48 protein-coding genes (1 of these 48 cut by a window edge) are annotated in these 57135 nt (G+C 71.3%); 27 read left to right on the top strand and 21 right to left on the bottom strand.

Annotated elements, in window-relative coordinates; translation table 11 throughout:
* Positions 1-100, top strand: partial view of a sulfite reductase subunit alpha gene (locus HNR01_RS20710; RefSeq protein WP_017483639.1) — the 3' end only. Its footprint begins 1502 nt before the window's first position; the window shows 100 of its 1602 coding nt (coding positions 1503-1602); the start codon falls outside the window, past its left edge; the stop codon is at positions 98-100.
* Positions 101-121: 21 nt separating this feature from the next.
* Here HNR01_RS20710 and HNR01_RS20705 read toward each other — a convergent pair whose 3' ends face one another.
* Positions 122-1030 carry a LysR substrate-binding domain-containing protein gene (locus HNR01_RS20705; protein WP_183669488.1) on the bottom strand — a complete coding sequence of 303 codons (909 nt, stop codon included), beginning with the start codon at positions 1028-1030 and terminating at the stop codon, positions 122-124.
* A 153-nt stretch (positions 1031-1183) separates the two neighbouring features.
* Between HNR01_RS20705 and HNR01_RS20700 the strand changes: the two genes are divergently transcribed.
* Positions 1184-1810, top strand: a complete 627-nt coding sequence (locus tag HNR01_RS20700) for a glutathione S-transferase family protein (protein WP_017483641.1) — start codon at positions 1184-1186, stop codon at positions 1808-1810.
* Positions 1807-2730, top strand: coding sequence for a pyridoxamine 5'-phosphate oxidase family protein (locus HNR01_RS20695; protein ID WP_183669486.1), 924 nt, complete (start codon positions 1807-1809; stop codon positions 2728-2730). The genes HNR01_RS20700 and HNR01_RS20695 overlap by 4 nt, the downstream gene beginning before the upstream one ends.
* A gap of 66 nt (positions 2731-2796) precedes the next feature.
* On the opposite strand, the gene HNR01_RS20690 is transcribed toward HNR01_RS20695, so the two are convergent.
* Positions 2797-3498 (bottom strand): hypothetical protein, encoded by a 702-nt coding sequence (locus HNR01_RS20690; RefSeq protein WP_183669484.1) that lies wholly within the window; start codon positions 3496-3498, stop codon positions 2797-2799.
* A gap of 310 nt (positions 3499-3808) precedes the next feature.
* On the opposite strand from HNR01_RS20690, the gene HNR01_RS20685 reads away from it, so the two are divergent.
* From HNR01_RS20685 to HNR01_RS20675, 3 genes are all read left to right on the top strand, one after another.
* Entirely contained in the window at positions 3809-4138 is a 330-nt protein-coding gene (locus tag HNR01_RS20685; protein ID WP_017483644.1) for a hypothetical protein, read from the top strand.
* 246 nt (positions 4139-4384) lie between these two features.
* On the top strand, positions 4385-6511 hold the full coding sequence (locus HNR01_RS20680; protein WP_183669482.1) for an ABC transporter ATP-binding protein/permease: 2127 nt from the start codon (positions 4385-4387) through the stop codon (positions 6509-6511).
* A 221-nt stretch (positions 6512-6732) separates the two neighbouring features.
* Positions 6733-7116 (top strand): nuclear transport factor 2 family protein, encoded by a 384-nt coding sequence (locus tag HNR01_RS20675; RefSeq protein WP_183669480.1) that lies wholly within the window; start codon positions 6733-6735, stop codon positions 7114-7116.
* A gap of 66 nt (positions 7117-7182) precedes the next feature.
* Here the strand turns inward: HNR01_RS20675 and HNR01_RS20670 are convergent, their stop codons facing one another.
* Genes HNR01_RS20670 through HNR01_RS20655 form a run of 4 tightly spaced genes read right to left on the bottom strand, consistent with a single transcriptional unit; the run spans position 7183 to position 11273 of the window.
* Positions 7183-7989 (bottom strand): fructosamine kinase family protein, encoded by an 807-nt coding sequence (locus HNR01_RS20670; RefSeq protein ID WP_183669478.1) that lies wholly within the window; start codon positions 7987-7989, stop codon positions 7183-7185.
* Positions 7986-8465: a low molecular weight protein-tyrosine-phosphatase gene (locus HNR01_RS20665; RefSeq protein ID WP_183669476.1), complete on the bottom strand. Its 480-nt coding sequence runs from the start codon at positions 8463-8465 to the stop codon at positions 7986-7988. The genes HNR01_RS20670 and HNR01_RS20665 overlap by 4 nt, the downstream gene beginning before the upstream one ends.
* Positions 8462-10300, bottom strand: coding sequence for an aminopeptidase P family protein (locus tag HNR01_RS20660; RefSeq protein ID WP_183669474.1), 1839 nt, complete (start codon positions 10298-10300; stop codon positions 8462-8464). The genes HNR01_RS20665 and HNR01_RS20660 overlap by 4 nt, the downstream gene beginning before the upstream one ends.
* A 55-nt stretch (positions 10301-10355) precedes the next feature.
* On the bottom strand, positions 10356-11273 hold the full coding sequence (locus HNR01_RS20655) for a 50S ribosomal protein L11 methyltransferase (RefSeq protein ID WP_183669472.1): 918 nt from the start codon (positions 11271-11273) through the stop codon (positions 10356-10358).
* A gap of 313 nt (positions 11274-11586) precedes the next feature.
* Here HNR01_RS20655 and HNR01_RS20650 point away from each other — a divergent pair, with 313 nt between their 5' ends.
* Entirely contained in the window at positions 11587-11787 is a 201-nt protein-coding gene (locus tag HNR01_RS20650; RefSeq protein WP_153874767.1) for a hypothetical protein, read from the top strand.
* Between the two features lie 228 nt (positions 11788-12015).
* Positions 12016-12186 (top strand): hypothetical protein, encoded by a 171-nt coding sequence (locus HNR01_RS20645; RefSeq protein ID WP_183669470.1) that lies wholly within the window; start codon positions 12016-12018, stop codon positions 12184-12186.
* Positions 12187-12467: 281 nt separating this feature from the next.
* Here the strand turns inward: HNR01_RS20645 and HNR01_RS20640 are convergent, their stop codons facing one another.
* Positions 12468-13016, bottom strand: a complete 549-nt coding sequence (locus HNR01_RS20640) for a DUF5872 domain-containing protein (RefSeq protein WP_183669468.1) — start codon at positions 13014-13016, stop codon at positions 12468-12470.
* A gap of 253 nt (positions 13017-13269) precedes the next feature.
* On the opposite strand from HNR01_RS20640, the gene argC reads away from it, so the two are divergent.
* Positions 13270-14214 carry an N-acetyl-gamma-glutamyl-phosphate reductase gene (gene argC, locus HNR01_RS20635; protein WP_183669467.1) on the top strand — a complete coding sequence of 315 codons (945 nt, stop codon included), beginning with the start codon at positions 13270-13272 and terminating at the stop codon, positions 14212-14214.
* A gap of 530 nt (positions 14215-14744) precedes the next feature.
* Here argC and HNR01_RS20630 read toward each other — a convergent pair.
* On the bottom strand, positions 14745-14936 hold the full coding sequence (locus tag HNR01_RS20630) for a hypothetical protein (RefSeq protein ID WP_183669465.1): 192 nt from the start codon (positions 14934-14936) through the stop codon (positions 14745-14747).
* Between the two features lie 13 nt (positions 14937-14949).
* On the opposite strand from HNR01_RS20630, the gene HNR01_RS20625 reads away from it, so the two are divergent.
* The gene (locus tag HNR01_RS20625) at positions 14950-15474 is read left to right on the top strand and encodes a Ros/MucR family transcriptional regulator (protein WP_026105396.1); all 525 of its coding nucleotides are present in this window, start codon (positions 14950-14952) and stop codon (positions 15472-15474) included.
* Between the two features lie 252 nt (positions 15475-15726).
* Complete coding sequence (locus HNR01_RS20620) at positions 15727-16002, top strand: hypothetical protein (RefSeq protein ID WP_017483659.1); 276 nt, start codon at positions 15727-15729, stop codon at positions 16000-16002.
* Between the two features lie 60 nt (positions 16003-16062).
* Here the strand turns inward: HNR01_RS20620 and HNR01_RS20615 are convergent, their stop codons facing one another.
* A complete protein-coding gene (locus HNR01_RS20615) occupies positions 16063-17169 on the bottom strand; it encodes an NUDIX hydrolase (RefSeq protein WP_183669540.1) in 1107 nt (368 codons plus the stop codon).
* 142 nt (positions 17170-17311) lie between these two features.
* Here HNR01_RS20615 and thiE point away from each other — a divergent pair, with 142 nt between their 5' ends.
* From thiE to HNR01_RS20600, 3 genes are all read left to right on the top strand, one after another.
* Positions 17312-18061: a thiamine phosphate synthase gene (thiE, locus tag HNR01_RS20610; protein ID WP_153874769.1), complete on the top strand. Its 750-nt coding sequence runs from the start codon at positions 17312-17314 to the stop codon at positions 18059-18061.
* A gap of 37 nt (positions 18062-18098) precedes the next feature.
* A complete protein-coding gene (thiD, locus tag HNR01_RS20605; RefSeq protein ID WP_153874770.1) occupies positions 18099-18905 on the top strand; it encodes a bifunctional hydroxymethylpyrimidine kinase/phosphomethylpyrimidine kinase in 807 nt (268 codons plus the stop codon).
* 174 nt (positions 18906-19079) lie between these two features.
* The gene (locus HNR01_RS20600; protein ID WP_153874771.1) at positions 19080-19709 is read left to right on the top strand and encodes a helix-turn-helix domain-containing protein; all 630 of its coding nucleotides are present in this window, start codon (positions 19080-19082) and stop codon (positions 19707-19709) included.
* A 152-nt stretch (positions 19710-19861) separates the two neighbouring features.
* On the opposite strand, the gene HNR01_RS20595 is transcribed toward HNR01_RS20600, so the two are convergent.
* Complete coding sequence (locus tag HNR01_RS20595) at positions 19862-27667, bottom strand: apolipoprotein A-IV repeat region-like domain-containing protein (protein ID WP_183669463.1); 7806 nt, start codon at positions 27665-27667, stop codon at positions 19862-19864.
* Positions 27668-28028: 361 nt separating this feature from the next.
* Between HNR01_RS20595 and HNR01_RS20590 the strand changes: the two genes are divergently transcribed.
* Positions 28029-28373, top strand: coding sequence for an Hpt domain-containing protein (locus HNR01_RS20590; protein ID WP_017483665.1), 345 nt, complete (start codon positions 28029-28031; stop codon positions 28371-28373).
* A gap of 210 nt (positions 28374-28583) precedes the next feature.
* Positions 28584-28904 carry a 2Fe-2S iron-sulfur cluster-binding protein gene (locus HNR01_RS20585; protein ID WP_017483666.1) on the top strand — a complete coding sequence of 107 codons (321 nt, stop codon included), beginning with the start codon at positions 28584-28586 and terminating at the stop codon, positions 28902-28904.
* A gap of 11 nt (positions 28905-28915) precedes the next feature.
* Here the strand turns inward: HNR01_RS20585 and HNR01_RS20580 are convergent, their stop codons facing one another.
* Positions 28916-30091 (bottom strand): vWA domain-containing protein, encoded by a 1176-nt coding sequence (locus tag HNR01_RS20580; protein WP_183669461.1) that lies wholly within the window; start codon positions 30089-30091, stop codon positions 28916-28918.
* A 233-nt stretch (positions 30092-30324) separates the two neighbouring features.
* On the opposite strand from HNR01_RS20580, the gene HNR01_RS20575 reads away from it, so the two are divergent.
* Both HNR01_RS20575 and HNR01_RS20570 read left to right on the top strand, forming a co-directional pair.
* Positions 30325-30732: a hypothetical protein gene (locus HNR01_RS20575; protein WP_183669459.1), complete on the top strand. Its 408-nt coding sequence runs from the start codon at positions 30325-30327 to the stop codon at positions 30730-30732.
* 372 nt (positions 30733-31104) lie between these two features.
* Positions 31105-31641 carry a Ros/MucR family transcriptional regulator gene (locus HNR01_RS20570; RefSeq protein ID WP_017483669.1) on the top strand — a complete coding sequence of 179 codons (537 nt, stop codon included), beginning with the start codon at positions 31105-31107 and terminating at the stop codon, positions 31639-31641.
* Positions 31642-31895: 254 nt separating this feature from the next.
* On the opposite strand, the gene HNR01_RS20565 is transcribed toward HNR01_RS20570, so the two are convergent.
* The 4 genes from HNR01_RS20565 to HNR01_RS20550 all read right to left on the bottom strand — a co-directional run bounded on the left by HNR01_RS20565 (position 31896) and on the right by HNR01_RS20550 (position 36982).
* A complete protein-coding gene (locus tag HNR01_RS20565) occupies positions 31896-32630 on the bottom strand; it encodes a sigma-70 family RNA polymerase sigma factor (RefSeq protein WP_026105399.1) in 735 nt (244 codons plus the stop codon).
* A 353-nt stretch (positions 32631-32983) separates the two neighbouring features.
* Positions 32984-33805 carry a class II glutamine amidotransferase gene (locus HNR01_RS20560; RefSeq protein ID WP_017483671.1) on the bottom strand — a complete coding sequence of 274 codons (822 nt, stop codon included), beginning with the start codon at positions 33803-33805 and terminating at the stop codon, positions 32984-32986.
* 52 nt (positions 33806-33857) lie between these two features.
* Positions 33858-35081: a hypothetical protein gene (locus tag HNR01_RS20555; protein ID WP_183669457.1), complete on the bottom strand. Its 1224-nt coding sequence runs from the start codon at positions 35079-35081 to the stop codon at positions 33858-33860.
* Complete coding sequence (locus HNR01_RS20550; protein ID WP_183669455.1) at positions 35078-36982, bottom strand: quinol:electron acceptor oxidoreductase subunit ActD; 1905 nt, start codon at positions 36980-36982, stop codon at positions 35078-35080. The genes HNR01_RS20555 and HNR01_RS20550 overlap by 4 nt, the downstream gene beginning before the upstream one ends.
* A 421-nt stretch (positions 36983-37403) precedes the next feature.
* On the opposite strand from HNR01_RS20550, the gene HNR01_RS20545 reads away from it, so the two are divergent.
* The 3 genes from HNR01_RS20545 to HNR01_RS20535 all read left to right on the top strand — a co-directional run bounded on the left by HNR01_RS20545 (position 37404) and on the right by HNR01_RS20535 (position 42441).
* Entirely contained in the window at positions 37404-40007 is a 2604-nt protein-coding gene (locus HNR01_RS20545; protein WP_183669453.1) for an ATP-binding cassette domain-containing protein, read from the top strand.
* A gap of 102 nt (positions 40008-40109) precedes the next feature.
* Complete coding sequence (locus HNR01_RS20540; protein ID WP_183669451.1) at positions 40110-41345, top strand: L,D-transpeptidase family protein; 1236 nt, start codon at positions 40110-40112, stop codon at positions 41343-41345.
* A 190-nt stretch (positions 41346-41535) separates the two neighbouring features.
* Entirely contained in the window at positions 41536-42441 is a 906-nt protein-coding gene (locus HNR01_RS20535) for an MBL fold metallo-hydrolase (RefSeq protein WP_017483676.1), read from the top strand.
* A gap of 125 nt (positions 42442-42566) precedes the next feature.
* Here HNR01_RS20535 and HNR01_RS20530 read toward each other — a convergent pair whose 3' ends face one another.
* The 4 genes from HNR01_RS20530 to HNR01_RS20515 form a co-directional block, all read right to left on the bottom strand.
* Complete coding sequence (locus tag HNR01_RS20530) at positions 42567-44057, bottom strand: amino acid permease (RefSeq protein ID WP_026105402.1); 1491 nt, start codon at positions 44055-44057, stop codon at positions 42567-42569.
* Positions 44058-44216: 159 nt separating this feature from the next.
* Positions 44217-44900 (bottom strand): TenA family protein, encoded by a 684-nt coding sequence (locus tag HNR01_RS20525; RefSeq protein ID WP_183669449.1) that lies wholly within the window; start codon positions 44898-44900, stop codon positions 44217-44219.
* Between the two features lie 49 nt (positions 44901-44949).
* Positions 44950-45639 carry a response regulator transcription factor gene (locus tag HNR01_RS20520; RefSeq protein WP_017483679.1) on the bottom strand — a complete coding sequence of 230 codons (690 nt, stop codon included), beginning with the start codon at positions 45637-45639 and terminating at the stop codon, positions 44950-44952.
* Positions 45640-45649: 10 nt separating this feature from the next.
* Entirely contained in the window at positions 45650-47137 is a 1488-nt protein-coding gene (locus HNR01_RS20515) for an ATP-binding protein (RefSeq protein WP_210313477.1), read from the bottom strand.
* 519 nt (positions 47138-47656) lie between these two features.
* On the opposite strand from HNR01_RS20515, the gene HNR01_RS20510 reads away from it, so the two are divergent.
* Positions 47657-48553 (top strand): hypothetical protein, encoded by an 897-nt coding sequence (locus HNR01_RS20510; protein ID WP_183669446.1) that lies wholly within the window; start codon positions 47657-47659, stop codon positions 48551-48553.
* 199 nt (positions 48554-48752) lie between these two features.
* Here the strand turns inward: HNR01_RS20510 and HNR01_RS20505 are convergent, their stop codons facing one another.
* Both HNR01_RS20505 and HNR01_RS20500 read right to left on the bottom strand, forming a co-directional pair.
* Positions 48753-50456 (bottom strand): DEAD/DEAH box helicase, encoded by a 1704-nt coding sequence (locus HNR01_RS20505; RefSeq protein WP_183669443.1) that lies wholly within the window; start codon positions 50454-50456, stop codon positions 48753-48755.
* Between the two features lie 138 nt (positions 50457-50594).
* Positions 50595-51647 carry an HD-GYP domain-containing protein gene (locus tag HNR01_RS20500; protein ID WP_153874784.1) on the bottom strand — a complete coding sequence of 351 codons (1053 nt, stop codon included), beginning with the start codon at positions 51645-51647 and terminating at the stop codon, positions 50595-50597.
* A gap of 255 nt (positions 51648-51902) precedes the next feature.
* Here HNR01_RS20500 and HNR01_RS20495 point away from each other — a divergent pair, with 255 nt between their 5' ends.
* The 5 genes from HNR01_RS20495 to HNR01_RS20475 all read left to right on the top strand — a co-directional run bounded on the left by HNR01_RS20495 (position 51903) and on the right by HNR01_RS20475 (position 56707).
* A complete protein-coding gene (locus HNR01_RS20495; RefSeq protein WP_017483684.1) occupies positions 51903-52319 on the top strand; it encodes an HIT domain-containing protein in 417 nt (138 codons plus the stop codon).
* Positions 52320-52329: 10 nt separating this feature from the next.
* Positions 52330-53289 (top strand): NAD(+) diphosphatase, encoded by a 960-nt coding sequence (gene nudC / locus HNR01_RS20490; RefSeq protein WP_183669441.1) that lies wholly within the window; start codon positions 52330-52332, stop codon positions 53287-53289.
* Between the two features lie 157 nt (positions 53290-53446).
* A complete protein-coding gene (trpA, locus tag HNR01_RS20485; protein WP_153874786.1) occupies positions 53447-54289 on the top strand; it encodes a tryptophan synthase subunit alpha in 843 nt (280 codons plus the stop codon).
* 136 nt (positions 54290-54425) lie between these two features.
* Positions 54426-55349, top strand: coding sequence for an acetyl-CoA carboxylase, carboxyltransferase subunit beta (gene accD / locus HNR01_RS20480; protein WP_183669440.1), 924 nt, complete (start codon positions 54426-54428; stop codon positions 55347-55349).
* Positions 55350-55381: 32 nt separating this feature from the next.
* Positions 55382-56707 carry a bifunctional folylpolyglutamate synthase/dihydrofolate synthase gene (locus tag HNR01_RS20475; RefSeq protein ID WP_017483688.1) on the top strand — a complete coding sequence of 442 codons (1326 nt, stop codon included), beginning with the start codon at positions 55382-55384 and terminating at the stop codon, positions 56705-56707.
* Positions 56708-57135 lie beyond the last annotated feature (428 nt).

Below are 57135 nucleotides of genomic sequence, written 5' to 3'. Positions count from 1 at the left end.
CGACGTCGCCGCGCAGTTCGGGGGGAAGAACCCCGACGAGGCGGTGGCCTATCTCGCGGCCCTGAAGAAGGCCGGGCGCTACCAGGCCGATGTGTACTAACTAGGGCGAGGGCCGGCCGCCTCAGGGGGCGGCCGGGTTCACCCGCGGATCGGCACGCAGCCGCGCCGCGGCGAGATCGACGAAGGCCCGGACCTTGGCCGGGGCCCGCCGCCCTTCCGGGCTGACCACGTGGATCGGGACGGGCGCCGCCTCGTGCGCTTCGAGCAGCAGGCGCAGGCGTCCCTCGGCCAGCGCCGGCGCGACCTGATAGGACAGCAGCCGCGCGATTCCCCACCCGTCGACGGCGGCGGCGAGCGCCGCATCCACCGTGTTGCAGGTGAGCCGGGGCTGGACGGTGACGGCCATGCGCTGCTCGGGCCCGAACCGCCATTCCGGCAGGGCGCCGGGGTTCGATGAGCCGATCACCGCGTGCGCGCGCAGGTCCCGGGGAGTTTCGGGCACGCCGTGCCGCTCGAGATAGTCCGGCGCGGCGCACACGACCCGGCGCACGCTGCCGACCCGAATGGCGGTGAGCCCGGAATCGGCCAAGTGCCCGATCCGCACGCCGACATCGATGCCCTCCTCGACCATGTTGACGATCCGATCGAGAAACAGCGCGCGGACGGCGACGGTGGCGTGGCGCGCGAGGTAGTCGGTCACGACCGGCAGCACGTAGAGACGGCCGAACTGCACCGGCGCCGTCAGCGTCAGGACACCGGTCGGCGTCGCGGTCGAACCGGCGGCGACGGCCTCGGCCTCGGTGATCTCGGACAGGATCCGGCGACAATCCTCAAGATAGCGTCCACCCGCATCGGTGAGCTTGACCGAACGCGTGGTGCGGATGAACAGCCGCGCGCCGATGGCGGCTTCGAGCGCCGCGACGGCGCGGGTGACGGAGGCCGGGCTCATGCCGAGCGCGCGCGCCGCTCCGGCGAAGCCGCCGCCCTCGGCGACCCGCACGAAGACACGCATTCCCTGCAGACGGTCCATGGAGGTTCCTACCGCCCGCTCTTTCGTGGCGGGCCAGAATGACGATTATTCCACACGCCGCAACAGTCGCTTGCCGACAACACGGGTTCACCGCGCCGTCGAGAGGGAGTGTGATCGCGCCATGGCCGGCCCCCGGCCGGAGGAGACGAGATCATGAAGCTCTACAGCCTGACGCTCTCGGGCCATGCCCACCGGGCGCGCCTGTTCCTGTCGCTGGTCGGCCAGCCCTACGAGGCCGTCGAGGTCGATTTCGCCGGCGGACAGAACCGCTCGCCGGACTTCCTGGCGATCAATCCGTTCGGGCAGGTTCCCGTCCTCGACGATGATGGCGTGATCGTACCGGATTCGAACGCCATTCTCGTCTACCTCGCCAAGAAGCTCGGGCGCGGCGATTGGCTGCCCGAGGACGCGGAAGGGGCGGCACGTGTCCAGCGCTGGCTCTCCGTCGCGGCCGGACCCATCGCCTTCGGTCCCTGCGCCGCCCGGCTCGTCACGCTGTTCGGGGCCGCCTTCGATGCGGAGGAGGTGATCGCCCGCGCCCATCGGATCCTGGCGCTGATCGATGCGGAACTGTCGTCCCGCGACTGGCTCGCCGCCGAGCGCCCGACCATCGCCGACGTGGCGCTCTACAGCTATATCGCCGCAGCCCCTGAGGGGAATGTCGATCTCGCGGCCTACGGGCATGTCCGCGCGTGGCTCGCCCGCATCGAGGCGCTGCCCGGCTTCGTGGCGCTGCCGGCCTCGCCGGTCGGCCTGAACGCGGCGGGAGGCCCGGCATGAGCGCGCAGCACGCGGCGGCCTCGCCCTGGCACCGGGGCGAGGTGGCGATCCAAGAGAGCGTCGGCCTCGCCGGACGACTGGCGGAACTCGGCCCGCGGGTGATCCGCGATCACTTGAACGCGCAGCATCGGGCGTTCTTCCCGCTCCTGCCCTTCGCGGTGATCGGAAGCGTGGATGGGGAGGGCCGCCCCTGGGCGACGCTGCGGGAGGGTGCGCCGGGTTTCCTCCACGCGCCGGATCCGTTCCATCTCCGTGTCGAGGCGCCGCGCGATGCCGACGACCCGGCCGAGGCCGGCTTGCTGGACGGGGACGGCGTGGCCCTGCTCGGGATCGAACTGGCCACGCGCCGCCGCAACCGCCTGAACGGGCGGATCGAGCGGAGCGGTCCGGAGGGTTTCACGGTCCGCGTCGAACAGAGTTTCGGGAACTGCCCGCAATACATCCGCAGCCGGCACGAAGTGGGGCCGGACCTGCCGCGGGCGGCCCGCCCCCGGCCCCTCGTGTCGGAGCGGCTCGACGCGGCGGCGCGGGCGGTCGTCGCGGCCGCGGAAACCTTTTTCGTCGCGAGCGCCGTCGAGGAAGCGGGCGGGCGGCGGCAGGTCGATGTCTCGCACCGCGGCGGGCCGGCCGGGTTCGTGCGGGTCGGAGCGGACGGCCGCCTCACGATCCCCGACTATTCCGGCAACCGCTTCTTCAACACGCTGGGCAACATGCTGGAGAACCCGCGGGCGGGGCTCGTCTTTCCGGATTTCGCGACCGGCGATCTGCTGCAGATGAGCGGGCGCACCGAGGTCGTGCTCGATCCGGAGCCGGATGAACGGATCGCGGGTGCCGAGCGCCTGTGGCGGTTCGTGCCGGAGCGGGTCGTGTTCCGGGCCGGCGCGCTGCGGCTGCGGTTTGCCGTGGCCGATGCCGCCTGACGCTTCGTCCCGGGTCGTGGCCGCCGCTTCCCGGCAACAGGCGATGCGGGAACGGAGGCGGAAGCCTCAATCGGACCGGCGTCCGCAGCGGATGTAGTTCGCCTGTCCCTTGCCGCTGGTCCAGGTGAGCCGGTCATGCTCGACGAGAAGACGGACCTGGGAGGTCCAGCGCCGGCCGCGCTCGCTGCAATCGGCGGCCATGGTCCAGGCACTGCCCTCGCGGCGGTTGTTGCGGAAGCGGCAGACGGTGCGCCCGGCCTTGGCACCATCCTCGGTGATGGTGGCGGGCAGGAAGCCGCGGCGGCGCTGGCGCTGGCCGCAGGCGACCGGGGTCGGCCCCCAGACGCCGACGAAGGCCGCCCGCTCCACCAGCGGCGCGGCGGGCCGTGGCTCTACCGGGGCCACGACGGTGTCCAGCGGCAGGGCGGGCGCGGCGACCGTGAGCACCCGCGGCTGAGAATGGGCGGCAGGCGCGGCCGGCCGCTCCGGTTCGGGCAGGCGCACCTCCGGCAGGTCGATCCCGTCCGCCGCCGCGAGCCGCGTGTGCCCGGCCTGCGCCGCCACCGGCCCGTCATCGGTGAGCACGATCAGCGTGTAAGCGAACAGGGCACCCCAGCCCGCGGCGAGGATGACGGGGATCATCAAGCGTCGCGACAGGGCGGGGGAGGGAGCCTCCCGCGTCGCGTCTTTCCCGTCCACGATCTGCGCGCCTTCCGCCATCGTTGCCCCGAACGCCGTCTCGTGCGCCTCTGCTCCCGACATCGTCATCCTAGCGTCCGAACTTAGCTTTCAGCAATCGAGCAGCGCGGGCACGTCTCAGCCGATGCTCCGACATCTTCGGCGGCACCGCCTCAAGGTCGAGGATCCCCAGGCCCGCATGGCTCGGCTCCGCTCCGATCCGCCGGATGATTCGGCCCCGGTCGCAGGGCGGCGTGGACCGGAAGGGCCCCTCACGACCCCCGGAGCCAGGATAGACTCTTCGAATGCGGCAGAGGCACGGCAACCCCTTCCCGGCGCAGGCGGAACCTGCCATGGTCAAGCTTGGCGGCCGCGACCGGCCGTCGGCCGTACCCGCGTGATGAAACCTGTCACCCTCGCCGTTCTCGGCTCGGCACTGGCGCCCCTTCTGACGTCGCCCTTCGCCCTCTCTCCCGCCTTCGCCCAGCCGCGCACGCAGGCGGCCCGGCCGACCTGTGCGGAGGCGATGGCCATGGTGAAGGCGGAAGGCGCGGTGACGCTCGGTTTCGGCGGGCGCCCGCCCGAACGCTTCGTGCGCGACCGCAGCTTCTGCGAGCTCACCGAGATCGCCGAACTGCGCTTCGTCCCCACCCGCGACAACCCGCAATGCCCGATCGGCTACCGCTGCCGCGAGCCGGATTACGGCGACTGGAACTGGGACGCGAACTGACCACGGCTGAGCCGGGGCAGGCTCGGCACCTGTTCACGGTGTCGCACCCGGCGGTCCGCAACGCTGATGAGCGACCGCTCCAGGCCACGACATGACCGAAATTTCACGTGACAGGTGCCGTCCCGCGCCACGTTCTCGCCACGACGGATAGCCAGGGGCGCCGCATTCGGCGATTGAACCCGGCGGCCGGCGTCTCATCCGACACGAGGATGGGCGGAGCCGGTGCAGCGAGAAGGAGTGATCCGCGTGGCCGCATTCAAGAGCAGGCTCGGCATCCAGGCCGTGCTCACGGCGCTCTTCGCGCTCCTGCTGCTGGCCATCCCCGTGATCTTGCCGGGAATTCCGAGCCCGCCGCTCTACGTCTCGCTCGCGGGCTTCGCGATGGCGGGCATCCTCGTCGCCTCGCACAACCTCTCGGCCTATCTCAAGATCTTCGTCTCGGTGTACGGGATCGGCTACCTCGTGCTGGCCGGCGCCAAGATGCTCGCCGCCATGGGCGCGCTGCCCGCGACCGTCGCGGCGCTGCTGCCGCCGGATTTCGCGGCGACCGGATCGGTGGTGTTCGGCGGCATCGTGCTGGCCATCTCCCACTGGAAGCCGATCCGGGACATCACCCTGATCGCCGACCCCTACTTCGCCAGCCACGACGCCCCGAGCCGGGAGATCGGGATGTTCCGCCGCTTCGGGCGTACGGAAGGGCAGATCGGCCGCAATCTCGTGGCGCTGTCGATCTTCGTGAACTTCGCCGACGTGGCGCTGACCCTGCGGTTCAACTTCTTCTACCGCGACATGTACAACGCGCTGCAGGAGTTCGACGCGGCGGCCTTCTGGTACCAGCTCGGCTACATCTTCGTACCGCTGGCGATCCTCAACGTCGTGATCGGCATGTTCGACATCTACGTCGATTCGGGGCTGCAGCTGCGCTGGCGCACCTGGCTCACCCACAACCTGTACGAGCGCTGGCTGGGGCAGGGCACGCATTACCGCATCCCCTTCGTCGACGAGCACGCCGACAACCCGGATCAGCGCATCCAGTCGGACGTCAACAACTTCATCGCCCAGACCACGACGCTCTCGACCCGGCTCCTGTCGCAGGCCGCGCAGCTCGTCTCCTTCATCGTCATTCTATGGACGCTCTCGCGCGACTTCGTGCTGCCCTTCACCGACACGGTGATCCCCGGCTTCCTGGTCTGGCTGGTGATCGCCTACGCGGTGGTCGGCACCTGGCTGACCCACCTGATCGGCAAGCCGCTGATCGGCCTCGACTACCGGCAGGAGCAGGTCGAGGCGGACTTCCGATTCGCGCTGGCGCGCAACCGCATCTACTCGGAGCAGATCGCGCTGCTGCGGGGCGAGCGGGCCGAATCCTCGCGCCTCGCCACCCTGTTCCACGCCATCGTCGACAACTACGTCGGCATCATCTTCCGGCGCATCAAGCTGATCGCCTTCACCTTCAGCTACCGGCAGGCGAGCACGATCTTCCCGCTCGTCATCGCCGCCCCGTCGTTCTTCGCCAAGAAGATCACCCTGGGCGCCCTGCAGCAGACGTCGAACGCGTTCAGCAACGTCCAGAACTCGCTGAACTTCTTCATCAACTCCTACACCATCCTCGCCGCCTACAAGGCGAACACCATCCGTCTCGGCTCGTTCAAGCGGGCGATGACCAAGGCGGAGGCGCTGGCGGGCGCCGGCTACGGCCTTGCCAACGGCAACGACACCGCCGGTGCCGTGACCGCCCGCGACCTGACTTTGGCCCTCCCCGACGGCCGCGAGATCGTGCAGGCGGGCGCGTTCGAACTTCCGAAGAGCGGCGCGACCCTGGTCACCGGCCCCTCGGGCTCGGGCAAGTCGACCCTGTTCCGGGCGATCGCCGGGATCTGGCCGTTCGGCAAGGGCCGGGTCGACGTGCCGGCCGGACAATCGGCGCTGGTCCTGCCGCAGCGGCCCTATCTCCCGCTCGGCACCCTGCGCGGCGCGGTGGCCTATCCGCACACCGTCGATCATTTCTCCGACGAGGCGATCCGCGAGGCGTTGCGCGCCGCGCGGCTGCCGCAGCTCGCCGATCAGCTCGACATGGTCGATACCTGGGACCGCCGCCTGTCGGGCGGCGAGCAGCAGCGCCTCGCCATCGCCCGGGCGATCCTGGCTAAGCCCGACTGGCTGTTTCTCGACGAATCGACCGCCGCCCTCGACGAGGAGACCGAGGCCGAGATCTACCGGATGCTGCGCGAGACCCTGCCCGGCACCACCATCGTCTCGATCGGCCACCGCTCGACCCTGAACAAGCACCACGACCGGCGCGTGGAGATGAAGCCGACGGGCGAGGGCCGGTTCGAGCCGCGGATGTCGGCGATGCCGGCGCCGGCGGAGTAGGGGCCGTTCCGCCTCCGGCGTCGCTCCGACCCGTTGGGATCGAGCCCGCGGCCGAGCAGGTCGACCCAGTCGCCCTGGCGTTCGACGTGGCGACGGATTTCGCGCCGCTCCGGCTTCAGGGCTGACGACGAACCTTCGCCGTTCGGGCATGATGGGCGGCGTGCGGCCACGTGCATCCGCTCATGGTCGCACGATCGGGTCCGTCCACGCCCGGAGACCGCATGACCGATCTCGCGACGAACAAGGCGAATGCCATCGCCTTCTACGACCTGATGTTCAACGAGTGCCGGCCGCGCGAGGCGATCGAGCGCTATGCCGGCGAGGAGTACATTCAGCACAACCCGCACGTCGCCAGCGGCAAGGACGGCTTCATCGCCTATTTCGAGCGCATGGCCCGCGAATGGCCGGGCAAGCGGGTCGAGGTGAAGCGGGCGATCGCCGAGGGCGATCTCGTCGTGCTGCACTGTCTCCAGCACTGGCCGGGCAACCACGACTACGCGGCCATCGACATCTTCCGGCTCGATGCCGCCGGCCGGATCGTCGAGCACTGGGACGTGCTGCAGATCCTGCCCGAGACCTCCGCCCATCCGAACGGAATGTTCTGAGCGGATTTTTTCGCACGAGGCGTCGCCGCCGGACGCCGGCAGCCTCCTTTCCGGAGGGGCGCGGGGTCAGACGCCGGCCGCCTCCAGACACCCTTCGACCATGCCGTCGTAGCCGGCGCCGAACAGGCGCCGATGCACCAGCGCCGGCCAGAGCTTGTAGATCGGCGCACGCTCCGACGCGCCGGGTTCCGACGGCCCATAGGCGATGCGGAACGCGGGACCGGGACGGCCGAACAGGCTCAGCATCGCCAGATCGACTTCGGCATGACCGTAATAGCAGGCCGGATCGATCAGTCCCGAGACCCGGTCGCCGGCGGTGAGGACGTTGCCGCTCCACAGGTCACCGTGGAGCAGGGCGGCGCGGGGCCGTTCCGGCAGGCGGCTCCTCAGGTCTCCCGCCAGCCGCTCGACCCGCCGGAACAGCGGGGCGGGGAGGTGGCCGGCATGACAGAGCAGGCGGCGCTCGCCCCAGAAGGCGGGCCAGTCGTCCGCCCACGCATTCGCGATGGCCACGGGACCGAAGGCGTAGTCGGCGTGCCAGCCGTAGCCCTCGCCCGTGGCGGCGTGCAAGCGGGCAACGACCCGACCGAGATCGGCCTCGGCGCCCGGCCCGGCACCGGTATCGGGCAGGGCTTCGAGGACGAGCAGCGTCGCGTCCACGGCCAGCACGGCGGGGGCGGGCGCGCCGGTCGCGGCGATGGCCGCGAGCATCCGGGCCTCCTCCGGCGGCGCCGGTCCGGTCTTGGCCACCGCCACGCGTCCGTCCTCCAGCCGCAGGCGCATGCATTGGGACAGATCGCCGCCCGCCATCGGCCGAGCCTCGGCGACGGAGACGCCGAGCAGGTCCGCCGCCCGGCGGGCGAGGACGTTCATTCCGGCCCCGCCAAGCGGCGGGCGAGGGCGCGGGCGCCCGCCGTCACGTCGTCCCAGGTGGTGTCGAAGCCGTCGTCCGCTCCGTAATACGGGTCGGCCACCGGCTCGCCCTCCCGGCCCGGCACATGGTCGAGGAGCAGGCTCAACGCGGCCCGTGAACCGGCCGGCCGCAGGGCGCGCAACTTGGCGAGGTTGGCGAGATCCAGGGCGACGACGTGGTCGAACCGCTCAAAATCGTCCGGCGTCACCTGACGCCCGCGATAGCCGGCGATCTCGACGCCGTGCGTCCGCGCCACGGCGATCGCGCGGGCGTCGGGCGGCTCGCCCACATGCCAGTCGCTGGTGCCGGCGGAATCGACCGTCACGTCGAGCCCGATCCGCGCCGCCTCGCTCCTGAAGGCGGCTTCGGCGAGCGGCGAACGGCAGATGTTGCCGAGACAGACGAACAGGATCGCGGGGCGGGTGGGCGCGTTCACGCGGCGGCCTCGGCGAGTGGCCGCGTCGCCGCCTCCAGCCAAGTCCGCACCGGCCCGTCGAGGTCGGGAGCGAGCGCCTCGCGCACCCGGGCATGGTAGGCGTCGAGCCATTCCGCCTCCGCCGGTGCGAGCAGGGCCGGATCGATCAGGCGCCGGTCGATCGGAGCGAGCGTCAGGGTCTCGAAGCCGAGCATCGGCCGGTCGCCGCCGGGAATGGTCCGCTCCTCGACGAGGATCAGGTTCTCGATGCGGATGCCGTAGGCGCGGCTGCGATAATAGCCCGGCTCGTTCGAGAGGATCATGCCGGGCTTGAGCGCCACCGTGCCGGTCTTGGCGATGCGCTGCGGCCCCTCATGGACCGAGAGGAAGGCGCCGACGCCGTGGCCGGTGCCGTGATCGTAATCGAGGCCGGCCTCCCACAGGCCGATGCGGGCGAGGGCGTCGATCTGCGCCCCCGTCGTCCCCTCGGGGAAGACGGCGCGGGCAATGGCGATGTGGCCCTTGAGCACGCGGGTGAAGCGGTCGCGCATCTCGTCGGTCGGCGTGCCGATCGCGACGGTTCGGGTGATGTCGGTGGTGCCGTCGGCGTATTGCGCACCGGAATCGATCAGGAAGAGTTCGCCGGGCCGGGCCTTGCGGTCGGTGGCGCGGGTGACGCGGTAGTGCACGATGGCGCCGTTCGGGCCCGAGCCGGAGATGGTCGGGAAGGACACGTCCCGCAGCAGGCCGCTCTCCCGGCGGAAATCCTCCAGCGCCTCGACGGCGGCGATCTCGCTCACGCCCTCGGCGGCGGCGCGATCGAGCCAGGCGAGGAAGCGCGTCACGGCGAGCCCGTCGCGGTGATGGGCGGCGCGGGCGCCGGCGATCTCGGCCGCGTTCTTGACCGCCTTCATCGCGGTGACCGGATCGGCACCGACATCGGCGACGCCCCCGGCGGCCTCGACGCCATCCTTGAGTGCCGCCGCGCCGGTCGCCGCATCGAGCCGCACCCGCGCGGCATTCCGGCAGAGGCCGTCCAGATCCTCGGTGAAGGCGCTCCGCGGCCGGAGATCCGCCAGCGGCTCGAGCCTCGTGCGCAGGGCCGCCTCGATCGCCCCCGAGGTGAGGTAGAGCGCGGCGCGTCCCTCGCGGGGAACGAGGGCGTATCCGAGCGCCAGGGGCGTGTGCGGGATGTCGGCCCCGCGCAGATTGAAGGCCCAGGCGAGATTGTGGGGATCGGAGATGACGAGCACGTCGATCGCACCCTGGACGAGGGCGGCGCGGATGCGGTCGAGCTTCTCGGGAACCGTTTCGCCCGCCAGATCGTCGGGATGGACTGTGACCCGACCCGCCGGTGGCCGGGGCCGCCCGGCCCAGACCGCATCCACGAGATTGTCCGGCACGGCGCGAAGCGACGCGCCCGCCTTCGTGGCGGCGCGCTCGAGGCGGGCCACGCCGTCGGGCGTGTGGAGCCAGGGATCGTAGGCAAGGACCTGGCCCGGTTTCAGATGCGTCCCGAGCCACGCCTCCGGCGTCGTCTCGGCGAGCGGCACCACCGTGACCGTCGCGGTATCGACCTGTTCCGGCGCCTGCAGCGTGTAGCGGCCATCGACGAACAGGGCGGCCTCGTCGGCGAGCACCGCCGCGAGGCCGGCCGAGCCGGTGAAGCCGGTGAGCCAGGCGAGACGCTCCGCGTCGGCGGGAACGTATTCCGATTGATGCTCGTCGGCCCGCGGCACTACGAAGCCGTCGGCGCCGACCTCCCGCAGGGCGGCGCGCAGGGCCTCGATCCGTTCGGGCCCCTTGGCGTGGCTCGGATCGTCGAAGGTCTGGAAGCGGGGGGGAGGCGTCGTCATGGCGGAAATCTACCGCGTCGGACGACCCCGCGACACCCTCCTCGGCGCGGGCTTCTCAGCGCGGGCGGGGGGCCGCCCCGCCCCGGCGCAGCACCAGAGTCGCCCAGCCCTCGATCACGCCGGAGCGGGCGAGATGGAAGCCGCGGTGGCGGTAGGTCGAGAGCACGCCCGGCACGTCGCGCTCGATCAGGCCGGAGAGGATCAGCACGCCGTCATCGGCTACCACGGCGGTGAGCGAGGGCGCGAGCCGCTTGAGCGGGCGGGCCAGGATGTTGGCGAAGACCACGTCGAAGCCGCGGGGCCGGTCGGCGAGCGCGTGGCGGACACCCGGCGCGTGGTAGAACCGCATATAGGGACCGAGCCCGTTGAGACGGGCATTGCCGCGGGCGGTGGTCACGGCCTCGGGGTCGAGATCGCCGGCGATCACGGGCGTGCGAAGCGCCTTGGCGGCGGCAAAGCCGAGGATGCCGGTCCCGGTGCCGACATCGAGAACGTGGGTCGGACGGCGGCGCTTCAACTCGTCCACCAGCGCCCGCAGGCAGCCGAGGGTGGTGCCGTGATGGCCGGTGCCGAAGGCGAGCGCCGCCTCGATCTCGATGGCGAGGTCGTTCCCCCGCACCTGGTGCCGGTCGTGGCCGCCATGGACGAGGAAGCGGCCGGCACGCACCGGCTTCAACCCCTCCAGCGAGGCGCGCACCCAATCCTGCTGGTCGATGGTCTCGAAGACCGCCTCATCCGCCTGCGCGCCGAGCACCGGGCGGATCAGTTCGCGGATCATCTCCGCGTCGGGCTCCTCCGAGAAATAGGCCTCCAGCCGCCACGCCCCGGTCTCCTCCACCTCGAAGGCGGCCACCGCCGTCTCCATGGGATCGAACATCTCGCCCAGGAGTTCGGTCATGGCGCGAGCGGAGGGCTCGTCCGTGATCAGGCGCAGGACGTGCGTGGGTCGGTGCGGCGGCAGACCTTCGAGCATGGAGCGCCCTCTACCACCGGCACGCCCGGAGGGCCACGGCCTTCACGCACGCCCGGCCTCGATCGAGGCGGGGCGCGAGCCGTGTTCGAAATAGCACAGACAAGACAAATAATGCCTAATCCACAAGCATGATGTCTAATTTCTAGTCTAAATGTGCGGAACCGGAGCCGAAAGGCGGCGTTCACATCGTCCAAAGCGACTCGTACCTGCACCCCGCCGACCCTCCATCGACGGGTCCGCCCTCTTTGGGCGGGGTCTGCAAGAGGGGCTTTGCAGTACCGTTCATCATGCGCCTTTGAGTTCTCACCGCGTCATGACACCCAGATCCGCCCGCCTCCGTTCCCCCGTCATCGTGAAGCGCGAGCCGCGGCCCGACCGCCGGCGGGCCGCGAGCTCGGACATCCTCGCCCCGGACAGCTTGGAAGCTCCGCTGCCCGGCTCGCTGCTCGTGCTGCTGAGCCGCCTGCACCGCGCCGAGGCCAAGCCCGCGCCGGAACCCGATTCCGTCTCCTGACAGGCTCCGCGCTCGATCGAAGCGGGGAGCGCACCGACGAGCCCGCGCGGCGCGGGAGATTCACTGCGCCAAGCGACGATTCGCCAACGAGACACTCGCGCGAAAAGCCATCGCAGTTTGTAAGAACGGCGGCGGCTCCCGCGGGAACCGCCGCGGCGCCGGATCGCTTCTGTTCCCGCCCCCTCCGGCCCGGCGATGGCCGAGCCCGCATCGCGAAAGGATCGGTCGATGGCCGTGGTATCGAGCAAGATCTTCGAAGAGGGCAAAGCCGCCAAGGCGATGGGCCAGCCCGACTCCGCGAACCCCTACGAGGCGGGTTCGCAAGAGAGCCTCGACTGGCTTGAGGGCTACACAGACGGCGAGCCCGAGCCTTCCGCGGCCGGCCCTGACGAGAACTGAGTCCCCCACGGAGCTTTCGAAAGCATCCTCCGAACGCCGGGGCCATGCATCGACGCCCGCTCGTGCGGCGGCGGCGTGACGGTCCGACACAGCGCCCGACGAACCGGCGGCCCTCGCTGCGGCGACCTTAAGACGCGACGGCGGTTGCGACTTGCACCGACCCGGCCGATTTCCCTCGATGGCCCCGGATGTCTTCGACCATCGGGCGCCGGCACGTCGTTGCGGCCGACGCCTTCGAGCGCGGCGGGGCGGAAGCCGCCCTCGCCGCTCTCCCGCGCGGATCAGGCCAGGGCGCGCTCCAGCTCGCCCTTGGTCATCTTCGAGCGCCCGGGAATGTCCTGCTTGCGCGCGCGCTGCATCAGCTCCGCCTTGGTCGCGCCGCTGCCGCTTTTGGCCGACACCTTCCTGTCCGTCGTCCTGCCGGCCTTGCCGCCGGTCTTGCGGGCGGAAGCCGCCTTCTTGGCCACGTCGGCGGGCTGCTTCGAGTGCTGCTTGCCTTGCGCGGAATCGGCCCGCTTCTTTGCGGTCGAGCGCTTGTACTCCGAATCGGACAGTTTCTCGCGCGCCTTCTTGGGCAGGTAGCGCTCGCCGGTCTTGCCGCTCGCCTTGCCCGACTTGGTGTCCCACTCCTCATCGGTCCACTGCTTGAGATCGTTGTCGTCGGACTTCTTGCCGGCGTAGCCGCCGCCTTCCTTCTTGTATTCGCTGGTGGCCATCTGGGCCTTGCGGGCCGACCATTGTCCGGGCTTGCCGCCCTTGGACGATTGCGTCACCTCTTTCTTGACCTTGTCCCAGAGCTTCGGATCAGTCTTCTTCGCTGTGCCTGACATCGGGTTCGCCTCCTGAGCGACATTCGGCTGTCAACAGAAGGCGTCATCTTGAGTTCCGGCGGCGCTCGGCCTGTCCACGGACAACGCGGCTCGGCCACGACCGGCCGGGGTCGCACGGAAGAGCCCGTGCGGGCACCGAAGACGTTGACAGGGGAGGGCGGAACTTCCACCTCCGCGCCACCGAGGCAACGGGTTGCTCCACCCGCCACGTATACAGAGCGGCCCGGACCAGGGTCGAGCGAGGATTGTTGCGATGTCCGACGGCGTCAGCGCTCCGAAGGTGTTCATCGACGGCGAGGCCGGCACCACCGGCCTCGGCATCCGCGAGCGTCTGGAGCGCGAGGGCAGGGTGCGCCTCGTCAGCATCCCCCACGAGAGCCGGAAGGATGCGGGCGCGAAGCGGACGATCCTCGAGGAGGTCGATCTCGTCGTGCTCTGCCTGCCCGACGACGCCTCCCGCGAGACGGCGGCCCTGGCCGACAGCCTGCCCGAGGGCGGCCCGAAGCTCCTCGACGCCAGCACGGCCCACCGCATCGCGCCGGGCTGGGCCTACGGCTTCGCCGAGATGGCGCCGGATCAGGCCGAGGCCATCCGCAACGCGCGCCGGGTCGCCAATCCCGGCTGCTATCCGACCGGAGCGATCGCGCTGCTGCGCCCGCTGGTCGAGCGCGGCCTGCTTCCGGCGGATCATCCCATCAGCATCAACGCGGTCAGCGGCTATAGCGGCGGCGGCCGCAGCATGATCGAGAGCTACGAGCGCAGGGAGGGGGCACCGTTCCAGCTCTACGGGCTCGGCTTCGGCCACAAGCACCTGCCGGAGATCGAAGCCTATAGCCGCCTCACCCGCCGACCGATCTTCATCCCCTCCGTCGGCAACTTCCGGCAGGGCATGCTGGTCAGCATTCCGCTGCATCTCGGCACGGTGCCCGGCCGCCCGACGCCGGGCGACCTCGAGGCGGCGCTCGCCGATTGGTATGCCGGCGCGCCGCTGGTGAAGGTCGTGCGCGGCGCGGAGGAAGGCGCCCACCGCGAGCGCCTCGAGCCGGAAGCCCTTAACGATACCGACCGGCTCGAATTGCGGGTTTTCGGCTCCGACAGCCACGGCCAAGCCGTGCTGGTTGCCCGCCTCGACAATCTCGGTAAGGGCGCTTCGGGAGCCGCAGTCCAGAATCTCGGCCTGATGCTCGGTCTCGACTGACCCCCGGACCATTCCGGGCGATCTTCGCCCGGCGAAGCGGGAACCGGCTTATCGGCCCGACGCCGGAGGCTCGGTGCCGGCCGGCTGCCAAACGGCCGGCCCCGTACCCCTGTGATCGAGCCCGATAAGATTCCGCTCATACGAGCCGGGACGAAGGCCGCATCTCGACAGCGCAACAGCGGCTCGTGCTCCGCCCCACCTCGATCGAGTTGGCGCAACCTTGTATTGCGGACATAGACTTGAGGCTGAACCGGGACGACGGTGAGACCGGACGCCCTTGTCTCTTCGATGCGCTCAATTCGCTTGAGGCGGCCAAGGAAATCCACAGAAAATACTGAGACATGCGGCGGGGTGTCGCAACCCAAAGGTGTTTTGCCGGACCTGGACCGTCATCGCGAGCGCAAGGCTGCCCGACCCGCACCCGCAGCACCGGAACCGCCTCCGCCACCGAAATCTCAACCCGTTGAAACAGCATCGTTTTCTAAAAGACGTCGATACCGTTCCTAACATATGAAATATTCCAGCTAGCTCTAAAGGCTGAGCCGCAAGTCGCACGCAATCGTTTTTTTCAGCAGCTTCGCAACGGCTATTTTTCCATTCGGGAAGCATAGAAACAGGCGCGGCGCTCCATTCTCTTCGACCTGATTGAGCGCGATTTCAAAGATGATGTCTTGCTCGTCAGCGGCTCTGAGCTTACCGTCTTGCTGGTAATCCTCCCTCATAGAAGATCGCGCCATGGAAACCAGTGAACAGGATGCGGAAACAGCCCGCCTCGTTACCCTTACGGCGGATGTCGTTTCTGCTTATGTCAGCAACAATCATGTCCAGAGCGCCGAGCTTCCGAAACTGCTCGGAGAAGTGCATGAGGCGATCCGCTCGGTCAGCTTGAGCGGACGTCCGTCCCTCGAGACCGGCCCGCCGAAGGCGACGCCGCAGGAGATCCGCAAGTCGATCAGCCACGATTTCCTGGTCAGCTTCGAGGACGGCAAGCCCTACAAGACGCTGCGCCGCCATCTCACCCTGCGCGGTCTCTCGCCGGAACAGTATCGGGCGAAGTGGGGCCTGCCCAACGACTACCCGATGACGTCGGCGAGCTATTCGGAGCAGCGCTCAGAACTGGCACGCGCCCTCGGTCTGGGGCAGCAGCGGCGCCGGGTCGCCGAGCCGGAGGCGGCGCCCGAGCCCGTGGCCGCCGAGCCGGAGCCCGCTCCGGAGAAGAAGCGTCGCGCCCCGCGCCGCAAGAAGGAAGCGCAAGCCTGAGGCCGCATCGGCTCGGATGACGCAGGCTCGGCAAGGCTCGGCCCGTTGGCCAGGCTATTTGCCGGGCCTCCTGCCCGAGCCTCTGGCCGAGCCCCTTGGCCTACCGTTGGCCGCACGGCGCGGCGCCTCCGGACCGCTCTACGGTTTCGGTCGACGCTTCATCCGCGGTCCGCCGTGGCACCTGCCCTGCGCCAGGACCGATTGAGAGACCGCCATCCGGTCGGCAAACCCGCCGTCGGAGGGCGCTTGCCGATGATCTGGGCACAAAGGCGAATCGCGACCGAGAAGATCCGGTCGGTCGAGATCCTGTTTCGCGAGCAGGCGGCCGCGCTCGATCCGTCCCGCCAGATGCTCCTCGTCAGCGTGGATGAGGATTGGCCGATGGTCCGTCTCTGGGTCGGCGTTCCCGAACCGGATCTGCTGACGCCCTATTACGGCTTCAGTCTCTGCACCCGCGCCGACCTGCCGCTGGCGCCTACCCTCGTCGCAGGCTGCCCGGAGCAGTTCGGACGCGTCCTTCAGGGCTGAGCACGGTGCCGCAGGACGGCCGGCCCTGCCCAGGACCGACGATCACCCGCGCCGGTCCCCTCACACCGTCCGTCGCGACGGGGTCAGCCGCACGCCGGGCGCCGGGCGCTCCAGGAGAACCTCGCGGCGGAACCGCACCAGCCGGGCCGGACGCCCAGCATTGCCGCTGGTGAGCGCCTCCGTCTCCTCGACGAGTCCCTGCTGCGCCACGAGGCGGCGGAAGTTCTGCTTGTGCAGCCGCGTGCCCGACAACGCCTCCACCGTGCGCTGAAGCTGCAGCAGGGTGAAGGCGGGCGGCATCAGCTCGAACACCACCGGGCGATACTTGATCTTGCCGCGCAGGCGACCGATCGCGGTGGCGAGCACCCGGCGATGGTCGTGCGCCATCGGTTGCCCGGTGATGGCGAGATCATCGGGCACGGCGGCGCCGGTCTGCCCCTTGGCCTCGGGGATCAGACCCGCCTCGAACAGCAACTCGTAGCGCTCCAGCACCCGCTCCTCGTTCCAGGCGCCGCCGATCCCGAAGCTCAGCCCGACCCGATCCTCGCGCAGGCGCCGGAGCTTCGGATCGGAGGCCGCGGCGACCCAGGCCATCAGGCGCGGCTCGATCTCGCTGAGCGCCGGCGGGCGTCCCTCGCGAAAGTCTTCCCAGGGCAGGTAGCGGTACCAGTTGCGCCAGGCGGCCTCCGCGAGGCCGGCCGGGCGCAGCTCACGCACCAGGGCGAGATAGGCCACCGAGAGCAGATGCACGCCGTGCTGGCCGCCCTCGCGGTCGCGATCGCCGAAGGTGTAGAGCTGCTCGACATAACCGAGGCGCTGATGGGTCTGCTGCTCGACCCAGGCGCGAAGGCCCCGCTCCAGCGTGGCGTGCTCGGGCACCAGCGGGCCGGCGGGCAGGGCGGTCCCACGCCCCGGAGCCTGCCCGGCAACCTGCACCGTGAGCGCGCGCGGCTCCCCGTCCGTCGCCGCCACGATCACGGCGACGAGCCCCACCGAGGAGGCGCTGGCATTGCGCGTCCCCTTGTCCGCCACGGCGGCGGTCACACCCGGTTCGGCCGTGCTCATGCGTTCGTCGGCCTTGAGCCCCTCTCCTCGGGCCTTCCTCGTCGGCGGAAGCGGTTCCAATCCACCGCTCCGCTCTTGCCGGATCGGCCCCGGCACCGTCAACGGACGCGACGGCCTCATCCGCAGACGAGTCGAGCCACGGTCGCCGCGGCGGGCCGATCCTGCTAGACGAAAGGGCAGGATCAACGAAGGGAGCGGCCATGGCGCTCGGACGGCAGATGCTCGGACAGGTCGGGGGATCGGTATGAGCATCGGGGCAGGGCTCGGTGCAGGGACGGCCGCAGGGATCGGCTTGTCCCGTCCGTCGGCGGGGATCACGGTGGATCTTCGCCTCTACGGCATTCTCGATGTCGGCGTGCTGGGCGGTGATGCAGCGGCGCTCGCCGCCCTGGCCGCGGAAGCCGTAGCCGGCGGCGCCACCCTGCTCCAGTACCGCGACAAGGATCTGACCGATGCCCGCGCCGCCCTCGCGCGGATCCGGGCGATCCATGCGGCGGTCGCCGGCCGCGCGCCGCTGCTCGTCAACGATCGGGTCGATCTCGCCCTCGCCGCCGGCGTCGAGGGCGTGCATCTCGGGCAATCGGATCTCCACCCGGAGGAGGCGCGCCGGCTGCTCGGCCCGCGCGCCATCATCGGCCTGACCGTGAAGACCGGTGCCCAGGCCGACGAACTCTACCGGCTTCCCATCGACTACGCCTGCATCGGCGGCGTCTTCGCCACCGCCAGCAAGGACAATCCAGACCCGCCGGTCGGCCTCGACGGGCTGCAGCGGATCGTGTTCCGCGCCCGGCTCGCCCGGGGCCAATCGCTTCCGCTCGGCGCGATCGCCGGGATCGATGCCAGCAACGCGGCCTCCGTGATCCGGGCGGGCGCCGACGGGGTGGCGCTGATCGGTGCGCTGTTCAAAGGCGGGGCGACCGAGGCCAAGGCGCGAGATCTGCGCGCCCGGGTCGACGAGGCCCTCGGACAGCGCGGGGACGCCGGTCCCCGCTAGAAGAGGCGAATACAAGACTCGACGACGGGAGACGCCCATGACCGCCATCGCCCTGACCATCGCCGGCTCGGATTCGAGCGGGGGCGCCGGCATCCAGGCCGATCTCAAGACCTTCGCAGCCCTGCGCGTCTACGGCGCCAGCGTCGTCACCGCCCTCACCGCGCAGAACACCCGCGGGGTGCAGGCGATCCACGATGTGCCGGCCGACTTCGTCGCCGCGCAGATCGACTCCGTGTTCGCCGATCTCGCGGTGGGTGCGGTGAAGATCGGTATGCTCTCGCGGCCCGAGACCATCCGGGCGGTGGCCGAAAGCCTGAGGCGGCACGCCACCGGCATCCCGGTGGTGCTCGATCCCGTGATGGTGGCCACCAGCGGCGACCGGCTGATCTCGCAGGAAGCGGTCGAGACCCTGCGCGGCGAGCTGATGCCGCTGGCGACCGTCGTCACCCCCAACCTGCCGGAGGCTGCGACCCTGCTCGACGAGGCGGAGGCGGGACACGAGAACGAGGCGGTGGGCCAGGCCCGGCGTTTGCTGGCGCGCGGGGCGCGGGCCGTGCTGATCAAGGGCGGCCACGGCGAGGGCCGGGAGAGCGTCGATCACCTCATCGCCGCGGACGGAACGCTGCGCCGATTCGCGGCACCGCGCATCGAGACCCGCAACAGCCACGGCACCGGCTGCACCCTCTCGGCGGCCGTAGCGGCCGGGCTCGCCCGCGGCCAGGGCCTCGCCGAGGCGGTGGGCGGGGCGAAGACCTATGTCACGGCGGCGATCCGCGCCGCGGATACGGTGCCCGTCGGCCATGGACACGGCCCTCTTCATCACTTCTACGCGCTCTGGCACTAGCCCTCCGCCGGCACGAAATCGGCCAGCTGCCGATTTGCGTTTGACAGATCAAACGCTCGTTCGGATAACGGAACGCCTTTCGGTGACCCGCCCACGACTTCGTGAACCGACCGCCCGCGAGGGTGAGGCCGGCGCGCGGATGTTTGAGGCGGGCACTCTCAGCGGACCGACGTGATGCAGGACATAGCGGCAAGCCTCGAGCGCGGACGGCCGAAGGATCTCGCCAGCGGTGCGCAGGTGCTCTCGGGCCAACTCGGTAAGACGATCCAGCGCCTGCGCAAGGCCTACAACCTCTCCCTCTCGGAACTCGCCGAGCAGTCGGGCGTCGCGAAGTCGATCATCAGCCAGATCGAGCGCAACGAGACCAACCCGACGCTCGCCACGATCTGGCGCCTCAGCCAGGCGCTCGACGTCTCGATCGAGCGGGTGCTGGCCACCGCCGACGAGGAGCCCTTCATCGAGCGCTTCTCCCGCGCCGACACCCCGCGGCTCGTCTCCGACGACGGCAAGGTGCGGCTCGCCATCATCGGTTGGATCAAGACCGTCGAGTGGCTGCAATGGTACGACGTCAGCGCCGACCCCGGCGGGGTGCTCGAATCCGACGCGCACCAGCGCGGCTCGGTCGAGTCGCTCTCGGTGCTGGAGGGCAGCTTCGAGGTCGAGGTCGGCGGCGAGGTGCAGCGGGCCAATGCCGGCGAGACCCTGCGCTACCGTTGCGATCGTCCCCACAGCATCCGCTGTCTCGGCGACGGGCCGGGCCGGGCGACGATGGTGGTCATCATGAAGGCCGCCGTGATGGAGTGATCCGGCACGGGCCACCCGCCTGAAACGGCCTTACCGCATCGAAAAAGGCCCCCGTCGCTCGCGTGCGACGGGGGCCTTTTTCATCGAACGGCCTGTTCGATGGCATCACGAGGCAGGTTCGGCGTCACCGAACCCGCCCCCGCAGCAGCGACTCACGCCTCGTCGAACCGGCCGCTGGCATGGGCGAGCATGGTGTAGACCTTGCCCGTTTCCGAGGTGAGGTAGGCGTCCGCACGCTTGGTGTCGCGGTCGTTCTTCGTCACCTCGCCGAGCAGACGCTCGAACTCGCCGACGTAGCGATCGACCGTGCGCCGGAACTCCGCATCCGCCCGGTAGCGGCGCTGGATCTGCTCGAACGTCTGGCGTCCCTGCGCCGTGTAGAGACGGCCGTCGAACAGGTTGGTATCGCCCCGGCGGTAGCGCTGCCAGAACTCGACGGACGCCCGATGGTCCACCATCCGGGCGATGTCGGTCGAGATCGCATCGAGCGAGATCCGCTCCACCGGACCCTTCGCTTCCGGCGTCGGTGCGGAGGCCGGGGCGGGGATCGCGTCGGCGCCGTCATCGTCGATCGAGGCACGGGTCAGGAGATCGGACAGCCAGCCGCGGTTGTCGCGGGTGCCGGGCCGCCCCTGGACCGCGCCTTGGCTCGCTCCTTGAGCCGACCCTTGGACCGAACCTTGGACCGCACCCTGCCCCCCGCCCTGGGCGGCGGTCGGGTTCGCCGGACGCGCGGCAGGGGAAGCCGGCGGCTGGGGCCGGGCCGCCGTCGGCGCCGCGTTGCGGGCCGGCGCCGGCTGCGGCGCGGCGACGGGAGCGGAGGCGCCGCGGCCGGCCTCGGCCGTGCGGCGCTGATCGGCGGCGCGGGCCTGCGCCGCCGGCTGGGCAACGTCGACCGATCGATTCGAGCGGGCCACGAGGGCAGCCAGTTCGTTCAGCGCGTCGATCTGCTCGGCCACCACGCGACGCATCTCGCTCGTGGCGTCCTGCGTCTCGCGCGGCAGGTCGAGGACGCCGCGTTGCAGGTCGTTGCGGGTCGCATCGAGTTCGCGGCGGATTTCCGCGGCCATGGCGTTCATCCGCGCGACGGAGTCGCCGAACTGACCGGAGGCGGCGGCAAAGCTCTCCATCATCTTGGCCGAGGCCGCTTCGATGGCACTGCTCACAGCGGTCGCGGTGCGGGCGCTCTCCTCGTCGGCACCGCTGCGCAGACGCGCGAAGTCGCCCGCCACGGCGGTCCCCGCCTCGCGGGCCGCGCGGGCAACGCTCTCGCTGAGTTCGCGGGCACGGGCCTCGGCCGCGCGCAGCGTCTCCTCGATCACGCTCCCGAAGCGGCCGGTCTGGGCCTCGATGGCCTGGCTGCGCTCCTCCAGGCGGGACAGCACCGCCTCGATCACCGCCTGCCGGCTCGACAGGCTCTCGGCCAGACGGCTCTCCACCGCCTCCAGGGTGCCGGCGGCCTCGGAGAGTGCGCCGACATGGGTCCCGGTGCGCTCGACCAGGGTTCGGCCGCGGGCATCCAGGGTCTCGGCGAGCTCGGAGGCCTGAGCGAGGGCCCCCTGCGAGGCATCACGCAGGGCCACGACCTGGGTCGAGACCCGGTCGGAGGCCTGCGCCGTGTCGGCGGCGACCCGGTCGAGGGCCGACTGGATCTGCTCGACGCGGGCCGCGAGCCCCTGCTCCACGGCCGCGAGGTTCTGGGAGGCACCGCCGACGAGGTCCTTCAGCGCGCCGTTGGCGCTCTCGATCCGGGTGAGGAAGCCGGCGACGTCGCGGCGGACCCGCTCATGGGCCTCGCCCACCGTCTCGGCGGAGGCCGCCGCGCCCTCGTCGAGGGCCGCGCGCAGAGCCTTGGCCGACTCGACGGTGCGGACGACGATGGCGTCGGTGCGCTCGCGCAAAGCCTCCACCAGCGGCGCCCCCTTGTCGTCGATGAGCCGATCGAGGGCCTGCTCGCGCTCGGCCAGGGCATCGGCCAGGGCCGCCGCCGGTCCGTCGATCAGCCGCGCCAGGGCCGCGTTGCGCTCGTCCATGGTCTCGGCCAGCGCGGTGGCGCGGGCCTGGACCTCGGCGGCGTGACGCTGGGCGCGCTCCTCCAGCATCCGGCCCATCCGGGCGATGCCGTCCTCGACCAGCGCCGCGTAGGCGGTCCGGCGCTCGTCGAAGCTCTCGGCCAGCGCCACCTGCCGCTCGGCCCGCTCGTCGAGCGCGGCGACCATCCGGGCGGTGCCGCCGTCGATGAGGGCCGCGTAGGCCTCCTTCTGACGATCGAACGCCTCGGCCAGCACCGCGTGGCGGCGCGCCCGCTCCTCGAGGGCGGAGACCATCCGGGCGGTGCCCTGCTCGATCAGGGTGGCGTAGGCGTCCCGCTGCCCCTCGAAGGCCTCGGTGAGGGCCGCCTGCCGCTGGGTGCGCTCGTCCAGGGCCGCGACGAGGCGGGCCGTGCCCTGCTCGATCAGGTTCGCATACGATCCCTGCTGTCCGTCGAAGGCCTCGGCGAGGGCCACCTGCTGGCGGGCGCGCTCGTCCAAGGCCGCCGCGATCCGAGCGGTCCCGGCCTCGACCAGGGCCGCGACGGACTTCTGGCGCTCCTCCACGGTCTCGAACTGGGCCACATGCTGGCGGGCCCGCTCGTCGAGCGCCGCGACCATCCGGGCCAGACCCTCGTCGATCAGGGCCGCGTAGGCGTCCTGGCGCTCGTCGAAGGCGTCGGCCAGCGCATTGGCGCGGCTCGCCACGACGGTCGCGAAGGCGCGCAGGCGGGCGTCGATGCGGGCGGTGAAGTCCTCGCTGCGGCTGTCGACCGTCTGCGCCAGGGCAGCGGTCTGCGTCTCCACGACCTGCGCGAAGGCGCCGCCGCGGCTCTCGACCAGTCCGTCGAGGCTGCGCATCCGTTCGTCGAACAGGGCCGCCATCGCCTGTGTCTGGCTGTCGAGGCGCCCGGTGAGCGCCGTCGAGCGCTCGTCCACGAGGGCGCCGAGGCGGGCGTGGATCTCCTCGAACAGGCCGCGCAGCTCCTGCGTCCGTGCCTCGACGGTCTGCGCGACCTCTCGCCCGCGTCCGTCCACAAGGGTGCCGAGAACGCCGAGGCGCTCGTCGAACAGGGAGGCGAGGCCCTGCGTGCGGGCATCGACCTCGCCGGCGGCGCGGCCGATGCCGCCCTCCAGCGTCTCGACGAACGCACGCGCCCCCTCGGTCAGCGCCGCCTGGAGCGGCAGGATCCGGCCCTGGAAGCCCTCGTCGAGGCGGCCGGCATGGCCGTCGAGCAGCCCACGGAGCTCGCCCGTGCGGTGGTCGAGGATTTCCTCGACCGTGCGGGCCCGCTCGTCCAGGGTCGTGCGCAGGTCGTCGTTGCGGGCGTCGAGCATGGCGCGGATCTCGCCAGCACGGCTGTCGAGCAGGTCCTGCACCGTGCGGGCCGGCTCTTCCAGCGCCGCGCGCAGGGCGTCGAGCCCGGCCTCGAACTCGCCGCGGACATGGCCGGCACTGCCGTCCACGAGGCCGCGCAGGGTGCCGGTACGGCTGTCGAGGGTGTCGCGGATCTCGTGGCTGCGGGCATCGAGCAGGTCGCGCACCGTGCGCAGACGCTCCTCCAGGACGGTCTCGAGGGTGCCGAGGCTCGCATCGAGCGCGCCGCGCACCTGCCCGGCGCCCCCCTCCATCACGCCGCGCAGGTCGTCGGTGCGGTGGTCGAGGGCGTCGCGGATCTCATGGCTGCGGGCATCGAGCAGGTCGCGCACCGTGCGCAGGCGCTCTTCGAGCGCCGTCTCGATGGCGCCGAGGCCGGCCTCGAACTCGCCGCGCACCCGGCCCGCACTGCCTTCCATCAGGCCGCGCAGATCGTCCGCGCGGCTGTCGAGCAGGGTGCGGATCTCGTCGGCCCGCGCCTCGAGAGCGTGGCCGACCCGGCCCGCGCCCTCGCCGAGAACGCCATCGACCTGCCCCACGAGGTCGCGCAGGGCGGTGAGCAGGGCGGTACCGCGGCGGTCGAGCAGGGCGCCGAGCGACGTGCCGCCCTGTTCCAGGGCCTGGGTGATCTCGGAGAGGCGTCCCTCCAGCCCCTCGACCGTGGCGCGGCCGCGCTGGTCGAGGTCGGCGGCGAGCGCGCCGCCGCGCTCGTCGAACAGGTGGTTGAGGCTCTCGACGCGCTCGTCGAACAGGCGAGCGATCGCCTCGACATGGCCCCCGACCGCTTCGACCGCGAGGCCGCTGCGGCGCTCCAGCAGGGCGACGAGGTCGCGGATGCGGTTGGTCAACTCGCCGTCGATGGTGCGGGTGCGGCTCTCGATCAGGCGCACCGCTTCGAGCGCCTGGATTCCGAAGGACTCGTCGAGATGGCGCGCGCGCTCATCGAGCGTGCCGTTCAGGGCGTCGAGCCGCGCGACCACACCGGTATCGAGACGCTCGGCGCCCTCGTCGAGACGACGGGCCAGATCCTGCGTCGTCGCCTCGAGGCGCTCGGCGATCTCGGCGGCGCGGGCCGCGAGAACGTCGCCCACGGACCGGCCGCGTTCGGCGATGTCCTGCGCGGTGCCTTCGGCACGCCGGTCGAGGGCCTCGATGAGGGTGCGGTTGGCCTCGTCCAGGGTGTGGGCGATCTCGGAGGTGCGCAGCACGAGGGTTTCGTTGAGGCTGTTGGCGCGGGCGCCCAGCCGCGTGTCGACATCGCCGACGAGGGCCGCGAAGCTCTCGCCGATCTCGGCGGCGCGCCGGGCCGAGAGGGATTCCATCTCACCGATGCGCGACTCGACGGTCTCGCTGGCGAGGCGGGCCCGCTCGGCCAGGGAATCGGCGAGCGCATTGCCCTGCACGGCGATGATCCGGTCGATCTCCGCGAGGCGCGAATCCAACGTGTCGCCGAGCGCGCGGGCGTTGCCGGCGATCCGATCGGCGAGGATGTCGCCGCGGGCGATGGTTTCCTGCAGGGCGGCGAGCCGGCTGCCCAGTGCCTCCTCCACCGCGCGGGCGCGGCTGTCGGCGGTCTCGACGAAAGCGGCGTGGCTCCGATGGAGCGCGTCGTCGACCTGCGACACGTGGCCGGCGATGGCGAGGGCCACCTCGCGTCCGGCGCCTTCGAGGCGGGCCTGGGCCTCGTCGGACTGGCTGGCGATGAGCGCGGCGGCGCCGCGGCCGTGGCGGCCGAAGCCCTCCTCCAGGGCGCCCAGACGGGCATCGAGCTCGGAGCCGACCCCTTCCGCGCTGCGCGACAGCGCCTGGACGGCGGCCTCGCCGCGGGCGGACAGCTCCTCGCCGATCCGGTCGAGGGCATCGCGCAGGCTCCGCAGCGACGCCTCGGTGCGGGTGCCGACCTCGCCGCCGACGCGCTCGGCGGTCCGCGCCAGGGCGTCCGTGACCTCGGCGCTGCGGCCGTCGATCTCCTCGCGGACACGGGTCAGGAGGTCGCGCAGCCCCTGCGCCGACTGGTCGGCACGGCTGCCGATCTCGCCGCCGGCCTGGGCCGCGGCCAGGGACAGGGCCACGCTCGCCTCGGAACCGCGAACGGCGATCTCGTCGGCGACCTGCCGCAGGAGATCCTGGAGCGCGTGCATCGACTGATCGGTGCGGCTGCCGATCTCGCCGCCGGCATGGGCCGCGGCGAGCGCCAGCGCGCCGGTCGCCTCGGCACTGCGGGCGGTGAGCTCGTCGGCCATCCGCTGGATCGCCGCGTGAAGCGTGCGGGAGGCGCTCTCGCTGCGGTTGCCCAATTCGTCCCCGACACGCTCGGCGGCGGCCTGGAACCGGCCGACCACGTCGTGCGAGCGGGCTTCGACGGCGGCGGCAGCCTCTTCGGCGGCCCGGCGCAGGGTCTCGGCAGCCTCGGTGAAGCGTGCGGCCACGGCGGCGGACTGCGCCTGCGCGGCGCCCGAGGTTTCCTCGGCGGTGTGCAGCATCCGTGCGGTGGACTCGGCGGTGCGTTCGGCCAGCAGGCCGCTCACGGTCTCGGCGGCCTCGCGCAGACGGCGCTCCAGCCCCTCGACGCTGGCGCCGACGGAGGCGGTCGCGGCCTCCGTGTTGCGGCGGATGCCGTCATGGGCGGCGCCAGCGCGGGCATCGAGATCCTCGCCCAGCCGCGCGACGGTCTCGCGCAGGCTCTCGGCGGTGCCGGACGCGTTCGCGGCGAAGGCGGAACCGAGTTCGGCGAGCGCCTGCTCGACGGTGGCGGCGGCCTGGGCCGCGCGATCGGTCATCAGGCCGACGATGCGCTCACCCGCCGCATCGAGGTTCGAGGCGAGCGCCCCGCCCTGGACGGCGATGACGTCGTCGACGCGGGTCGTCGCCGCCTCGATGCGGTCGGCGAGGTCGCGGCCGCGGCCGTCCATGGTGTCGGCGGCACGGGCAGCAGAGGCGAGGAACGTCTCGCGCACGCCGTCGATGCGAGCGGTGAAGTCGTCGGCGACGCTGCCGGCGGCAAGCGCGAGCGCGGCCTGCGCGTCGCGGCCGCGGCCCTCGATCAGTTCGGAAACGCCGGTTCCGGCAGCCTCGATCTCGGTGCGCAGCGAGGCGCCGCGGGCGGCGATGTCCTCGGAGATCGCCGCGCCGGTGGCGGCGAAGTGCCGGCTCAGCCCCTCGCCGGTCTCGACGAAGCGGGCGGTGATCGCGCCGCCCGTTTGGGCGAAACGCTCGGTCAGCTCGGTGCCGCGCGACAGGAACGCTTCTTCAAGACCCCGGGTCGAGCGCTCGAAGGTCTCGCGCACGGCGCCGCCCTGGCGGTCGAGGGCCTCGATCAGGCCGGTGCCGGTCTCGGACAGGGATTGGGCGACGGCGCCGGCATTGTCGGCGAGCGTGCGGGTCAGCGCCCCGCCGGTGCGCTCGAAAGCCTGGGTCACCTCGTCGGCGCGCTGCTGCAGCGCGCTGGTCAGGTTCGTGCCGATCTCCTCGAGGCCGCCGCGCACGTCCTCGCTCGTGGCGGTGAGCTGGCGGATCAGGTCGTCGCCGCGGGTCGAGACATTACCGACGACCCGCTCGCCGACCTCGCCGAGCGCCGTGGTGATCGCCTCGCCGCGGGCGTCGAGCGCCCCGGTCACGCGCTCGCCCGCGCCGTTGATCGCCGCGACGATGCGCTCGGCCGCGCCCTCGAGTTCGCTCGACAGGTTCTCGTGTGAGCCGGTGATCGCGCCGCGCACCCGGTCGGCGCTGCCGACGATGGATTCGCGCTGGGCGATCAGTTCATCGACGAGGCTGCGGATGCGGATCTCGTTGTCGGAATAGGCCCGCTCCAGGGTCGAGATCTCGCCGCGCACCAGGGTTTCGAGCTCGCCCGCCCGGGCGAGCGCCCGCTCCACGCCGTCACCGACGGCGGCGACCTCGCGGCGCACGGTCTGCGACATCGTGAGCACCGCGTCCGTCGAGAAGCTCTCGGGCTCGGCCAGCCGGATCGCCACCTCGCCGACGGCGCGGGCGACGAGGCGCATCTCGTGGGCGCGCACCGCCAGCATCGCCGTGATGAGGAACAGCACGATCGGCCCGGCGATGGCGGTGGCCACCACGGCCGCCTGGAGCGCGGTCAGCCCGGTGACGAACGCCTTCAGGTCGCCGCCGGACTGGTTCCAGGCGAGCGCCACGAGGCCGTTGAGCCAGAGGAAGGAGGCAATTGCCGCGACGAGGTACGGCCTGCGCAAGGGCCGCACCCGCAGCGTCTGCTGCAGGATGCCGATGTTCTGGCGGTCGTCGTTGGCAACCAGCGAGCGGTCGGGCGGAAGCAGGCCGCCCTCGCGGCGCGAGCGGCCGCGCTCCGGCAGGGGAATCTCCGAGGCGGCGGGGTCGATGTCGAGGTTCGGGGTGCGGCGTCCCCCGGCCTCGGAGAAGGGATCGGCGAGCGGATCGCCGTCGCCGACATCGGGCAGGCGGGGCTCGACGCGGGCGGCCTCGCCCGGCGCCGGAATGTCCAGATTCAAAGCCTGCTCGATCGCGGAGAGTGCCGCCTCCGCCGGATCCTTCAGCTTCTTCTCGGTGGCCATGCAACCCTCGTACGCATCGCCGTCCGCAGCGGAGCACGCGCCCTCCGCAGCGGAGACGGATTTACCCGACGTCCCACGGAACCTTAGTTCCTCGGAACCCGCACCCGATACCCGATCGGCCCGGCGCACCCAAGAAACCTTAACGGAATGGTTACCAAGCCGGGTCCCGTGATCCGGCACGTGCCTCAAGTTCTGACGCGTGCTGGCATAAACCGGTACGCCCCACACCGCCCTGCGCTGTGGATAGCCCGCGCCGCCCACAGGCAGGTCGTCGCGCCGGAGCCTATTCCCTGCGGCCGGGCGGATCGAGCGACCGTTTTAATCCCCAACGCAGATTGCAAACCAGACGATGAGACCGGACGTGGACATCGAGAAAAAGCCCGCCCCTCTGCTCGACCGCGCCCATCTCGATGCGCAGACATTCGGCGATGCGGATCTCGCCCGGGAGGTGCTGAGCCTGTTCGAGGACCAGTGCCGGCGGTTGCTGCCGGCGCTGGCGGAGGAGGACCGCCCGGCCGGCGCGCGGGCCGACCTCGCCCACACCCTCAAGGGCGCGGCCCTCGGCGTCGGGGCGATGCGGATGGCGGAGGCGAGCGCCGCCGCCGAGGCCGGCTTCCGCTCCGGCGCAGGGGCGGATCTCTCGACCCTGCAGGTCGCCACCGCCGAGACGCTGACCGTGCTCGCGACCTTCGGCCTGGAAGCGTAGCGGCCCCGTTCCGCGCGGCCCCCTTCGCCGCCGCAGTGGATCACCGGGGCATCGCCGCGGTCGATCCGCGGGCGGATGCGCCGGATCGAGGCCGGCGCGACGGAAAAGCACCCGCTTCCCGCTTGCATTCTGACTCCGTCGCCCGCAAGCAGGCGCCACGCCGCCCCTCGAAGGATCGCAGGCGGACGCCGACACGTCCCGGAGCAAGGTATGCCCAAGATCACCTTCGTCGATCACGCCGGCACGGCCCGCACGATCGATGGTGAGGTCGGTTCGACCGTCATGGAGACGGCGATCCGCAACAACGTTCCGGGGATCGATGCCGAGTGCGGCGGCGCCTGCGCCTGCGCCACCTGCCATGTCTACGTCGACGAGGCCTGGGCCGAGAAGGTCGGGCCGGCCGAGCCGATGGAGCAGGACATGCTCGATTTCGCCTCGGACGTGCGCGCCACCTCGCGCCTGTGCTGCCAGATCCGCGTGACGCCCGAACTCGACGGCCTCGTCGTGACGACCCCGGCCCGCCAGGGCTGACGGCGCGGGTCCTACCGCAGCAGCGCCCGCATCGCCCCGTCCAGCCCTTCGAGCGTCAGCGGGAACATGCGCTCGGAGAAGATCCGGCGGACCATGCCGATCGACTGGGTGTAGGCCCAGTGCTCGGCCGGGACGGGGTTGAGCCAGACCGCTTTGGGAAAATGGTCGAGGATCCGACCGAGCCAGACCTCGCCGGCCTCCTCGTTCCAGTGCTCCACCGACCCGCCGGGATGGGCGATCTCGTAGGGACTCATCGAGGCGTCGCCCACGAACACCACCCGGTAGTCGCACCCGTAGGTGCGGATCACGTCGAGGAGCGGGATGCGCTCGTAGTGGCGGCGATGGTTCTCGGTCCACACCGCCTCGTAGGGGCAGTTGTGGAAGTAGTAGTGGGCGAAGTGCTTGAACTCGGAGCGCGCGGCCGAGAACAGCTCCTCGGCCAGCTCCACGTGCCAGTCCATCGAGCCGCCGACGTCGAGGAAGAGCAGCACCTTCACGGCGTTGCGCCGCTCCGGACGGAGCCTGACGTCGATGAAGCCCTTGCGGGCGCTCTCGCGGATGGTGCCGTCGAGGTCGAGTTCCTCGGCCGCCCCCGTGCGGGCGAAGCGGCGCAGGCGGCGCAGCGCCACCCGCATGGAGCGGGTGCCGAGCTCGCGGGCATCGTCGAGATCCTTGAACTCGCGCTTATCCCACACCTTCACCGCACGGAAGTTGCGGTTGCCGTCCTGACCGATGCGGATGCCCTCGGGATTGTAGCCGTAGGCGCCGAAGGGCGAGGTGCCCCCGGTGCCGATCCATTTCGAGCCGCCCTGGTGCCGCTCCTTCTGCTCGGCGAGGCGCTGCTTCAGGGTCTCGAACAGCTTGTCCCAGCCGAGCGCCTTCAGCTCGGCCTTCTCCGCCTCGGTCAGGTACTTCTCGGCGAGCTTGCGCAGCCATTCCTCCGGGATGGCGGCGGGCTCGACCGCCTCGCCCAGCGTCTCCAGACCCTTGAAGACCGAGGCGAAGACCCGGTCGAACCGGTCAAGGTTGGATTCGTCCTTCACCAGGACGGTGCGGGCGAGGAAGTAGAACTCCTCGACGCGCTTGTCCGCGAGGTCGCTCTCCATCGCCCGGAGCAGGGTCAGATATTCGCGGAGGGAGACCGGCACGCGGGCCTCGCGCAGTCCTGTGAAGAATTGCAGCAGCATACGGCCTAAACGCCCGAGCCCGGGTGGCGGGTCAAGCCGGGGGCCGTCCGGGCGCGCGGCCGCCATCGCGACCACCCGAGCCTACCTCCTCGACTCCTGTGGACAGGACCGCTTTCCGGTGGATATCGCCCACCGTCTCCTTTGCCGATGAGGAACAACCGTCATCTCGGCGAAACTAAGGTGCCCTCGCACAATGCAGGATGAGTCCGTGACTTGACGACTGGATGGACGTGATGGCCGTGGTCTTGCGATCTCTGAGCGATTTCAAGAAATTTCTCCGCAAGCCCGGGGCGACCGTTCAGATCGTCCAGAACACCTTCGTCGATCGCCAGGACGAGGCCACCCGCGCCGCCTATCGCCAGAAGGGGCTCTACGAGCCGCGAACGCTCCGGGCGATGTCGAAGAAGGCCGCCGTCTTCGACGTGAAGGGCCACGACACCATCGTGTGGCTCTACTGGGACCGCGGCACCCGCAACTGGCGCTTCTCCGGCGATACCGTCACGATGCCGCTCAATGCGACCCTCGGCCCACCCGACGCGGTGGTCTACCGCTGCAGCCTGCCGTCGAGTCCGGGGCGCGGCAGGCAACGCCGGCCCGCTCGCCGGCGCGAAGACGATGAGATGTCGCTTCCAGGCATGTAACCGCGACAGAGGGTCGCTCTAAACCGGCTACATCGGCAGCGACATCCGATGCCGAAGCTGACGCAATCCATCAAAGCTGGCCGGCATCACAAGCCGAGATCGGCGATTAGCCCCAACTTGCCTCTCACGATTTGTTGAATGGCCGAATCAGCCGGCGCTGATCATCACGCCCGTCGAACCTCAGCTTGCGCGCACCACCTTGAGCAACCTCGTTCTACCGTCTTATCGGGTCTGATCGATGGCAATATCGGCCAAATCGGAGCTTTTTCTCGATTTTGCAGTCGTTTTCCGTGAAAACCGGTAGAACCGGTCTTGAAACTTTTCTAAATCCTTTTAGCTCCCAAGAACGAGGGGCAAACAGGATCACGTACAATGTCTGAAACAAGTCAGGTCTCGCAAAACGATCGTATCGAACTCGCTGCCGATCTCGTGTCGGCCTATGTCTCGAACAATTCCCTGCCGTCGCCCGAACTCCCGGCCCTGATTGTTCAGGTTCACGCCGCGCTCCTCGCTCTGTCGGCGCCGCAGGCTCCGAAGGAGGAAGAAGTCGAGCGGGCCACGCCGGCTCAGATCAAGAAGTCGATTACGCCGGACGCCCTGATCTCCTTCATCGACGGCAAGCCCTACAAGACGCTCAAGCGCCACCTGACGACGCATGGCCTCGACATCGAGGGCTATCGCCGCCGCTACGGGCTGCCGGCCGACTATCCGACCGTCTCGTCCAACTATTCGGCCGCGCGGTCGGCGCTCGCGAAGGATCTCGGCCTCGGCCAGCAGCGCCGCAAGTCCACCACGAAGGCCGCGGAGCCCGTGGAAGAGGTGGCCACGGAAGCGCCGGCCGAGCCGCGCCGCAAGGGCACCGCTTCGGGCGCGGGACGCAAGACCGGCGGCCGTCGCAAGGCGGCCTGACGGCCGGGGCTCGACCCGGCAGGGCCATCCGTCCCTGCCGGTCGGCTGCGGGACGGCGTTCGCGATCGATTGCGAAGCCTCCGAACGGCCGAAGACCGGTTCGCACTTCGGCCGGTGACGCGAGCGGCGGGCAGCCGAACCCGCACCCCGCTGCTAGTTCGGGCGGTCCATGGGAGCGATTTGGCCCCGTCCGCCCGTCTCGACGGCCGGAATGGTCTGAACCCGACCCGGTGAGAACCGGGTCCGGATGACCGTCAGGCGTCCGGCATCGCCGATTGGATGAAGCGGTCGGAGGAGAGATCCTCCTCGTCGTAGCCGAGGAGTTCGGCGAGCCGGCCGCGGGCGCGGCTAACGCGGCTCTTCACCGTGCCGACCTTGCAGCCCATGATCGTTGCGGCCTCCTCGTAGGAGACCCCCTCGGCCCCGACCAGCACGAGGGCCTCACGCTGGTCCGGCGGCAGCTTGGCGAGCGCCGTCTGCAGATCCTCGACATCGAGCCGGTCGCCCTGATGCGGGGCGGTGGCGAGGCGGGCAGCGTAGGAGCCGTCCTGATCCTCGACCTCGCGGACGCGCTTACGATGGTCCGAGTAGAAGATGTTGCGCAGGATCGTGAAGAGCCAGGCGTTGAGATTGGTGCCCGGCTGGAAGCGGGCGCGGTGCTGCCACCCCTTCAGCAAGGTGTCCTGCACGAGATCGTCGGAGCGGGCCGGGTTGGAGGTCAGCGACAGGGCGAAGGCCCGCAGGGACGGGACCGCGGCGAGCAGGCCGTTGCGGAAGTCGGGGTCGACCCGCTCGCCCTGTGCCTTGAGGGCCGCCTCGAGCTTGCCGATCAATTCGGAGAAGCGGACCGGCGTGTCCTCGCCCGCGCCCAGCGTGTCGTAGACGCTGCGCAGGTGATCACCCAGATGGCTCCGGATCGAGTCGGAAAGTTTCGGACGGCCGTCTGTCATCGCGGGACGATCCAGGGTCGCTTCGGTATCGTTGCGCATCGGGTACTTCGCCATCGGGGCATTTCGGCAAACGGCGGGGCGGCACAGCAAGCGGAAACCGCCCCAGCGAGGCGTTTAACATAGTTGTAGCGCATCGGTCCCGCACCGCACACCCGCGCCACGCGAAATACTGCCACGCTTGCACACAAGACGTTCGGCCGTCCTGCGAAGGGCGATACGGGTTCCGTCGAACCCGGACGAAACCCGTATCGCTCTGCCCGTGCGGGGCGCGCGATCCTGCAAATCCAGTCTAACGCAGCGGTCCACCGGATCCGACAGGGGATGATCCGCCGAACCTGCGGCGTGAATGCGGCAGATCAGCCGCACGGACCGAACACCCGATCGGCCGGGTATCAGGCCGCCCCGCGCATCTCCGGCTCCGATTGGGACCGGCGCCGCGCCGTCCCCTTGAGCACCCGCACCGCCCCGTCGGTGAGGACCAGGGTGTCGCCGCGCTCCAGCTCGGTCCAAGTCTCGTCCCGGGTCAGCGCCCGTGTGGCGATGACGGTGACGATGTCGGTCTCGGTGGTCTCCTGGGCGAAGTCGACCCGCCAATCCTCGTCGATCAGCGTCGCCGTTCCGAACGGCGCCCGGCGCGTAAGATAGCAGAGCCGCTTGCCGCAATGGGCGTAGAGCACGCGGCTGTCGGTGAGCAGCATGTTGAACACGCCGAGCTCCGACAGCCTGAGCGCGTATCCGGCGATCGCCGCCTCGAGGGTGGCCGCGCGAGGCGGCTTGGGGAAGCGCTCCTGGAGCTGCGACAGGATCCAGCAGAAGGCGTGCTCGCTGTCGGTTGTGCCGATGGGCTCGAACCGGCCGAGCGGCAGCCGCTTCACCCCCTTGAGCTGGCCGTTATGGGCGAAGGTCCAGCGCCGGCCCCACAGCTCGCGGGAGAAGGGATGGGTGTTCTCGAGGCTGACGCGACCGCGATTGGCCTTGCGGACATGGGCGACGACGATACGGCTCTTGATGGGATAGCGGCGCAGCAGCTTGGCGAGTTCGGAGCGGGCGCTCGGCTCCGGATCATGGAAGGAGCGGCAGCCGCGTCCCTCGTAGAAGGTGATGCCCCAGCCGTCGGCATGCGGACCGGTCTCGCCGCCGCGCCGGGCCAGCGCCGCGAAGGAGAACCGGATGTCGGTCGGCACATTCGCGCTCATTCCGAGCAGTTCGCACATGGTCGCGGGGGTCTTTTCGCGTCGGGCAAGGCCGGGGGTGGGGAGAGGGAAACTAGAAAGCTTCCGGAGGGCGAACAACCGATTTGCGGCGTGTATCCCCCTCCGCCGCGCGCGTCTTCACACGCTCCCGGCCCGGCCAAGCCGGGGTGACGGCAAGCCCGGGGACCAGGCGGCGGATTGCGGGCGCCAGCCCCATGGCCAGACCGGTGACGCCGGCGAGGGCCAGGAGGTCGGTGAGGTTGAGGCGGAAGCCGCCGCGGAAGGCCGGCGTGACGAACCAGAACAGCTCGGCGAGATGGACTCCGACGGCGAGCGCCGCCACGAGCCGGGTGCGGTTCTCGCCGGGCCGCAGGGTGAGGGCGGCGGCGAGCGCCACGACGGCGGCCGCGGCCAGCGCCAGGACACGGCCGTAGAAGCTCGAACGCAGCCGGTACCACGCGGCGGCGGCTGGGTCGGCGGCGGCGCCGAGCATCAGGAACTGCACGGCGTGCAGGCCGGCCCAGACGAGGAGCAGGACCGCGAGCGGGGTCAGGCGGTCGTGCCGTCGCCGGGCCGGGCCGACATCGGGCGGCGCGAGCAGGATCGCCGCGGCGAGCGCCAGGCTCGACCACGCCGCGAGCACCAGCAGTCCGAAGGCGCTGGCATGGAAGCGCGGGCCGGGATCGGTGCCGGCGGCCATGACGAGATCGTAGGCGGCCAACGTGCCGACAACGGTGTGGAGGCCGAGGCCGAGCACGGCGCGGCCGTCGTCGATCCGCCCGGCCTTGGCCCAGGGCTCGCCACCGCGGCGGGCGAAGAGCAGGGCGAGTCCGGTCCAGAGGGCGAAGTAGAGGGCGAGGCGGGCGGCGAGGAACGGCGGCGCGCCCGCGCGCAGGATGAGCGGACCGTCCGGCCCGGCGCTTTCCGGACCCGGGTAGAGCAGGGCGGCGGCGAGCGGGATCGGCAGGGCGAGGATCGCGGCCACCGGCATCAGCACCAGCAGGCCGCGCAGGGTCTCCAGCAGGGCGGTTTCGGGCTGCGGGCGCCACGCATCGGCCCGCTCGATCATGATGACGACGGGAAGCGCCCCCGCGGGCAGGGCCAGGAGGCAGGTCCAGGCCGCGAGATAAGAGGGTGCGAGCCGCGGCAGGCCGGCGTGGTGGAACGCCAGCAGCAGGCACCCCAATCCCACGGCGAGGGCCGCCGCCGGGCGGCGGGCGGGATCGAGGAAGTAGCCGCTGGCGGATTTGGCCCCTGCCGCCTTCCGGGCGGCATCGCCCTTCTCCTCGGCGCTCATAGTGGCCGCTCCGGCGCCGAGGGACCGTACAGGGCCAGAGGGCGACCGGCCGCTTCCGGCAGCGTCTCGAGCCGCCGCACGAGGGCCGCCGGACGGAACGGCGCGTCGGCGGGCTCGATCGTCAGGAGGAAGCGTCCGGCGAGGGCGGCGGCAGGGGCCAAGGCCGGGCTAACGTTGCCCCGCGCGCGCGCGAGGGCCGCGCCGAGCGCGATTCCAAGTCCGAGGGTGCCGCCCAGTACCGCGGCGGCGAGGGCGGGTACCGCCGCCAGGGCCCAGGACAGCGGCGAGGCGATCGCCCAAGAGTTCGACCAAGAGTTCGACCACGGAGTTGGCCATGAGGCTGGCGAGGCGAGCGCCGTCATGCCGGCGAGCCCCTCCGGCACCGCCTCGCCAAGACCTGCGGCGCGGGCGACGAGGAAGACCGTGGCCCCGAGGAAGGCGCCGGACAGCGCGACGCGGTTCAGGCTGTGCCCCCGCGCATGCAGGGCGGCTGCGGCCTCCGGCATCGGCGCGGGGCCGAAGGCGTCGAGCCGTGACGGGGTGTCGGGCCCCGAGAGCCCCCGCACCGCCTCGGCCAGTTCGGCCTCCGAGGCGAAGACCGCCATCAGTCCCGGCCGAGCTCCCTGCCCTGAGGATGGATGCGGCCCTTCCGCGGGCCCGGGTTCCGGCGACCGCTGCGCCGCATGCGGATTTTGGCCGAGAGCGAGGCGCCGCGTCTCGGCGATCGAGACCGGCGGCACGAGGCGGAACAGCAGGAGCAGGCCCAGAACGAACAGCCCAGCGGATCCGATCGCGGCGGAGAGGGCGGCTGCCAGGTCCGCTCCGTTCGCTCCGGCCCGCGCGGCGAGCACATGATCGGCGCCGAGACCGGCGGCGGCGAGGGCGCCGATCAGGCCGAGGACGGCGCCGCGGCGGAGGGATGCGATCCAGAACAGCTGCGTGGGGAGAAGGCCGGCGAGCATGAGCGTCCAGAAGGCGGGGGCCTCGTCACCGAGGAGCCTGCGGATCAGGCGCGCCCGCTCGGCCGCATCGCCGTAGAGGAGGGCGGTGACGATCTCGGTGACGTGGCAATAGAGGGCCGCGAGGCCGAAGGCGAGGATCAGCCTCCCCAGGATGTCGAGATGGCGGCCGGTGACGAGGCCGTCGAGCCCGAGGCTCCGGCGCAGGGCCACCGCCAGCGTCGCGATCAGCCCCGCACCCGAGAGCACCGCCTCGACCAGCAGAGCGACGGGGAGCAGCGTGTCATGCCGGTCGCTGTGCAGCGCCGCGGCGAGGGCGAGATCGATCAGCGCCGCCACCGCCGCAAGGATGCCGAGCAGGGCGAACCCTCGGCAGGCCCGCTCCCAGGCGAGCCATTGCACCGCCGAGCCGCGCCAGACGGCCGACAGCGCGCGGTAGACGCGGGCGCGCCGACGCTCCGGCCCTGCGGCGAGGCGGTCGCGCAGCACCGCCAGATCCGGCAGGAGCGCCGCCGCCCAGAGACCGCCCGCCGCGGCGAACAGGGCCGTCAGGCTCACCCCATGCAGCGGCGCCGGGTGGAGCGCGGCGAGACCGGCGCCGAGCAGGGCGGCGGTCTGCGCGAGGCGAGCGATCCCGCAGCGCCACGCGACGTCCGCGAGCAGCAGCAGCCCCGAGATCAGCAGGCATCCCGAGGCGAGACCGATCCACCACCCGGCTCCAGCCGCCGCAAGGGCGGCGGGCACGGCCGGGCGCAGTCCCGCCCAGACGAGGACCAAGGCGAGCGCGCCGGCGACGGCGAGCCGCCAGCGGCGGCCGACGGGGGCGAGCACGGCGCCGGTGAGGGCGGCACCGATCGAGGAGACCGTCTCGCCGGCCCCGATCACCGGCATTCCGTAGAGGGACGCGGGCGCGGGGACCGGCTGATGCGCGGGCTCGCTCATCGACTCAACGACCGACCAACAGGCGCCGGCGATCACACGGCCGGAGGGGAGGGGCAGGCGCTGGGATGTCTCGCACGGCCATCCGGCCTCGTCCGGTGAGAGGGGAGGGTGGGGACCCGCCGATCGGAATGGCCGGGATCAACGCGAAAGGCAGGCCCTTCGCGCGGACGACGCAGACCCGTCCCACCCGCCATGTGCTCTCTCGCACCAAAGAGCAACGCGCGCACGGGAATGCAATGCGACACGCGGGCCGGTCGGGCTTGCGCCGCGCCGTTTCCGTGCGAAGAGGACGGTCCGTGACGGCCTCCTCAAGCGCCTGCCCGCCGGATCAGCCCCTCACAACGCCGAAGCCTTCGCCCGATGCCGCTCCCCCCCGTAGCGAATCCGCCAGGCACGCCTTCGCCCGGCGCCCGGAATGCCGATGGAGCGTAATCCTGTCCGGTTCGCCTTCGCCTCCTCGCCGCGCCGGCACTTGGCGGCGCTCGGGCTGGCGGTGGGCCTCGGCGGACCGCTGACGCTGTTCGTGCTGCTATGCCTACGCGACCTCATCGCGGTCCTCACCCGCAGCAGCCCGAACTTCCTGCCCTTCCTGCGGATCGCCCTGCCGCTGCCCGGCCACCACGACAGCGAGGCGCCGATCCTGTTCGACGGCTGGAGCCTCTCGCCGACCGAGTTGCCGCTGATCGCGCTGAGCTCGCTCGCCGCCGCCGCCCTGCTTCTGGCCGGCCTCGGCGCGGCGGTCGCCTACCTCTGCTTCTCCGTCCAGGCCCGGGCCACGGCGCGGCTGCGGGCGCGGGCCACCGAGGCGATCCTCGCCTCGCCGCCGGGGGCGCGCGAGGACCTGCGGGCCCTGCCCGGCCTCGTCGGCCAGGCCCTGACGCGGATGGGTCCGCTCGCGGCGGTCGGCATCGTCCTGCCGGGCCTGACCGCGGCCGCGATCCTGCTCGCCCTCGTCATGGCGGAGCTCGCCGCCCCGCGCTTCGTGCCGGTGATCGCCCTGCTGCTCGCCGCCGTGGGACTTGCCCGGGCTCTGCTCGCCAGCCGAACCGCCGCCCGCCGCGGCCTGCGCCGGGCCGACACGGCCGCGACGGAGGCGGGTCTGCGCGACCTGATCCGGCGGATGCCGGCGGTGCGGGCCCACGGCGCGGCGGCGTTCGAGCGGCGCCGCCTCGGCCTTCGGGCGCGGGCGGCACGAACGGCCCTGGTGCGGGCCGAGGCCCGGCTCGCCTACGCCCGGGCCCCGGCGCTCGCCCTCGTCGTGATCCTGCCCGCACTCCTCATCGCCACCGCCCTCTGGCAGGGAGAAGCCGCCACCGAGGCCGACAACGTCCTGCCCGGCGCGCTGGTCGCCGCCGCCGGCGCCTTCGCGCTGGCGGCGGCTCTCGTCGCGATCAGCCTGCGGCTTTGGACCCAGTATCGAGTGGTCTCGCCCCTGTTCCGCACCATTGCCGAGACCCTGGACGCCCTCGATCCGCGGCTGCCGGGCGACCGCTCCCGCAGCCCGGCCCCGTTCCCGCAGACGGGCGCCCTCGTCGCGCGCGGGGTCGGCGCCTACGACCCCGGCAGCGGCGAGCGGCTGACGGGCGTCGATCTCGCCCTGCCGATGCCGGCGCACGTGGCGATCGTGGGTCATCGCGGCAGCGGATCGCGGGCGCTCGCCGCGCTGCTCGCAGGACAGATCGAGCCCACTGCCGGGGCCGTGACCTATGGCGGCACCGATCTGCGCGCCTTCGACTCCGCCGAGCGCGCCCGGCGGATCGCGCTCGCCGGCTCCGAGGCGATCCTGATCGAGGGGACGCTGCGCCAGAACCTGCTCTACGGCGCCCGCAGCGGCGACCGGGAAGCCTCGGGGCTGGCCGAACGGATCGCCATCCTCAAACTCACCGGGCTCGATGCCTTCGTCTACGAGCGGGGCCTCGAAGCCTCCGTCGATCCCGAGGACGATCCCGCCACGGCGGAGGCGGTGGTCGCCGCCCGCCGGGCCGTGCGCGAGGCCCTGGCCCGGGAGGGCATGGCCCGCCTCGTGGAGCCGTTCGACCCGGCCCGCTACAACCATCAGGCCGATATCGGCGAGAACATCCTGTTCGGCGAGGCGGTGAGCCCCGCCTTCTCGCAAGCACGGCTCGCGGCGCATCCCTATCTGCGCGCGGTGCTGGAGGCGGAGGATCTGACCCGGACGCTGGTCGATGTCGGGCTGCAGGTCGCCCGCTCCACCGTCGAGATCTTCGCGGATCTGCCCGACGATCATCCGCTGTTCGAGACCTTCTCGCTGTTTCCGGCGGCCGAGCGCGGCTATTTCGAGGATCTCGTCGCGCGCCAGCCCGAGGCCCGGGGGTTTCGCCGCGGCCCGGCCGGGCATCGCGACCGCGAGCGGCTGATCGGACTGGCGCTCCGCTACAGCGAGACGCGCCATCGCTTCGGCCTGATCGACGCCGCGCTCGAAGAGCGTCTGGTCGCCGCCCGCCACTCCTTCGCAGCGATGCTACCACCGCGCTATCGCGAGAAGGTCGAGTTCTACGATCCCTCCCGGCTCACCGCGGCCGCGAGCCTGGAGGAGAACCTGCTGTTCGGGCGCATCACCCAAGGAGAGGCGGGCGCCGAGGGGCGGGTGCGCTCCCTGGTGCGCCGGGTTCTCGCCGAGCAGGGGCTGGAACCCACCGTCTACCGGCTCGGCCTCGCGGCCCGGATCGAGGCCGGCGTCGCCGTGGCCGGCCAGGGCCAGCGCGCGGTTCTGGGGGAGGGCGCCATCGGCCCCCGCGAGCGGGTGGCGATCGAGTTCGTGCGCTGCCTCGTGCGCCGCCCGGACATCCTCGTGGTCGGCCTGTCGCTCGATGACCGCAAGCCCGACGAGATCACCGCAAGAATCGAGCGCCTGCGGGCCCTGCGCGCCGGCGCGGCCCTCATCGTCTGCCTGCCCGACGAGGACACCCTGAGGCGGCAGGCACCGTTCGACGCCGTCCTTCGGGTGGAGCGCAACACCGTGGTGACGGGTGATCCGCTGGAAACCGCCGCGCTCCCCGCATGACGGCTTCCGTTTCCCCCAAAACCGCCCCAAAGCTTGGGCACGATCCGGTTCTCGTCGCCCGTGGGCGCCGCCGGTCGTTCCCGGCCTCGATCGAGACGGTGCATGGTTTCCCCGAACGGCCCAAGACGCCCTGAGAGATCCCGCCTGCGCGTGCTCGTGCCGGCCCTGATCGGGCTGCTGTCCGTCGCCCTCTCGAGCGCGGCGGCCCTGGCCGAGAAGGCGAACGCGCCGATCCCCGCCGCGACCCTGGCCCTGATGGCCGCCCGCGGGACGGATGCCGCCTCGCCGATCGTGCTGCGGGCCTACAAGAAGGAATCCGAGATCGAGGTCTGGAAGCGCAACGGCGCCGGCCGCTACGTGCCGATCAAGACCTACCCGATCTGCCGCTGGTCGGGGCAGCTCGGGCCGAAGACCAAGAGCGGCGACCGGCAGACGCCGGAGGGGTTCTACACCGTGGCCAAGAGCCAGATGAACCCGAACTCGCGCTACTATCTCTCCTTCGATATCGGCTATCCCAACGCCTACGACCGGGCTCACGGCGGCACGGGCTCGGCGGTGATGGTCCACGGCGTATGCTCATCCATGGGCTGCTTCGCCATGACGGATGCCGTGGCGGGAGAACTGTTTTCCATTGCCCGCGAGGCGTTCTCCGGGGGTCAGCGCGCGTTTCAGTTCCAGTCCTTCCCCTTCCGCATGACCGCCGCGAACATGGCCCGGCACCGAACCGACCCGAACATCGCCTTCTGGCGCCAGCTGAAGGAAGGCTCCGACCGCTTCGAGGCGACCGGCGAGGAACCGGTCGTGAGCGTGTCGGGCGGACGCTACGCCTTCGCGCCCTCGCCCGATCCGGCCAAGGAAGCGGCGTTCGTGGCCCTGCACAAGGACGAGAGCGACCGCATCGCCGGCCTGGTCGACGGGGGCGCGGCGGCCGTTCGCACGACCTATTCCGATGGGGGGCAGCACGCCTTCTGGGCCGCCCGGATCCGCCAGGGTTTCCCGGTGGGCGACATCAGCCGGCCGGAGGCACTGGCCTATGCCGGCCAGGAGGTGGTGCTGATCCCGGCCCACCATCGTCCGCCGCCGGTGCCGGAGGCGGTCTGGGCCGAGTGGATCGGCCGGGGCAGCCCATCCCTCGCCCTGCGGACCACGGATTTCGTACCGCCCTACGAGGCCGGAACGGACCGCATCGCGGCCGGCGTCGCGCGCTACGTCCAAACCTCCGCGCGGACCTACGCGCAGACTTGGCCGAGCCTGGCCCGGGCCGCCATCGAGGCCGAGATGCCGCCACCCGCGTTCACGCCGTTACAACCCCAGATTGAGAAGGTGGCGCAGCGCTGACTTGGACCTTCTCAAAACGGCGTGTGCGAGCACGCACACAGACCCGAATGGCGGGCCCCCATCTCAGCGCTGTACACTCCGTGCCCGAACAGGGGCCGAAGGACAGCCGCGAAGACGTGCGCGGATGCGCACGGCGGCGCCGCTGCCACCCGAGAAAGCCCGGCATGAGGCCGGGCATTGGTGCCGATCCATGACCCTGCCATATCCAGCCAAGGACGACGCCCTCGTCCTGCGTTTCTGGGGCGTACGCGGCTCCACGCCGGTCAGCGGCCCGGAGACCGCCGAGTTCGGCGGCAATACGCCGTGCCTGGAGATCCGATGCGGGGATCGCCTGTTCGTCATCGACGCCGGCTCCGGGCTCGGCGCCTTCGGCCGCAGCTGCCGCGAGGCGCTGCCCCAGAACATCGACCTGCTGTTCAGCCATCTCCATCTCGACCACACCGCCGGCCTGCCCTTTTTCAAACCGGTGGTGATGAACTGCGACCACACGATCCACACCTATTGCGGGAATCTGGACGGCGCCAGCGCGCAGGACGCACTCGACCGGCTGTTCTCGCCGCCGCTGTTTCCGGTGACCCTCGACGTGCTGCCCTGCACCTTCCAGCATCACGGCTTCAAGGCGGGCGAACCGCTGACCTTCGCCGACGGCATCCGCGTCGATACGATCCTGCTCGACCATCCGCAGGGCTCGACCGGCTACCGCTTCGATTACGGCGGCAAGCGCCTCTGCATCATCAGCGACATCGAGCACAGCGCGAACTGGCCCGATCCGGAACTGTGCCGCTTCGTCGAGGGGGCCGACCTCCTCGTCTATGACGGCATGTTCACCGAGGGCGAGTATCCCTGCTGCAAGGGCTGGGGCCACTCGACGTGGCAGAAGGGTGTCGAGCTGGCCAAGGGAGCCGGGGCCAAGGCGCTCGCCATCATCCACCTGCACCCGGCTCACTCGGACGTGCAGCTGCGCAAGGTCGAGGCCGAGATGCAGGCCGAGATGCCGACGGCCTTCATCGCCCGCGAGCGCCAGTCGATCGAGGTGGGCCGTCCCCTCGTCGGCCTCGCCGAACCGCCGATGCTGGCGCTGGCCCGGCGAGCCTGAAAGCGCGAAGCGCGCCGCACTTCCGGGCCGTGAACGCTACGGCGACGCATCCTCCGGGATGACACCGACGCGAATCGGAGAAGCGGCCACTCGCGGGCGAGGCGAGCAGCCGCTCCCGGTCCGGCTCAGATCGCGGTCGTCGCGCTCGCGCCCTCCTCGCGGCCGATGCGGCTGTGCTTGCGGCTCCAGGCGAAGTAGATCACGAGGCCGATCGCCAGCCAGATGATCAGGCGCAGCCAGGTGTCGCCGTCGAGCGAGAGCATCATCGCCAGGCAGAACAGCGCGCCGAGGATCGGCACGAACGGCACCAGCGGGGTGCGGTAGGCCCGCGGCGCGTCGGGCTGGGTCCGGCGCAGGATGACGACGCCGGCGCAGACGAGGATGAAGGCGAGCAGGGTGCCGATGCTCGTCATGTGGCCGAGCTGCGAGATCGGCAGGAAACCGCCGAGGGCGCTGGTGAACACCATGAAGAACAGGTTCGAGCGGTAGGGCGTCTTCCACTTCGGGTGGATCGCCGAGAAGAAAGCCGGCAGCAGCCGGTCCTTCGACATGGAGTAGAACACCCGGCTCTGGCCGAGCAGCAGCACGAGGATCACGGTGGAGAAGCCGCAGATCACGCCGAAGGTGACGAGGCTCTTCAGCCACGGATAGGGCGTCGCGGCGATCGCGGTGTTCACCGGGGCGGCGTCGCCCCGCATGGCGTCGTAGTGGACGAGGCCGGTCAGCACGCCCGCGAAGGCGATGTAGAGCGCCGTGCAGATCGCGAGCGAGCCGAGGATGCCGATCATCATGTTGCGCTGGGGGTTCTTGGCCTCCTGCGCCGCGGTCGAGACCGCGTCGAAGCCGACATAGGCGAAGAACACCACGCCGGCCGCGCGCATCACGCCGCTCCAGCCGTACTCGCCGAAGGTGCCGGTGTTCGGCGGCAGGAAGGGGTCGTAGTTCTGCGCCTTGATGTAGAACAGGCCCACGCCGATCACGGTGATCACCACCGCGAGCTTGAGGAGCACAACCGCGCCGTTGACGCGGGCCGATTCGCGGATGCCGATGATGAGCAGCGTCGAGGCCGCGACCACGATCAGGATCGCCGGGACGTTGACGAGACCGTGCGCCATCGTGCCGTCGGCGAGCTGGTAGGTCTCGAAGGGCGAGTGCACGAGCGAGCCGGGCAGATTGATGCCGAGCGAGTCGCGCAGGAAGCGCGTAACGTAGCGCGACCAGCTCACCGAGACCGTGGCCGCGCCGACCGCGTATTCGAGCACGAGATCCCAGCCGATGATCCAGGCGATGAACTCGCCCATCGTGGCGTAGGTGTAGGTGTAGGCCGAGCCCGCGACCGGGATCATGCCGGCGAGCTCGCTGTAGCACATGCCGGCGAGCGCGCAGCCGATCGCCGCGATGGCGAAGGAGAGCGTCACCGCCGGGCCCGCATGCTCGGCCGCGGCGATGCCGGTGAGCGAGAACAGGCCGGCCCCGATCACCGCCCCGATGCCGAGGCCGATCAGGCTCCAGGGGCCGAGATGGCGTTCAAGCTTGTTCTCGCCGGATTCGGCGTCGGCGTTGAGCCGTTCCAGCGTCTTGATCCGAAAGAGATCACTCGCCAAGCCTGACGCCATATCGCTCCCACCCCCCGTTCGATGACGCCGCCCCTCGTACGAGGGCACGGCGCCACGCCTCATAGATCAAGCGTGAAACCCGCCTGCGCGCAACGGCCGGCGGTGACAAGACCGTGCAAGGAAACGGCCAAGATGCAGCGGTCCGCTGTCGGATTCAGGTTACAGCGGCCAGGAAACGTCGCGGTAGGCCCCCTCCCAGAACCCGTATTCGAGGCGGGTGGCGTGGGCGTAGGCCGCGTGCATGCGATCCCGCAGGATGGGCGAGGCGCCCGTCGCGGCCTCGTCGGTCGCGGCGATCATCGCCGCCACCGCCTCGCCGAACTCCTCGCCGGCATAGGTGTCGATCCAGGCGCGGTAGGGATTGTCCGGGCTCGCGCGGGCGAAGATGTCGCGGCCGACCTCGGCATAGATCCAGAAGCAGGGCAGGAGCGCCCCGAGCACGACTTCGTAGGGCTCGGCATAGGCCGTGGCCGTCAGCCACGCGACGTAGTGATCGCAGGCCGGCGACAAGGGCGTCGCCGAAAAGGTCGCGGCGTCGATGCCGTAATCCCGGAAGAAGCCGCCGTGCAGGGCGCGCTCGACCACAATGGCGGTCTCGGCACTACGGGCGAACTGCACGATCCGGTCGGGATGCGGCGCCTTGGCGGCGGCGAGGGCCAGGGCCCGGCCGAAGCCGATGAGGTAGTGCGCGTCCTGCACGATGTAGCGGCGGAAGCGCTCAGGGCTGAGCGACCCGTCCGCCAGTTCCGCGTTGAACGGCATCGTGCGGATGGTCTCGTAGGCCGCGAGGTTGCGGGCCCAGGCTTCCTGCGTGAAGCCCCCGGCGGAGGGAAAATCGGCCAAGAACAGCGCTCCGTCCCTTGGGGAAAAATCAGCCCGGCCTCAGGCTGCCTCAGCCCTGCCTCTGGGCCTGGGTCACCGCCACGTGGATCAGTTCGGCCAGCGTGCGCACCTTGAGCTTCTGGCGCATCTGCGAGCAGGCGTTCGTGACGGTCTTGTAGCTGACCGAGAGGTCGGCGGCGATGGCGCCGTAGGACTTGCCCTGGGCGAGGCGGGCGAGGATCTGCTGTTCGCGCGGCGTGAGTTGGGTTTCGGGGGTGCGGCGCGGGTCGGCGCGCAGCATGGCGACCTCGGTGGCGAGCCGGCGGTCGAGATAGACCTCGCCGGCGCGCACCCGCTCGAAGGCCTGGAAGAGCTCGTTCGAGGCGTGGTCCTTGAGGACGTAGCCGAGCGCTCCGGCCTCCAATGCCCGGGAGACGATGACGGGGTCGTTGTGCATCGAGAAGACGAGCACGCGGGTCTCGGGCTCGATGGCGCGCATGCGCCGGATCAGGGCGAGGCCGGCGAGCCCGCTGCCCTGGAAGGTCAGGTCGCAGATCACCACGGGCGGGCGCAGGCGGTGGAAGGCCCGGTAGCCGGAGACGACGCCGGTCGCCTCCACCACGGTCTCGATCCCGGCATCCTCCAGCACGCGGCGGCAGCCCTGCAGGACGATCGGATGATCGTCGATGACCAGAACCGGGACGGGACCGCCCTTGCTCGACGCCGCTTTCATCACGGGGCTGCTGACCGGGGCGTTCATCTCACACGCATCACTTGGGTTGCGGCGCGGCGGGCGGAGGAGGGACCTCGCTGCCGTCGCGCTCGGGATCGATCGGGAGGGTGATCCGGACAACGGTTCCGGAGGGGCCGTTGTCAAGAGAAGCCGTGTCGAGGTGGAAATGGCCGCCGAGCGCCTCGACCCGCTCGCGCATCCCCGAGAGGCCGAGGCCGACGCGATGGCCGGGGGCGATGCCGCTGCCGTCATCCTCGACGCTCAAGTGCAGGGTCGTCAGGCCGGCCGCGTCGGTCTCCTCCGCCACCCGGGCCCGGACGTGGCGGGCGCCGCCGTGGCGCACGGCATTCGTGCTGCTCTCCTGGATGCAGCGGAACACGGTGAGGTCGACGATGTCGCCGTATCCTCGCGCCAGCCCCTCGAACGCACCGTCGAAGCGCGTTTCGGGGTGGCGCCGCTGGAAGTCGCGCAGCAGGAGGCTGAGGCAATCGGCGAGCGGCACCTCGCCGAGCCCGTGCGGGCGCAGGCGGTTGAGGAGGTCGCGGTTGAGGATCTGAACCTGGCCGACGATGCTGCCGATATCCCCGGCCCGCGCCGCGAGCCGGCCGCGGTCGATCTCGCCGGGGCTGGCGGCGAGCCGCGCCACGGAGGCCGCGTTCGCCTCCAGGGCGAACAGGCACGGGCCGAATTCGTCGTGGAGTTCGAGCGCGATGCGGGCGCGCTCGTCGTCCTGGGCCGTCAGCAATTGGCGGTTGAGACGGCCGTTGGCGGCCCGCGCCTCGGAGAGTGCCCCGGCGACGCGGTTGAAGCGCTCGGCGATCACCGCCAGCTCGCGGGAGGCGGGCGGATCGAGATGGGCGGTGTAGTCGTGCCGCTCCAGCCGGGTCAGCCCCTCGGCGAGGCGGCCGAGCGGCCGCAGGATGCGCCCGAGCGCCAGGGTGAGGGCGGCGAGCACCGCGAGGTTCAGGATCAGGCTGGCCAGGGCCAGCGAGCGGGCATAGCCCCAGACCTCCTCGATCTCGTCGAGGGGCTGGGTCGCGATCGCGGCGGTGCCGATCCGCTCGCCCCGCACGACGATGGGCAAATCGTGCTGGTGCGGCTCGGGGGCGATCAGACGGACGAACCAGCGCGGCGCCGTGCGCTGCTCGCGCCCCTGCTCGGACGGACCGAAGCCGATCCGCCGGCCCTCCGCATCGAGGATCGTCACGCGCACGTGGCGCAGGGCCTGGAAGCGCAGGTCGAGGGTGTGGAGCACGCTCTCCGGACTCGGGCTGCGCAGGGAGCGGATGGTATCGGCCACCAGAGGCTCGACGGTCGCGAGGCTGGCCGCCATCTCGACCTGCACGGCGCTGCGCGCGGTCAGAACGATGACGCCGCAGGAGACCAGGGCGGCGACGACATCGATGGCGAGCACGATCAGGATCAGGCGCGTGCGCGTCGGCCAGCCGGCCCAGAACGGCACGGCCGTGCCCCCGGCCCGATCCTGCGCCTCGTTGGATTTGGGATCGGCCGTCGGTTGCGCCATCATCGGCGACAGATCGGGTTGCGTCGCGGCGGGATTCGGCACGGGCCCTCGCGATCGGTCAGGCCACTGCCCGCCGAGGGCGCCGGGGACCGGTCGGGCCCGGGACAATTCGGCAAGCCGACATCGGATAAAAGTCTCAGATCTCTACTCTTTCGGCACAGCGGCACCGTGGCCGATCCCCGCAGGAAAGTCCATGGCGCGGCGGCGCGGCAGGGCCGCACGGCGCACTGATGTTTCTCTTATGATCGCCGGGCTCGAAAACTGCGCGAAGGCCCGCCGAGGCCCGCCCCGACTACACGCTCCGTTAAAGCACGTCCTTTACGAACGTTTGCGAGAACAGATCGGGGCGAGACTTGTCCGCGGCACACGCCTTCCGGCCAGGTTTAGCCGCCTCGGAGATTCCGACAGATTCGTGTGGATGGACGACGCCTGAATTCTGTTCAGGCCGCGCGGACATCTTGCCGCCGCATTGCCGAGGCCGTGTTGTTGCAGGGGTACAACGTGCAAGAGGCCGACCGCATGTCGGTGGCAATTCATCCGTCCGAAACCCGCCCGTCCGAGGCGAGGGCCCAGGCTCGGTTCCGGCTGCCCGTTGTCGCGGGCATCGCGGGGGGGAGTGCGGCCCTTCTCGTCTTCGCCGTCGGGGCGTTCTCGTTCTTCTCCGATCTCGCCGATCCCCGGAGCCGGCCGGCCCGGATCGCACCCGTCGCCTCGCAATGGCCCGACCTGAAGGACGGCGTCCCGGCGCTGGCGCCGTCCGTCGCAGGATCCCCACCGGAGCCGCTCCGGGCGAGCCTCGCGGCCGTCGAACCCGCAGCGCCGGCATCGACGGCTACGGCACCTGTTCAAGTCGCGGCACCTGTCCAGGTCGCAACGCCAGTTCAAGTCACGCCCCCCGCGCAGGTCGCGGCGCCCACCCGCGCCGCGGAGCCGGTCCGGGCCGCAACGCCCCCGGCCTCGCCCGCCCGGGCGAACCTGCCGATCGAACCCGCACCAACCGTCCCGGCCGCGATCCGCACGGCGGCGACTGTCGCGCCCGCCAAGGTCATGGTGCCGCTGCCTCCGACCCGGAGCGAGTCGGTCCGGGCCAAGTCCGAGCAGCCCGCGAAGTTCGTGTCGCTGCCCGCGCCGAAGGCGAAGTCCGAGAGCGCAAAGGTCGAGGCCAAAGGTGAGGCCAAGAGCGAGGTCGCGAAGACCGATGCCGCCCGCAAGGCGGTGCCGACGGCGCGCAACCGGGCCGCGGAAACGAGGCCGACGCAGACCGCTTCGGCGCAGCCCCCCGCCGCCAAGCCGGCGCAGGACACAGCCGACGAGCCCGAACTGCTCGGCGTCAAGATTCCCGGCGGCCGCCAGATCCGGGAAGGCTGGGATGCTGCGGTGAACGGCCTGCTCGGCGGCAAGTCCGCGGGCGAGTAGCGGCGGGACAGGTCGGCGCCCGCCTCGATCGGGCGGAACGCCGTTTCACGGCCAGTTCGGCAGATCCCTTCGGGCGGATCCAGGCTTCGCCCGGGCGCCGCGCCGGCCTGCCGAGATCGTGTCAGCGCCCATCGCCAAGACGATCAGGAGCGAATCGATCGACCGGAAACCCGCCCCCGCGGGATCCGGCCGACGGCGCTCAGCCGCCCCGGCCGGCCTTGGTCGCCTCGCGGCGGTGGCGCTGGGCACGGGGGCTCTTCGGCGCCTTGACCGGCGAGGGCCCGTCGCCCTGCATCCGCTCGACACGGACGTCGGCCGGTCCGCGCCGGGCGAAGGCCGCGGCGAAGTCCTCCGCGGCGCTGGCACGTACCTCGAAGGCGGTTTCGTTGTCGAAGATCCGGATCGAGCCGATATCGCCGCGTCCGATCTGCCCGCGGCGGGTCAGCATCGGCAGCAGGCGGCGCGGCTCGACCCGGTCGCGGCGACCGAGATTGAGCCGGAACCATGCCGCCGGCTCGTCCTCGCCGATGCGCGGAGCGCCGACCGGCACGCCGCGGGGATCGGAGCGCCGGCTCGTCTCGTAGGCCGGGTCGCTGACCTCCTCCGGCACGGGGATGCGCGAGCGGTAGAGCCGGGCGAAGGCGGCGGCGAGGCGCTCGGGCGGGCAGCGCTCCATCAGCGCCTCGGCCCAGTCCCGCTCCCACTCGCGCTCCTCCTCCGTCTCGGGCTCGGAGAGCAGCGGATCGGACATCATCCGCTCGCGGTCGAGGGCGCGGATCTCGTCCGCGGTCGGCGGGCCGCTCCAGTCGGGGCTGACCTTGGCGATGGCGAACATCTGCTCGGCGCGCCGCCGCCGGGCGGGCGGCACCAGCACGACGCTCGTGCCCTTGCGGCCGGCGCGGCCGGTGCGGCCGGAGCGGTGCTGCATCACCTCGGCATCGTGCGGCAGGTCGGCGTGGATGACGAGATCGAGCCCCGGCAGGTCGATGCCGCGGGCGGCGACGTCCGTGGCGACGCAGACGCGGGCGCGACCGTCGCGCAGGGCCTGGAGCGCGGCGTTGCGCTCGCCCTGGCCGAGTTCGCCCGAGAGCGCCACGGCGGAGAAGCCCCGCTCGGTCAGCGAAGCCTGGAGGTGGCGCACGCCGTCGCGGGTGTTGCAGAACACGATCGCCACCGGAGCATCGACGTAGCGCAGCACGTTGACGACCGCGTGCTCGACCTCTCGCGGCATCACCCGCACCGCGCGGTAAACGATGTCGGCGTGACCGCGGGTCTCGCCGGCGACGGCGAGGCGCAGGGCGTCGCGCTGGTAGCTCTCGGCGAGCGCGACGATGGCCTTCGGCAGCGTCGCCGAGAACAGCAGGGTGCGCCGGTCACGAGGCGTCGCCGCCAGGATGAATTCGAGATCCTCGCGAAAGCCCATGTCGAGCATCTCGTCGGCCTCGTCGAGGACGACCGCGCGCAGCCCCTCGGTGACGAGCCGGCCGCGCTCCATGTGATCGCGCAGGCGCCCCGGCGTGCCGACGACGATGTGAACGCCGGCCTCGAGCGCGCGGGCCTCGCGGCGCGGATCCATGCCGCCGACGCAGGGGACGACGCGGGCTCCGGTCTGCGCGTAGAGCCAGGTCAGCTCCCGCTGCACCTGGAGCGCGAGCTCGCGGGTCGGGGCGATGACGAGGGCGAGCGGCGCGGCCGGCGGCGGCAGAGCCTCCTCGGGCCCGAGCAGCGTGCCGGCGATGGCGAGGCCGAAGGCGACGGTCTTGCCCGAGCCGGTCTGGGCGGAGACGAGCAGGTCGCGTTCAGGAGCGGCCTCGAGCACCGCCTGCTGGACAGGGGTCGGCTCGGCATAGCTGCGCTCGGTGAGCGCCCGCGCGAGGGGGGAGGGCAGAGACGGAAATGGCAAGGGAGCTGCGCCTTCGGACCGAAGTGGATCGGCCGGATCGGAATCAAGCGCCGCTTCTAGCCTCAAGCGGAGGCCGCGACCACTACCCGCGCCGCGCAGGGGCGTTGCGTGAGGGTTGCACGAGGGAAGGGGCCTTGCCTAAGCCGCCCGTTCCTCCACCAGCGCGACGATGTCCTCCCAGCGCGAGAGGAAGGCGGCGACGCAGGCCGGGTCGAAATGCCGGCCTGCCTCCGCCTCCAGATGGGCGCGCGCCCGCTCCAGGGACCAGGCCGGCTTGTAGCTTCGCGCGGAGATCAGCGCGTCGAACACGTCGGCGACCGCGACGATGCGGCCGGAGCAGGGAATTTCCTCGCCCTTGAGGCCGCGGGGATAGCCGGTGCCGTCCCAGCGCTCGTGGTGGGTCAGCGCGATCTCGGCGGCGATCTGAAGCAGGCGCGAGGAGCTGTCATGCAGCATGTGGTAGCCGCGCAGCGCGTGCCGGCGCATCTCCTCCCACTCGTCGGACGTGAGGGGGCCGGCCTTCATCAGAATGTGGTCGGGAACCCCGATCTTACCGATGTCGTGCATCGTCGAGGCGAGTGCCACGTCGTCGGCCTCCGCGGGCGACAGGCCGAGGCCCTCGGCCACGGCGATGACGCAGCCGGCCACGCGGGTGAGGTGATCGCCGGCCTGATCGTCCCGGAATTCGGCGGCGAGCATCAGGCGGCGGATGATCTCGCGCTCGCGGGCCGTGGCGTCGGCCACCGCCCGCGCGGCGTCGCGCCGCATCGCGTGCGCGCGGTCGTCGTTCTCCCGGCGCGCCAGGGCGAGTTCGATGAGCACGCCGACCCGATCCTGCAGTTCCGCGGCATCGAAGGGCTTCGACAGCACGTCGGTGGCGCCGGCCTCCCGGCCGACCCGGCGCAGGGTCCGCACGTCGCCGCCCGCCACCAGCAGCACGGGCGTGCGCGCCAGCCAGTCCTGCTCGCGCAGGGCGCGGATCAGGGCTGGGGCGTCGAACCGGTCGGGCTCGGCTTCCACCACGATCACGGCGGGCGCCTCGGCGACGAGATCCTCGACGACGCGGCCGGAGACGGCGACGATGCAGGCGCTGCAGGGCAGTCCGCGCAGCGCGAGGACGAGCGGAGCCGGGGTCCTCGCCGCCACCACGGCGACGACCGCGTGCCCGCTTCCTTCCGCGTCGCCCGTCATCGCCTCATCCACGGCGATCCCGGCGCGGCCCCCCGCCCGCCGACTCCCGATCGCTGCCTCATGCGTGCCCGAACATGGTTAACCGAAATTGAACCGATGTGCGAGATCTCCGAGCGGTCGAGGCCGCCCGTGACGGCGGCAGGCCGAACGCCCTGTTTCGGGCCGGTGCCGGTCTTCCGCCCCGCACTGCCGCCCCGTGCCGGTTGATGCGAAAGCCGGCCACCACTTTTCGGGCCGGTGCGCTAGATCCCCGGCATGACCGACGCCTTCGCCCTCGACCCGCGGCTTTCCGCCGACACCCACCCCGTGGGCGATCTCGCCCTCTGCTCCGTCCTCTTGATGGACGATGCCCGCTTCCCGTGGCTGATCCTCGTGCCGCGGCGACCGGACCTGCGCGAGCTCACCGACCTCACGCCGGAGGATGCCAGCCTCGCCTTCGACGAGATCCGCATCGCGGTCGGGGTCGTGCAGGCGCTCGCCCGGCCGGACAAGGTGAACGTGGCCAGTCTCGGCAACGTGGTGTCGCAGCTCCACATCCACGTCGTGGCGCGGTTCCAGTCGGACCCCGCCTGGCCCGGACCGGTCTGGGGCGTCGGCGAGAGGAAGCCCTATCCGCCGCACGCCCGCGCCGCCCTGCTCGAACGGGCCGCCGCCCTGTTCGTGGCCGCGTGAAGGGCCTGCCATGACCGGCTCGCCCGCCATCACCGGCCGGGACGCGCTCGCCTACGCCGCGAGCCGTCTCGTGCGCCACTCCGCCGAGTTCGGCCCGACGCCCTCCCTGGCCGAGGCCGGACCCGACGCCCGCCTCGTGCTGATGGCGGGAGAGACGGTGATCCTGCGCGCCGACCCGGAGGCGGCCGGGACGGCCCTGCTCAGGCCCGAGGAGGCGGCGCGCGCGGGCGAGCGAGCCGTGGAGATCTTCCTCGGCCGGACCGAGGGGCGGCCGGTCTTCGCCGGGTCGGTCGCCGCGGAGGCCGCCCCCCTGTTCCCGACGCCCGGATACCGGGCGCTCGATCTGCGTGCGCTCGCCGCCGAGGGCGCCGTGGCCCGTGAGGAGCAGGGGCTGATCGCCACCGCCAAGTCGCTGCTGACATGGCACGCGCGCCATGGCTTCTGTGCCAATTGCGGCGGCGCGACCGCCATCGCTGCGGGCGGCTTCCGACGGGAATGCGGAGCCTGCGGGCTGCACCACTTCCCCCGCACCGATCCGGTGGCGATCATGCTGGTGCGGCGGGGCGACGCCTGCCTGCTCGGGCGCGGCCCGCACTTCAAGCCGGGGATGTATTCCTGTCTCGCCGGATTCATCGAGCCCGGCGAGACGGTGGAGGATGCGGTGCGCCGCGAGACCCGCGAGGAGACCGGCGTCGCGGTCGGCGCGGTCGCCTATCACGCCTCGCAGCCCTGGCCCTTCCCGGCCTCGCTGATGATCGGCTGCGTGGCGGAGGGGCTCACGGAGGAGGTCCGGACCGATCCGGACGAGCTGGAGGATGCGCGCTGGTTCACGCGCTCCGAGGTGACGCAGATGATCGCGGGCCACCATCCGGAAGGCCTGACCGTGCCGCCGCCGACGGCCATCGCCCACCTGCTGCTGCACGACTGGGTCGAGAACGTCGTCGGGGCTGCGGCGGAGCCGGGGAGGTGAGCCCGGCATCCGCGCTTCACGGACGCGAGCGGATGGTGTAGGCGCCCCCACTTGGCCGGAGATTGGCCGAGGAAGCCGAGCCCTGCACGGCGGCCCGGTTCCGGGGACAGCCTGCCCCGGGCCTCACAGGCCGGACGTGCCGCCGGGAGCGAGAACCATGACCGCCCGCATCGATGCCGCCTTCGCCCGCTGCCGCGCGGAAGGACGGGCCGCCCTCGTCACCTACGTCATGGCGGGCGATCCCGATCCGGAAACCTCGCTCAAGGTGCTCGAAGCCCTGCCGAAGGCCGGAGCCGACATCGTCGAATTCGGTCTGCCCTTCACCGATCCGATGGCCGACGGGCCGGCGATCCAGGCGGCGGGCCTGCGCGCCCTCAAGGCCGGCCAGGACCTGCGCGGCACGCTGGCCCTGGTGCGCCGCTTCCGCGAGGGCGACGACCGGACGCCGGTGGTGCTGATGGGTTACTACAACCCGATCCACACCTACGGCGTGCCGCGCTTCCTGGAGGATGCGGGGGCCGCCGGCATCGACGGCCTGATCGTGGTCGACCTACCGCCGGAGGAGGACGATGAACTCTGCCTGCCGGCCCGGGAGAAGGGCCTCGCCTTCATCCGGCTCGCGACGCCGACCACCGACGACAAGCGCCTGCCGGCCGTCCTCGCGAACACCGCGGGCTTCGTCTACTACGTGTCGATCACCGGCGTGACCGGCTCCGCGACCCCCGATTTCGCCAAGGTCTCGCAGGCCGTCGGCCGGATCTCGGCCCATACCAGCCTGCCGGTCGTCGTCGGCTTCGGCGTGAAGACCGGCGCGCACGCCGCCGAGATCGCCCGCGGCGCCGACGGCGTCGTCGTCGGCTCGGCCCTCGTCGATGCGCTGGCTCGCAGCCTCGAACCCGGCGACCGCGCCGGCAGCGGCACGGTGGAGGCGGTCGCCGCCCTGGTGCGCGAGTTGGCCGAGGGCGTTCGCAGCACCACGAAGGTGCCGGCCGAGGCCTGAGCGTCCGTCAATCCGCCGCCCGCCTCGCGGGACGCCGCACCCGCAGCGTCTCTTCGGCAAGATCCCTTGGCATCGGGGCGGCGGCGATCCGATATCAGCGCGGCAAGAGAACGCGGTCAGACAGGAATCCGACGCCATGGTCGAGCCGATGAACTGGATCTCGGAGGTCGTGCGGCCTCGGATCAAGACGCTGTTCAAGCGCGAGACGCCGGAGAACCTCTGGATCAAGTGCCCCGACACGGGCCAGATGGTCTTCCATAAGGAGGTCGAGCAGAACCACTGGGTCATTCCCGGCTCCGAGCACCATCTCAAGATGAGCGCGACCGCGCGCCTGAAGATGATGTTCGACGAGGGCACGTGGATCGACGTGCCGCTGCCCGAGGTTCCGGCCGACCCGCTCAAGTTCCGCGACGAGAAGCGCTACGCCGACCGCCTCAAGGAGGCGCGGGCCAAGACCGGCATGCCGGACGCCTTCAAGATCGGCTTCGGCCGCGTCGGCGGCCTGCCGATGACGATCGCGGCCCAGGAATTCGGTTTCATGGCCGGCTCGCTCGGCATGGCCGGCGGCGAGGCCTTCGTCCGCGGTGCCGAGACGGCCCTGGAGAAGCGCACCCCCTACGTGCTGTTCGCCGCCTCCGGCGGGGCGCGGATGCAGGAGGGCATCCTCTCGCTGATGCAGATGCCCCGCACGACGGTCGCCGTTCGCCGTCTCAGGGCCGCGCGGCTGCCCTACATCGTGGTGCTGACGAACCCGACCACCGGCGGCGTCACCGCCTCCTACGCCATGCTCGGCGACGTGCATCTGGCCGAACCCGGCGCGCTGATCTGCTTTGCCGGCCCGCGCGTCATCGAGCAGACGATCCGGGAGAAGCTGCCGGACGGCTTCCAGCGGGCCGAATACCTGCGCGAGCACGGCATGGTCGATCAGGTCGTGCACCGGCATCAGCTCAAGGAGACGATCAGCCGGCTCTGCGGCCTGCTGATGGATGTGCGCCGGATGCCTGGTTCCGGTACGCCTCCCGGGCCGGCCGCCCCCGAACCCCTGCCCAACGCGGCCTAAGATCAATCCGCGACAGAAGGTCTTCGCGCGAGATGGACTCCTCCGACGCGCTGATGGCGCGCTTCCTCGCCCTGCATCCGCGCACGATCGACCTGTCGCTCGGGCGCATCGAGCGCCTGCTCGCGGCCCTCAACCATCCCGAGCGGCGCCTGCCGCCGGTGATTCACGTCGCCGGCACCAACGGCAAGGGCTCGACCATCGCCTTCATGCGGGCGATCCTGGAGGCGGGCGGCATGGCCGCCCACGTCTACACCTCGCCCCACCTCGTGCGCTTCCACGAGCGGATCCGTCTCGGCGGCATCGGCGGCGGCCACTACGTCTCCGAGGACCGGCTCGCCGACGCCTTCGCCCGCTGCGAGGCCGCCAACAAGGGCGATCCGATCACCGTGTTCGAGATCACCACGGCGGCGGCCCTGCTCCTGTTCTCGGAGAACCCCGCCGACGTTCTGCTCCTCGAAGTCGGCCTCGGCGGACGGGTCGACGCCACCAACGTGATCGACCGCCCGGCCTGCGCCGTCGTCACCCCGATCGGGCGCGACCATGCCGAGTATCTCGGCGACACCGTCGAGGCGGTGGCGATGGAGAAGGCCGGCATCTTCAAGCGCGGCTGCCCGGCGGTGATCGCCGCCCAGGACTACGCCCAAGCCGATGCGGTGCTCTGCCGCCAGGCCGAGCGGGTCGGCGCGGTGCCGGTGCGCGTCGGCAACCAGGACTTCTCCGTCCACGAGGAGAGCGGGCGGCTCGTCTACCAGGACGAAACCGACCTGTTCGACCTGCCGCGCCCGAAGCTCGCCGGGCGCCACCAGCTCACCAATGCCGGCACCGCCATCGCGGCCCTGCGCGCGGCAGGCTTCGGCGACATCGGCACGGCGGCCCTCGAAGCGGGCCTGCGCAACGTCGATTGGCCGGGCCGGCTCCAGCGCCTCGTGCGCGGCGCGCTGGCCGAGCGGATGCCGCGGGACGCGGAGCTGTGGCTCGACGGCGGCCACAACGCCGATGGCGGGCGCATTCTCGCCGCGGCGATGGCCGATCTCGGCGAGCGCAGCGATGCGCCGCTGGTCCTCGTCGTCGGACTGCTCGGCACCAAGGACGCGGAAGGCTTCCTGAAGAACTTCGTCGGACTGGCCCGCTCGCTCGTTGCCGTCCCGATCACCGGCCAGGTGGCCGCGCGGCCCGCCGAGGAAGTGGCGGGAATCGCCCGGTCCGTCGGCCTCTCGGCCGAGGTCGCCCCGAGCGTCGAGGCGGCGGTGGCGGCCCTGTCGGACACGATCTTCGAGCGCCCGCCGCGCGTCCTGATCTGTGGCTCGCTCTACTTGGCGGGCGCCGTGCTCGAGGCCAACGGCACGATCCCGGTCTGAGCCGAGATCCGCTCGAACAGGGCGATATTGAATCGGCGGGTATGCGCGGCGCTCAAGGGAGCCCATCGGCATGCCGGCGAGGACGTCCGATGGGAGACCCGAGTGGCTGCCGTCGGATCCGATGTGGCAGGCTCTTCGCCTAGGCGGGGCGGCCCCGGCCCTGACCAGAGCTGGACCTGGCGCGGACGAACGCATCCGCCGCGGGCCGAGAACGCAATATCCCCGCTGGACAACCGTCGAGCGGGGCGGCGTGTGTCGGGATCGTCTTGACCGCACCTTGACGACGATGTGCCCTCTTCGCGCCGCCGCCCGGCGGAGGGTCATCCTCGCTTCGAATCATCTGGTCGGAATCCATCGGCCGCTGCCGCTCGGCAAGGTTCTGAAGGCGATCGTCTTGATTCACGGCGCCTCCGACCCGCCCGCCCCGG

Origin of the sequence: Methylorubrum rhodesianum (assembly GCF_014199985.1) — a bacterium.
GTDB lineage: Bacteria > Pseudomonadota > Alphaproteobacteria > Rhizobiales > Beijerinckiaceae > Methylobacterium > Methylobacterium rhodesianum.
Note: the sequence above shows the minus strand (reverse complement) of the source record. Positions and strands in the feature narration are given on the sequence as shown.

Coding starts and splice junctions, on each gene's coding strand:
- HNR01_RS20705 (WP_183669488.1), bottom strand. CDS start 1,030: ATGGACCGTCTGCAGGGAATGCGTGTCTTCGTGCGGGTCGCCGAGGGC.
- HNR01_RS20700 (WP_017483641.1), top strand. CDS start 1,184: ATGAAGCTCTACAGCCTGACGCTCTCGGGCCATGCCCACCGGGCGCGC.
- HNR01_RS20695 (WP_183669486.1), top strand. CDS start 1,807: ATGAGCGCGCAGCACGCGGCGGCCTCGCCCTGGCACCGGGGCGAGGTG.
- HNR01_RS20690 (WP_183669484.1), bottom strand. CDS start 3,498: ATGACGATGTCGGGAGCAGAGGCGCACGAGACGGCGTTCGGGGCAACG.
- HNR01_RS20685 (WP_017483644.1), top strand. CDS start 3,809: ATGAAACCTGTCACCCTCGCCGTTCTCGGCTCGGCACTGGCGCCCCTT.
- HNR01_RS20675 (WP_183669480.1), top strand. CDS start 6,733: ATGACCGATCTCGCGACGAACAAGGCGAATGCCATCGCCTTCTACGAC.
- HNR01_RS20670 (WP_183669478.1), bottom strand. CDS start 7,989: ATGAACGTCCTCGCCCGCCGGGCGGCGGACCTGCTCGGCGTCTCCGTC.
- HNR01_RS20660 (WP_183669474.1), bottom strand. CDS start 10,300: ATGACGACGCCTCCCCCCCGCTTCCAGACCTTCGACGATCCGAGCCAC.
- HNR01_RS20655 (WP_183669472.1), bottom strand. CDS start 11,273: ATGCTCGAAGGTCTGCCGCCGCACCGACCCACGCACGTCCTGCGCCTG.
- HNR01_RS20650 (WP_153874767.1), top strand. CDS start 11,587: ATGACACCCAGATCCGCCCGCCTCCGTTCCCCCGTCATCGTGAAGCGC.
- HNR01_RS20645 (WP_183669470.1), top strand. CDS start 12,016: ATGGCCGTGGTATCGAGCAAGATCTTCGAAGAGGGCAAAGCCGCCAAG.
- HNR01_RS20640 (WP_183669468.1), bottom strand. CDS start 13,016: ATGTCAGGCACAGCGAAGAAGACTGATCCGAAGCTCTGGGACAAGGTC.
- argC (WP_183669467.1), top strand. CDS start 13,270: ATGTCCGACGGCGTCAGCGCTCCGAAGGTGTTCATCGACGGCGAGGCC.
- HNR01_RS20630 (WP_183669465.1), bottom strand. CDS start 14,936: ATGAGGGAGGATTACCAGCAAGACGGTAAGCTCAGAGCCGCTGACGAG.
- HNR01_RS20625 (WP_026105396.1), top strand. CDS start 14,950: ATGGAAACCAGTGAACAGGATGCGGAAACAGCCCGCCTCGTTACCCTT.
- HNR01_RS20620 (WP_017483659.1), top strand. CDS start 15,727: ATGATCTGGGCACAAAGGCGAATCGCGACCGAGAAGATCCGGTCGGTC.
- thiE (WP_153874769.1), top strand. CDS start 17,312: ATGAGCATCGGGGCAGGGCTCGGTGCAGGGACGGCCGCAGGGATCGGC.
- thiD (WP_153874770.1), top strand. CDS start 18,099: ATGACCGCCATCGCCCTGACCATCGCCGGCTCGGATTCGAGCGGGGGC.
- HNR01_RS20600 (WP_153874771.1), top strand. CDS start 19,080: ATGCAGGACATAGCGGCAAGCCTCGAGCGCGGACGGCCGAAGGATCTC.
- HNR01_RS20595 (WP_183669463.1), bottom strand. CDS start 27,667: ATGGCCACCGAGAAGAAGCTGAAGGATCCGGCGGAGGCGGCACTCTCC.
- HNR01_RS20585 (WP_017483666.1), top strand. CDS start 28,584: ATGCCCAAGATCACCTTCGTCGATCACGCCGGCACGGCCCGCACGATC.
- HNR01_RS20580 (WP_183669461.1), bottom strand. CDS start 30,091: ATGCTGCTGCAATTCTTCACAGGACTGCGCGAGGCCCGCGTGCCGGTC.
- HNR01_RS20575 (WP_183669459.1), top strand. CDS start 30,325: ATGGCCGTGGTCTTGCGATCTCTGAGCGATTTCAAGAAATTTCTCCGC.
- HNR01_RS20570 (WP_017483669.1), top strand. CDS start 31,105: ATGTCTGAAACAAGTCAGGTCTCGCAAAACGATCGTATCGAACTCGCT.
- HNR01_RS20565 (WP_026105399.1), bottom strand. CDS start 32,630: ATGCGCAACGATACCGAAGCGACCCTGGATCGTCCCGCGATGACAGAC.
- HNR01_RS20560 (WP_017483671.1), bottom strand. CDS start 33,805: ATGTGCGAACTGCTCGGAATGAGCGCGAATGTGCCGACCGACATCCGG.
- HNR01_RS20555 (WP_183669457.1), bottom strand. CDS start 35,081: ATGAGCGCCGAGGAGAAGGGCGATGCCGCCCGGAAGGCGGCAGGGGCC.
- HNR01_RS20550 (WP_183669455.1), bottom strand. CDS start 36,982: ATGAGCGAGCCCGCGCATCAGCCGGTCCCCGCGCCCGCGTCCCTCTAC.
- HNR01_RS20545 (WP_183669453.1), top strand. CDS start 37,404: ATGGAGCGTAATCCTGTCCGGTTCGCCTTCGCCTCCTCGCCGCGCCGG.
- HNR01_RS20540 (WP_183669451.1), top strand. CDS start 40,110: ATGGTTTCCCCGAACGGCCCAAGACGCCCTGAGAGATCCCGCCTGCGC.
- HNR01_RS20535 (WP_017483676.1), top strand. CDS start 41,536: ATGACCCTGCCATATCCAGCCAAGGACGACGCCCTCGTCCTGCGTTTC.
- HNR01_RS20530 (WP_026105402.1), bottom strand. CDS start 44,057: ATGGCGTCAGGCTTGGCGAGTGATCTCTTTCGGATCAAGACGCTGGAA.
- HNR01_RS20520 (WP_017483679.1), bottom strand. CDS start 45,639: ATGAACGCCCCGGTCAGCAGCCCCGTGATGAAAGCGGCGTCGAGCAAG.
- HNR01_RS20515 (WP_210313477.1), bottom strand. CDS start 47,137: ATGGCGCAACCGACGGCCGATCCCAAATCCAACGAGGCGCAGGATCGG.
- HNR01_RS20510 (WP_183669446.1), top strand. CDS start 47,657: ATGTCGGTGGCAATTCATCCGTCCGAAACCCGCCCGTCCGAGGCGAGG.
- HNR01_RS20500 (WP_153874784.1), bottom strand. CDS start 51,647: ATGACGGGCGACGCGGAAGGAAGCGGGCACGCGGTCGTCGCCGTGGTG.
- HNR01_RS20495 (WP_017483684.1), top strand. CDS start 51,903: ATGACCGACGCCTTCGCCCTCGACCCGCGGCTTTCCGCCGACACCCAC.
- nudC (WP_183669441.1), top strand. CDS start 52,330: ATGACCGGCTCGCCCGCCATCACCGGCCGGGACGCGCTCGCCTACGCC.
- trpA (WP_153874786.1), top strand. CDS start 53,447: ATGACCGCCCGCATCGATGCCGCCTTCGCCCGCTGCCGCGCGGAAGGA.
- accD (WP_183669440.1), top strand. CDS start 54,426: ATGGTCGAGCCGATGAACTGGATCTCGGAGGTCGTGCGGCCTCGGATC.
- HNR01_RS20475 (WP_017483688.1), top strand. CDS start 55,382: ATGGACTCCTCCGACGCGCTGATGGCGCGCTTCCTCGCCCTGCATCCG.